The following is a 56,619-nucleotide window of genomic DNA, read 5'->3' as shown; positions in this document are numbered from 1 at the left end:
ACGAGTCTGGGCAATGGCGAGGTCGGCGTGGCGTACAGCCAGACGATCGGCATTGGCGGAGGCACTGCGCCCTATACGTTCAGCGTGTCGTCGGGCAGCCTGCCGGCGGGCCTGAGCCTCTCCAGCGGTGGCGTGCTGTCCGGCACACCGACGGCGGCCGGCAGCTTCAGCGTTACCGTGCAAGTCAAGGACGTGAATAACGCGACGGCTACGCAGAGCTATGTCCTCGCCGTGGCAGCAGGGGTTGGCATCAACACGGCAAGCCTGCCCGCGGGCACCGTCGGATCGTCCTACAGCCAGACGATCAGCGCCAGCGGCGGCACGACACCCTACGCGTTCACGATCAGCGCGGGCAGTCTGCCGGCCGGGCTGACGTTAGCCGGTGGCGGCGCGCTTTCCGGTACGCCAACAGCGAGCGGCAGTTTCACCTTCACCGTGCAGGCCAGGGATGCAAAAAACGCTGCAGCCACGCAGAGCTACACGATGACGGTCAATATGGCGCCTGTGCCGGTTGTCCCGACGCAGCGCCAGATTACCGTCGCGGCGATGAGTACGGCGACGGTCGATATCACCGACGGCGCAACCGGCGCCCCGTATACCGGGGCGGCGATCCTCTCGGTGGCGCCGGCTTCGGCAGGGTCGGCCACGATCCTTGCGTCGTCTGCCCCCGCGTCCGCGCAGGCGCTCAAGACCGCTTCGGCTGGTTCCGGCGCGTACAGCATCCAGTTCGTTCCGGCTGCTGCGTTCGCGGGCACGGCGGTCATCACCTATACCTTGAGCAATGCGTCCGGTGCGTCCAACCCGGCGATCCTCAGCGTGATCGTTGCCGCGCGGCCCGATCCGTCGACCGATCCCGACGTCGTCGGCTTGATCAACGCGCAGATCCAGGCAGCCCGGCGGTTTGCCGAAGCGCAGATGGCCAACTACGGACAGCGTCTTGAAAACCTCCACGGCACGGGGCGAACGCGTTTTTCGAATGGCATTTCCGTTGCCATGCCCAATCGGCCGGCCGACGAAGGCAACCCGCGTTGCCAGGGCGCGTTTGCAAAAACGGAGCCGTGTCTCACGCAGGGCAAGGCGCAAGGCGGACCATTGCTCGCCGGCAACAACCGTGCGGACGGGGCAAAGCCGGATGCGCCAGATCCGTCGGCCGCTGGCGATGCGGATCTGGCGTTCTGGACCGCTGGCCTCATCGATTTCGGTTTCAACCGGGCGGGGACGCAGCGCTCAGGATTCCGCTTCACCACCGGAGGTGTCACGCTCGGAGCGGACTATCGCCTATCGGACCGCGTCACGGTCGGGGCTGGCGTCGGCTATGGCCACGATTCCACCGACATCGGCGCCGACGGCACCAGAAGCACGGGCGACAGCTATAACTTCGCGCTCTACGGAAGTTACCGGCCTCTGCCGACCTTTTTCATCGATGGCGTTGCCGGTTACGGCACGCTCAACTTCGATTCGCGGCGGTGGGTTGGCGCAGCAGGTGATTTTGCACTCGGCAGCCGCAACGGGACGCAGGCGTTTGCATCTGTGACGACCGGGTACGAGCACCGTGACAAGGCATGGCTGGTCTCGCCCTATGGCCGCTTCGCCGTGTCCAGCGCGTCGCTGCGTACCTTCACCGAGAGCGGCGCGGGCAATTATGCGCTGACGTATTTTGGGCAGACCGTCAACACGGTATCCGGCACCTTGGGGTTGCGTACCGAGTACACGCAGCCGACGCGGTGGGGCGTGCTGATGCCGTATGCGCGGATCGAGTATCAGCACGACTTCACGCGGCAAAGCGAGGCTGGCCTGGCGTATGCGGATCTGACTGCGTCCGGCCCGGCTTACTACGTGACCGGAACGCCGTTTGGCAGCAATCGGGGGCAACTCGGCGTCGGGGCGAAACTCAGCACCGGCGCCATGCTCTTCGGGCTGGACTACAGCGTGCTCGTTGGAGTGAACATGTTCCAGCAGGGCGTGCGGTTCTGGTTCTCGACGTCTTTCTGATTCTCAGGGCATCCGACATGCGCTTCCTGACCTTGGACGATTTTGCCCCGCACCTCAATGAAACCTTCCGCGTGGAGGTGGGCGACGGCGGTACGCCCTTCATGCTGGTCGAGGCGCGTCCGCTGCCCGCACCGGCCGTTGCCGGCATGGTGCGCGCGCCGTTCTCGCTGGTCTTTCACAACAGCGCAGCCATTGTGTTTCCTCAGCGCATTTATCCGATGCGGCACGATGGCCTGGGCGAGTTCGGCATCTTTCTGGTGCCGATCGCGCGCAATCAAGAGGGCTTTCTGTATCAGGCCGTGTTCAACTGAACGCGCGCCGGCCAGTGCATCCGGATGTAAGGCACTTCGCGTGCGGTTTCGATAAAACCGAGTCGCGTGTAGAGGCGGTGCGCATCCACGTTGCCCACTTCCACATGCAGATCGATTCCGTGGGCACCGGCTCCGGTGGCCTGCGCCTGAGCCCACGTCAGCAGCGTGCTGCCAATGCCGCGCCCGCGCCAGTGTGGGAGCACCGCGATATCGACGACCAGGAAGTGATCGGGATCGCGCAACAGGTAATAGCGTCCGATTGCTGTTCCGTGGTGTTCCACCATCCAGAAATCGGCTGCGGCGTAATAGCTGATGAAGTGCCGATGCTGCAAGGAGAACTGACTGTCGAGGAACGCCGCTCTGGCCTCGATGGGCCAGCCTGTCTGGTCGAGTTCGGACGCGCGCAGCTCGCCGTACAGCAGGCGCAGGAACGGCAAGTCGGGCTGGGAGCAGGGGCGCAGTTGCAGATCGCGTGTCACCGGCACCGGGTACGCGGCCGCAGCCGTGCACGGCGCCGGGAAACTGGGCAGGACCAGCATCAACTGAACCGAGGGAAATCGCCGTTCAGCGAGATGCAGTAGTTCATGGCCAGCAACGGCTGCTGGTTTTCGTGTGGCAAGCTTTGTCCGGTCACGCCAAGCATGGTGGGCGAGAAGGTCGTGTTAGGTGCGGTGCCGGCGGGCGGAAACGGTTCTGCATGCAACGGTGAAAGCATCGCGTCGTTCGCGGATGGCGTACCGCTGCGCACCGTCTGGGTCGGTTGGCCATACAGCAACATGCTGTGCGTATGCGCTGGCATTTCGCTGCTGAGCAGCGTGATGGCGGCTTCGCCAAAGGACTCGCCGGCCGTGCGCGACGAGAGCCCCAGGCCCTGTCCCTGGCTGCATCCGGCACGCGCGCAGAAATTGGGGAGTTGAAACGTCGTCTGGCCGTTGCCGCCGTACAGCGTGCCAATCAGGCTGAACAGCGCGGTGTTTTGCGAAACGGACATCTGTGTGCCGTTGCACAGCGCCCAGCCGTACGGCGCATAGTTGAAGCCGAACAACTGGATCTCGCCGAGAAATGGCTGAGTCATGGCGCCTCCTCAAGGTTCAGTTTTGCGAAGGGAATATGCCTTCGTAGGCAATGCAATACGAAACCGTGAGCGTCGGCATGGTGTTGTCGTGTGGCAGGTTGCCGCCCGCGCTGGAGACCGCGTTGCTTGCCATCGCAAAGCTGGTGGCCCCGGTGAGGGTCGACGCGTACATCGTATCCGTGCTGCCCAGCGAGCCTGGCACCACGCCGGAGCCCGGTGCGTTGGTGTTTGCAGCATTCGCCGTTGCGTTGACCGTGTGCGTGTGTTGCGGCATTTGTGCGGCGGTAAGCGTGACGGTCTCGGTGCCGCCGAGGGAGCCAAGCGGGCGAGGCGTCAGCCCAATCCCGGTACCTTGATGCAACGGCAACTGGCCACGCAGGTCGGGTACGGCGAAATTGGAGGTGCCGTTGCCGCCGTACGTGGTGCCCAGCAGGGAATACAGCACCTCATAACTGGATATCGGCACGGTGCTGCCGTCACACGGCAGCCAACCGACGGGAATGCGCGGAAAGGCGAACAGGCGGATTTCACCGACGTATGGAGCGCTCATATGTCTTTCTCGCAGAGGTGTGGAATCAGCCGCGGCTCGGATAAACGCCCGTCAGCGCGATGTTGAAATTGATTGTGCGAAACGGCTGCATGTTGCTGTGTGCCTGACTTGCGCCGGCATTCTGCAATTGCGCGGGATTGAGCGGCACCAGAGAGGGGTTGGTGCCTGCATATAACGCTTCGTTTGCGAACGACCCGTAGATCGAGCCGATCGGGGCGCGTCGATTGCCCGCTACTGTCGTGGCGTTCAAGCTATGCAAGTGCGCGGGCAACTGTGCCTGGGTCAAGGTCACGGTCTCCGCGCCAGCCTGCGTGCCCACTTGGTAAGGCGCTGGCTGCCATTGCGGATCGGCAGAGGGGCCCGCACCGATCGGCGTTCGCCCGCGTAAGTCCGGCAATCCAAAGGTGCTTCTTCCGTCTCCTCCGAATTGCGTTCCGAGCAGGGAGAAAAGCGCCGTGTTCTGATTGATCGCCATCAACTGCCCATTGCATAGGGCAAAACCGCGCTGCGCAAAACCGAAACCAGTGAGCATGACTTGCCCGAGAAAGTATTCGGCCACGGCGTCCCCCTCGTTGAGGTTGTTTTAAAAGTTATTGCACCGGGGATGCCCTTTGTAAAGCGCAAAAACGAGGGGGGGAGAGGGGCGCCTTTCAGCCAGCGGCGGCGGAACCACCGCCGTCGCAATACGGCAGGGCGGCATGGCCGCCCGCACTTCCGGTTGGCTGCCGGTCTACTGGCGGGGGGCCGCCTGTGCCACGTAGTCCCGCTGGAACGCGCACATGCGCAGCGCGTTGTGATACGCGCCGTTGCTGAAGAATTCTTCGATCAATTCGCCTTCGCGCTGGAAGCCGCATTTCTCGTAGATGTGGACCGCCTTCTCGTTCTTCACGTCGACCACGAGATACAGCTTGTGCAGGTTCAGCACCATGAAGGCGTAGTCGATCGCCAGGCGCGTAGCCGTGGATGCGTAGCCGCGGCCCTGCCAGCCGGGCGCGATGATGATCTGAAACTCACCACGCCGGTGGATGGTGTTCAACTCCATCAGCTCGACCAGGCCGACGGCCTCTCCGGCGCTGTTCTCGCAGATGAAGCGACGCTCGCGCTGGTCGTGCACGTGGCGGTCATACAGTTGTGACAACTCGGTGAAGGTCTCGTACGGTTCTTCGAACCAGTAGCGCATGATCTTCGCGTCGTTGTTCAACTCGTGCACGAAGCGCAGGTCGTCGCGCTCCAGTGGGCGAAGGGAAAGATCGCGGGATTTTTCAACCACCATGGTGTTCGTCCTTTCAATGTGCAGCGTGGCCGATAACGTACCGCGTCTGCCTTACATCTTGTATCGCACACCGAGCAAGGCCATGCGCGGCGCGCCCGGCATGTTGTAGTTCTCGGCGCCGCCGTGGGCCGAGACGTAATAGGCGCGGTTGAACAGGTTCTGCAGGTTGAGCGTCACGTCGACGTTCTTGCTGCGGTAGCCGGCGCCCAGGTCGACGGTCATGTAGCCCGGCAGCGTCGTCAGGTTGTACTGCGATGCGTAGCGCGAAGCCTCCGCACGCACACCGCCGGCCACGTAGAAGCCGTTGGGCAGATCGTGCTTGAGCCACAGCGAGCCGCTATGCCGCGGCGTGAGCGACGGCTGATTGCCGTTGACGGCCACGCCGCCGCTGCGGTCGTTCGGGTTTTCCAGGCGGCCGTTCAGGTAGGCATAGCTCGCCATCAGCGACCACGTCTTGGCAATCTCGCCCGTGAACGACAGCTCCAGCCCGCGCGTGCGCTGCGTGCCGATGGGCACGCCCAGCAGCGTGACCGGGTCGGCCGCCGTCAGGTTGGTCTGCTTCATGTCGAACAGCGCGGCCGTCACGCTGGCACCGGCCGACAGATCATACTTGGCGCCGATTTCGTAGTTGGTGGTCGATTGCGGTGCCAGCGCGCCGCTGTTGGCAAAGAACGTGAAGCTGTCGGCCAGCGGTTGGAACGAGCGGCTGTACGACGCATACAGCGACAGCGGCTCGATCGGGTGATACACCACACCCAGACGCGGGCTGACCGGCTTGTCGGTGCGTGACAGATCCTGGTTCTTTGACGTGAGGTCGTCGCGGCTCTGCTTGAGGATTTCGTGGCGCAGGCCGGCCAGCACCGTCCATTGCGGCGAGAACTTGATCAGGTCCTGCACGTATGCGGCGTACGTTTCGTTGTGCGAGAGGCCGTAGTTGGTCGGCACTGCGTTGCCGGGTACGGTCGGCAACACCTGCAATGTCGGATTGAACAGGTTGTACGTGCAGGTGGTAGCGGGGCACGAAACTCCAGCCACGCGGTCGCTCTTGTCCTGGTAACCCAGCTCGATGCCGTACAGCAGCGTGTGCTGGATGCCCCAGGTCTCGGCCTTCTGCGTCAGCTCGTTCTGCCACAGCGTGCCGCGGTCGCTGCGGTTGCGCTGGTTGACGGCGAGCGTGACAGTCGGGATCGGGCCGTCGTTGACGCTGCGCACGGTCGTGTAGTTGTTGCGGCCCAGCGAGTACTCGTAGTTGCGCACCACGCTATGGAACGACCACTTGTCGTTGAAACGGTGGTCCAGCGTGCCGGTGACGCTCTTGACGGTGGATTCGACATTGCCCGCGCCGGCATCGGCCGAACCGTAGCGCGTTTCGATCGGCACATTCACTGGGCGGCCGTGGTACGACGGCACGCCCTGGTCGGCAATGCGCTTGTCGTGCAGGTAGTCGAACTGCACCGTCAGCTTGGTGTCGGGCGACAGGTTGAACAGGAACGACGGCGAGATCGCCTGGCGGCGCAGGAAGTAGTCGTTGCGAAAACCGCCGGAGTCTTCCACCGCGCCGGTCAGGCGGGCGCGGACGGCGTCGTCGTTGATGGAGGTGTTCAGGTCGAACTCGGCGCGCTTCTGACGCTCGGTGCCGACCAGCACGCCCACTTCGGCCAGCGGTGTCGCCAGCGGCTTCTTGGTCACGCGGTTGATGATGCCGCCCGACGAGCCGCGCCCGTACAGCACGGCAGCCGGGCCTTTGAGGACTTCGATGCGGTCGATGTTCGACAGGTCACGGAAGTAGAGCGAATCATCGCGCAGGCCGTCGACGTACTGGTCGTTGATCGACGAGAAGCCGCGGATGGTGACCTGGTCGCGCTGTGCGTCGCCCAGCGAAGCTGACACGCCCGGCACGTTGCGCAGCGTGTCGTTGATCGACAGCGCGCCCTGGTCCTGGATCACCGCGTGCGGCACGACGTTGACCGACTGCGGAATCTCGCGCAGCGGCACGGGAATCTTCGTGGCCGTGTTGGCGATGGGCGTGTCGTAGCTGCTGTTGTTGCGCGTACCCTTGACGGTGGATGTCGGCAGCGTGCCGGCATCGGCGGTTGCAACGGTGTTGGTGGTGTCCGCCGCATTCGCGACATGCGCAAACGGCAGGGTTCCAAGGACGGCCAGAGATAGGCACAAGCGTTTCGGCGGCATTGCAGTTCCCGTAAAGTGAAAAGACCCGGTTGATGCGGGGAGGGCGCCGTCGTGTGCGGAGCCTTCAATCTGTGAAGGTGCAAATAATAATGAGAACAATTCCTATTAACAAGAGTGTTAAGTCACGCTTTTGACGGCATGCAACGTTTGCCGATGCGAGAATCGGCAACTTTTCACGGCACGATTGCGGAATTCCGGCACCAAGTTGCGCTTGGTGCGTCTGACCTGACGGCTTCCTGCTTTTTCCGATATGTCGCTTTCATCACATTACCCGCTGCCCCTGCGCGTTGCCCTGGTGGGCTACGGCTATGCCGGCAAGCTGTTTCATGCCACCTTGATCGACGCTACGCCGGGCCTGTGCCTGCACGTGGTTGGCTCCAACCGACCTGACGCCGTGCATGCGGACCGGCCTGACGCCGTGGTCTGTGCGCCTGAGGCGGCGGCCACGCATGCGGATGCGCACCTCGTCGTCATTGCCGCGCCCAATGACCGCCACGCCTCGCTGGCCGAAGCCGCGCTGCGCGCCGGCAAGCACGTCGTCGTGGACAAGCCCTTTACCGTCACCTTGGCCGAGGCGCGGCACCTGGCACACGTGGCGCGCCAGACGGGCCGCTTGCTCTCGGTCTTCCAGAACCGCCGCTGGGACAGCGATTTCCTGGCAGTGCGGGCTGCGCTTGCCAGCGGTGCCATCGGCGAAGCCATGCACGTGGAGGCGCATTTCGACCGCTTCCGCCCGCAGGTGCGCGCGCGTTGGCGCGAGCAAGCAGGGCAAGGCACTGGTATCTGGTTCGATCTCGGCCCGCACCTGATCGATCCGGCGCTGCTGCTGCTCGGCCTGCCCGATGCCGTCAGCGCTTCGTTCGCGCGCCAGCGCGCGGGTGCGCAAGCGCCCGATTGGGCGCATGTCGTCCTGCACTTCGGCGAGCGCCGCGCCATCCTGCACGCGAGCATGCTGGTGGCGGGCGGTACGCCACGCTGGACCGTGCACGGCACGCGCGGTTCTTTCATCAAGCGCCGCATGGATCAGCAAGAGGCGCAACTGCTGGCCGGCATGGCGCCCGGCGCGCCGGGCTGGGGTGCCGATGACGATGCGGGTGTCCTGATCGACGGCGCAACCTCCGCTGCAACTGACATCGCCACCCCCGCAGGCGATCAGCGCGCCTATTACGCCGCCGTGCGCGACGCCATCCACGGGGCGCGCGCCAACCCCGTCCCGCCCGCCCAAGCCGTGGCGGTGATGGCGGTGCTAGAAGCCGCCAGGGCCGCCGCCGAAACCGGCGCAGCCGTTGTGCCGGACCTGACCGACTCCGAGCACGCGCAGTGGCTCGCCACGCGGGAGACCGCCTGATGAATGGTGTGGTGATCCTGTTGCTGGTGGCCGGTGGCCTGCTCGCCGTGGTGGCGCTGGTGCAGATGCTGGCCTCGCGCCTGACGCTGCCGGAATCGACACTGCTGGCATTGGCCGGCATTGGCATTGGCGGTGCGTATGTCGGCTTGCAGAACACGGCGCCGGCGTTTGCGGCCACCTTCTTTGAGCCGCTCATTGACCCGAGCTGGCCGGCCGAGGCGTATCTCTGGTTGTTTCTGCCGCCGCTGTTGTTCCAGGCAGCGCTGTCGGTGGATGTGCGCAGCATGGCGCCAGATGCCGCGCCCATCCTGATGCTGGCCATCGTGGCGGTGTTCGTGGCCACCGGCGTGATTGGCCTGGCCGCGGCGACGGTCGCGCCGTTCGGCATCGTCACATGCCTGCTGCTGGGGGCGATGATCGCCACCACCGACCCGTCTGCCGTAATCGCCGTCTTCCGCGACGTGGGCGCGCCGGCGCGGCTGATCCGGCTGGTGGAAGGCGAGGCGCTGCTCAACGATGCGGCGGCCATTGCCATCATGGGCGTGCTGCTCGCCATGCTGACGGGCCACGGTACCGATGCAACCGTCGGCGGTGGCCTGCGCGAGCTGGCCAAAGCCTTTGGCGGCGGCGTGGTGTTCGGGCTCGTTGCGGGGCGTATCGCAGCATTCCTGCTGCCGGCGCTGCGCGGCATTGCGCAGGCGGAAGCCGCATGGACGCTCGCGCTGCCGTATCCGCTGTACCTCCTGGCGGAAAACATGCTCGGCGTGTCGGGCGTGGTGTCGGTGGTGTGCGCTGGGCTGGTGATCGGCGCGCTGGGCCGCACGCGCCTGGCGCCGCGCAACTGGACCCACCTGCAACTGATCTGGGAACAGATTGCCGCGCTGGCGGGGGCGGTGGTCTTTTTGCTGGCTGCCGTGCGTGTGCCGGAGTTGCTGCACGGCGTGGTGTGGAAAGACGCGCTGTGGCTGGCGGTGATCGTGGTAGCCGCGCTGGCGGCACGCCTGGCCGTGCTGTTCGGCCTGCTGCCGGCGCTGGCGTGGGTCAAGTTTTCCACGCCGGTCAGTCATGCCTACAAGCTGGCGATTGCGTGGGGCGGCCTGCGCGGCGCCGTTACGCTGGTGCTGGCGCTGGGTGTGTCCGAGAACCACGCCGTGCACGCCGCCGACCGCCATTTCGTCACCATCCTCGCCACCGGTTTTGTGCTGGTGAGCGTGCTGTTCAACGGCGCGACGCTGCGCTGGGTGATGCGTCAACTCGGGCTCGATCAGCTCTCTGCGCAAGAGCAGGCGCTGCAGCGGCAGGCGCTGAGCATGTCGACAGAAGAAGTGGAAGCGATCATGCGCCGCATTGGCGGGCACTTTCACTTTGCAGCAGGCGCGGCCGATCAGGCAGTGGCGACGTATCGGCTCGAGGTGGCCGCTGGCGCCGCCGAGTTGAACCTCGAAGATGCCCTGTCCGAGCGCGAGCGCCTGACCATCGGCCTGGTTGCCCTGGCCACGCGCGAGCGTGAGCTGATTCCCGAATACGGCAATGGCCTGATCTCCATCCGCAACCTTGACGCGATGATGCGCAATACCGCCGACATGATCGATGCGGCGCGCACGGAAGGGCGCCTGGGCTACAAGCGCGCCGCACACCGGATTCTTGCCAAGCACGTCGGCTATCGCGCCGCAGTTTGGCTGCACCGCGTTGGGCACATCGACCGGCCGCTGGCCAACGCGGTGGCCGATCGCTTCGAGCTGCTGGTCTGCCGCCAGACCGTGCTGGAACGCCTGCGGGACTACAACCGTGCGTCATTACAGCCGGTGCTGGGCGAGCGCATGGCGGACCTGCTCGATGGTGTGCTGATCGTGCGGATCGAAGCCGCGGAAGAAGGTCTGGCCGAGCTGCGCGAGAAGTTCGGCGATTACAGCGCCGCGCTGGAAAAGCGCCTGCTGCTGCTGTTCGCGCTCTCCATCGGGCAGAGCAAGATCGACACGATGCTGGCCGAGACGGTGATTTCGAAAGAGGTCTACAAGCAGATCAGCGCGGTGATCCGCCGGGCGTGGACGGCCGCACTGCCGAGGCCGTCGCTGGAGGCATCGCTGCGGGTGCCGGCCGCGCAGGCACACCCCCCGCAGTAAAGTAAGTCGGCAAGCGGCTCCGGTCTTAGAGCCGCTTGCCGGGACGCTCACCATGCAGATGGCGGTGGATGTCGTGCGTGACGAAGCCGGATTCGTCAGTCGGCATCGCCAGCCAACCGGGGTGCGAAAGTGATTCGCGGATATCCGCCAGGCCCGAGGCCCAGTGATCTCGCATGGTAGACGGTCCGAACTGGATGTCCTTGCCGGGGCCCTCGTGCTCCTTGGCCGCGTAGATCAGGTGGATGACGTTGTAGCGCTTGGTACAGGCCAGCTCCTGCGCGTGCTTGTACCACTGCGTGCGCTCGAATTCCTTGGGTGGCAGGTGGTCGAGCAACTGGCGGACCAGCCGGCGTGTCGATTGTGCGCGCTCCATCCAGTCGGTGATGAGCCGAGTCCGGCTGGAATATTGCAGGTCCTTCTGCCGGCTGGCCACGCCGATCATGGTGTCGGGCACGGGCCCCACTGCGCTCCACAGATCCACCTGGAACACGAGCGAGTCGCGCCTCGGCGTGCTTTGCAGAACATGCGACAACGGCGTGTTGGAGACCACGCCGCCATCCCAGTAGTAATCATCCGTCGATGAGCACGGGCGGGAAGCCCGGAGGCAGCGCTCCCGACGCCAGGAAGTGTTCCGCGCCCAGCCGGCGCTCGGTGTTGTCGAAGCACTCGAGGTTCCCGGTGCGCAGGTTGACGGCCTCCACTGACACGCGAATATCGCCGTCGTTGATGCGGTCGAAATCGCATAGGCGCTCGAGCGTGGCCTTCAGCGGCGTGGTGTCGTAGTAGCTGGCGTCGAGCGGGTCCATTTCGTTGGCCGGCAGCGGCGCGGGAAAACGCGGTGTGAAGAAGCCGCGCTGGCCTTCGAGGATGGTGTCGGCCGCCTGTATTGCGGTCAGCCATTTGCGCAGGTGCGCGTTGCCGTCAAACCAGGCGTTCTCCAGGATGTCCGGCAGCGGCGGCGAGAAGCTCGGCTGCGTGATGGTCTGCCAGAACTCGCGCAGCTTCGCCTGTCGATGCTCGGGCGCGTTGCCGGCAATGATGGCGGTGTTCAACGCGCCGATGGAGATGCCTGCAATCCAGTTCGGCGTGATGCCGGCCTCGTCCAGCCCCTGGAACACACCGGCCTGGTAGGCGCCGAGTGCGCCGCCGCCTTGCAGCACCAGTGCGATGTTCTCGTACGGCGGCAGGTCGATGCGCTGGGGCAAGGTGCCGGGCGTCTCGGCCGCGTCGTTGGACTGGGCACGGCTGGTTGCCACGCGTAGTTTGGGTGCAGGCATGTCTCCTCCTTTCTTCTTCGCCGTGCTTATTGCATGAACCAGCCGTGGCTCACCACGAGAGACTGGCCGGTCAGCGCCGCGCTCGGGAAGGTGGCCAGGAAGCGTACGGTTTCAGCCACGTCTTCCACGGTGGTGAATACGCCATCGACGGTATCGCCGAGCATCACCTTCTTCACGACCTCTTCTTCGCTGATGCCGAGTTCCTTGGCCTGCTCCGGGATCTGCTTCTCAACCAGCGGCGTGCGCACAAAGCCCGGGCACACCACGTGCGAGCGCACGTTGTGCTTGGCCCCTTCCTTGGCCAGCACTTTGTTCAAACCCAGCAGCGCATGCTTGGCCGCCACATACGCCGACTTGAGCGGCGAGCCCTCGTGCGAGTGCACCGAGCCCATGTAGATCACCACACCGCCGCGATCATCCTTGTACATGTGGCGCACGGCCGCGCGCGTGGTCAGAAAAGCGCCGTCCACATGGATGGCCTGCATCTTTTTCCAGTCGGCAAACGAGTAATTCTCGATCGGGTTGACGATCTGAATGCCGGCGTTGGAGACGAGGATATCGACCGAGCCGAGTTCTTCGGCCACGCGGTCGATGCCGCTGTCCACTGCCTGCTCGTCGGTCACGTCCATGCGCAGGCCGATGGCGTTGCCGCCCGCATCGGTGATTTCCTTGGCGACGGCTTTGGCGCCGTCTTCGTTCAGGTCCACGATGGCGATGGCCGCGCCCGAACTGGCGAGCGTGAGGGCGATCTGCTTGCCGATGCCGCTGGCGGCACCCGTGACGATGGCGACTTTGCCTTTCAGATCAGACATGCTTGTGCTCCATGAAGTTGGGGGGGGGAAGCGTGATTCGGCGGTTTACCTGGCGAGATAGTCGAACACGACCTCGTCCATGCCGAGGGTCAGGTCTGCAATGATGTGCCGAGCTTCGACAATTTCGGCCACCGGCAGTTCGGCCACCGGGGCCAGCGCGTGATGTGCGAGTTCCGAGGCGGGGCCCGATCAGCCGGACGTGGCAGCAGTCCACACGAAACCGTCATGCCTCGGAAACGATAGACAAAGCTGAACGGTAGTGCCTCGGAAAGCACGCGACGCAAGCGCCCATCCTGCCGGGGCTCTGTGACACGCCGGTCAAGCCTCCCATGCATGGACCGAATGCCGGGACACCTGTGCGTGATCTACCATCCGCCGGAAGCCGCGCAGCGAACGGCCCCTCGTAGTGGAGTGCGCTCAGGCGCGTGAGAGGAAATCCCACAGCGCAGGGTCGGCGGAATAGGCGACGTTGAAGCGCAGCCACGGGCTGGCCTCGTCATGCGGCCGGAAGTACTGGCCGGGTGCCAGCCAGATGTTGTGGCCGATCGCCCGATCCGCCAGCGCCGCAGCATCCGCATGGCCCGGCAGCCGCGCCCACAGGAAGAGCCCGCGCCCCGGCGTGTCGAACGGCACGGCGCCGTGCTCGCGCAGGATGGCTTCAACGCCTGCATGCGCTTCGGCCAGCCGCGAAGTCAACCGCGCCACATGCTCCGCATAGACGGGGCGGGTGACGAACGCATGCACGATGCGCTCGGTGATCTCGGAGGAGGTGAGCGCGACGGCCATCTTGGTGCGCGCCAGCTCGCGCGTGATGGCGGCATCGGCCACCACATAGCCCGCGCGCAGTGACGGCGAAATCGTCTTGGAGAAGCCGCTCACGTACAGCGTGCGCCGCAGGCCGTCGAGCGCGGCCAGCATCGGCGCGGCGGGGTCGGCCAGTTCGCGGTGCAGGTCGTCCTCGACGATCCACAGACCGTGCTGCTCGGCCAGTTGCAACACGCGGTAAGCGTTTTGCGCAGTCATCGACGAGCCGGTGGGGTTTTGCAGCACGGAACTGGTGAAGAGGGCGCGAGGGCGCTCTGCATCATCGGCACGCAGGATGGTCTCCAATGCCGCCGTGTCGAGCCCATCCGGCGCGCGCGGCACGGCGACCACGCGCAGACCGGCCAGCTTGAGCACCTGGAGCACATTGCAATAGCCCGGGTCATCCACGGCGACAACATCGCCCGCCTTGAACAGCGTGCGCACGATCAGGTCGAGCGCCTGCGTTGCGCCGCTAGTCAGCAGCACTTGCGAGCGCTCGACCGGCAGCCCGCGCAGCGTGAGCGACTCGGCCACGGTCTCCCCTAGCGGCGCGTAGCCCCACGGGTGCCCATAACCTGCCACGCGCAGCGCCGAGACGCGGCTCACGGTACGCATCGCCTCCTGCACGCCGCGCTCATCCAGCCAGTCGTTGGGCAGCCAGCCGCAGCCCGGCTTGATCGCGATCGAGCGATCGGCAAACACGTCCGACAGCAGCCAGGCGGCGTTGAGCTTGGGCGGCTCCCAGCGCGGGGCGACGGGGGCAGGCTGGGCTGGCGCGCGCGCGGCCACCAGATAGCCGGAACGCGGCCGCGCCACGATGGCGCCGAGCGCGGCCAGCCGCGTGTAGGCCTCGGCCACGGTAAATGTGCTGACATCGTGTGCCTGGGCCAGCTTGCGAACCGAAGGCAGGCGTGTGCCGGGCAGCAGGCTGTGGTTGTCCACCGCTGCACGAATACCTTGGACGATCTGGTCGACCAACGTACGCTGAGGGTGATGGGGATCGAGTTCAAGTTGCATGTTGCGATGCGGCATGGAAACGGTAAACACCTATACAGTTTCTAACAGAATCGCCATCTGTGCATGTCCGCGTGGCATTCGACTCTGTACAGTTTGCTCGAGACGCTTGTCTGTTCTTTCTCGGAGACACCGATGAAACCTGCACCGCACCCGCTGGAAACCACCGATCTGTCCTATTTCTGGATGCCGTTTACGGCCAACCGCCAGTACAAGGCCGCGCCGCGCCTGCTCACGTCCGCCCAGGGCATGTACTACCGTGACGCCGATGGCCGCGAGGTGCTGGACGGCACGGCAGGCCTGTGGTGCGTCAACGCTGGCCACAGCCGCAAGGAGATCGTCGACGCCATCACCACGCAGGCCAGCACGCTGGACTTTGCGCCCACCTTCCAGATGGGGCATCCGATGGCTTTCCGCGCCGCCGAGAAGGTGGCCGAGATCATGCCGCAGGGGTTGAACCGCATCTTCTTCGTCAACTCCGGTTCGGAGGCGGTGGATACGGCACTCAAGATCGCGCTGGCCTATCACCGCGCGCGTGGTGAAGGGCAGCGCACTCGCCTGATCGGCCGCGAGCGTGGCTATCACGGTGTGGGCTTCGGCGGCATTTCGGTGGGCGGCATTTCGCCCAACCGCAAGGCCTATTCGGCCAACCTGATCCCGGGCGTGGATCACCTTCCGCACACGCACGCGCCTGAGCACAACGCGTTCTCCAAGGGCCAACCCGCTTGGGGCGAGCATCTGGCCGACGAGCTGGAGCGCATCGTCACGCTGCACGACGCGTCGACCATCGCCGCCGTCATCGTCGAGCCGCTGGCCGGTTCCACGGGCGTGCTGGTGCCGCCCAAGGGCTATCTGCAGCGCCTGCGCGCGCTGTGCGACAAGTACGGCATCCTGCTGATCTTCGACGAGGTCATCACCGGCTTCGGCCGACTGGGTGCGGCCACGGCATCGGAGTTTTTCGGCGTCACGCCCGATCTGCTGACGATGGCCAAGGGCATCAACAACGCCGCCGTGCCGATGGGTGCCGTGGCCGTGCGCCAGTCGCTGCACGACACCATCATCGATGCCGGTGCGCCGGGCGCGATCGAACTGTTCCACGGTTACACGTATTCCGCACACCCGCTGGCTGCGGCGGCCGCTGTGGCTGCCATCGATCTGTATCGCAGCGAGGGCCTGTTCGAGCGCGCTCGCGCACTGTCGCCGGCGTTCGAGGCGGCGGCGCATTCGGTCAAGGGCGCGCCGCATGTGAAGGACATCCGCAACCTGGGCCTGGTGGCTGGCATCGAGCTGGAATCGCGCCCAGGTGCCGTCGGTGCGCGTGCGTATGAAGTCTTCCTGAAATGCCTGGAGCGCGGCGTGCTGGTGCGCTACACCGGCGACATCCTGGCGTTCTCGCCGCCGCTCATCATCGACGAGGCGCAGATCGCGCGCATCTTCGACACCGTTCGTACCGTTCTGCAAGAGGTAGCTTGAGATGAACCGACCGATCGATCCCGCTGTGACTGAATCTGTGGTCAGCCACTACATCGGCGGACAGCGCCATGCTGGCAGCGCCGCAGGTGATACCCCACGCAGCGCCGATGTGTTCAACCCCGCCACAGGCGCCGTGAGCGCGCAGGTGCTGCTGGGTGGCAAGGCCGAGGTGGATGCCGCTGTGGCTGCTGCGCACGCTGCAGCGCCGGCCTGGGCAGAGACCTCGCCGCTCAAGCGCGCGCGCATCCTGTTCAAGTTCAAGGAACTGCTCGACCAAAACCAGGACGCTCTGGCCGCCGCCATTACGCGCGAGCACGGCAAGGTGTTCTCCGATGCCAAGGGCGAAGTCACGCGCGGCATCGAGGTGGTGGAATTCGCCTGCGGCATCCCGAACCTGCTCAAGACCGAATTCACCGACAACATCGGTGGCGGCATCGACAACTGGAACCTGCGCCAGCCGCTGGGCGTGGTGGCTGGCATCACGCCGTTCAATTTCCCGTTCATGGTGCCGATGTGGATGGCGCCCGTGGCGCTGGCCTGCGGCAACACGTTCATCCTCAAGCCGAGCGAGCGTGACCCGAGCCCGAGCCTGATGATTGCCGATCTGCTCAAGCAGGCCGGCCTGCCCGACGGTGTGTTCAACGTCGTGCAAGGCGGCAAGGATGCCGTCGACGCGCTGCTGGCGCATCCGGATGTGCAGGCGCTGTCCTTCGTCGGCAGCACGCCCATCGCCGAGTACATCTACACGGAAGGCACCAAGCACGGCAAGCGCGTGCAGGCGCTGGGCGGCGCCAAGAACCACCTGGTGGTCATGCCCGATGCCGATCTCGACCAGGCCGTCGATGCGCTCATCGGCGCCGCCTATGGCTCGGCAGGTGAGCGCTGCATGGCGATCTCGGTGGCCGTGGCGGTGGGTGACGTCGCTGACAAGCTCGTCCCGCGTCTGGCCGAGCGTGCCAAGACGCTCAAGATCGGCAACGGCATGGAGCCGCAAAGCGAGATGGGCCCGCTCGTCACCGGCCCGCACAAGGCCAAGGTGGAAGGCTATATCGCCAAGGGTGTGGCAGAGGGGGCCAAGCTGGTCGTGGATGGCCGGGGCCATACGGTGGCAGGTCACGAGCAAGGTTTCTTTACCGGCGGCACGCTGTTCGACCATGTCACGCCCGACATGACGATCTACAAGGAAGAGATTTTTGGCCCGGTGCTGTCAGTGGTGCGCGTGCACGACTTTGCGGAAGCTGTCGACCTGATCAACGCGCACGAATATGGCAACGGCGTGTCGTGCTACACCAGCGATGGCGGCGTGGCCCGCGCGTTTGCACGGCAGATCCAGGTGGGCATGGTCGGCATCAACGTGCCGATTCCGGTGCCGATGGCGTGGCATAGTTTTGGCGGCTGGAAGCGCTCGTTGTTTGGCGACCACCACGCCTATGGCGAAGAAGGTGTGCGCTTCTACACGCGTTACAAGAGCGTGATGCAACGCTGGCCGGATTCGATTGCCAAGGGCGCCGAGTTTGTGATGCCCACGGCGAAATGAGTGGCGCGCGCGTCAATGAGGAAGGGAGGCGATGCCTCCCTTTTTTCTTTGCGCACATGGCACCGAAACCGCGGTGTCATATTGGCTTGATATTCACGGCGATCGGTTCGCCATCGGGGCCGATTTCGATATCGAAACTCACGCGCTGACCTTCATGCAATGCAGGCGCGCTCGCAAGCCGGATTTCCGAATCCCGTATAAAACAAGGGGCAGCATGCATTTCTGCAGCTGCCCCTGCGGGCGGATCATATTGAACGGCGTTCACTTCAATTCGGCTGGCCATTGCATTCTCCCGAGAGGGACTTCGTCAAACCGGGGCGCCGATTTCAACTACGCTCGGCAGCCCTTCGACCGCTTGATGGCAAACACGTACTGAACAACCCTTACAACCTGACTTCCACGGGGCTTTCGACCGGCGCACCTCCTGCCCGAAAGGATGACGCGCCGTCCTGCAATCGCGATGACGATCTTGGCTTTGCCTGTGCCCCGGCCTTCGGATTAAGCCGCCTGGATGTTCGAGGCTTGCTTGCCCTTCGGGCCTTGCGTGACTTCAAACGACACCTTTTGACCTTCCTTCAGGGTCTTGAAACCCTGCATGTTGATCGCGGAGAAATGTGCGAATAGGTCCTCGCCGCCATCGTCCGGGGTAATGAAACCGAAACCCTTTGCGTCGTTGAACCACTTGACGGTACCAGTAGCCATGATCTTGAGTCGAGAAGTTGAGAAATCGATCGGCTGCCGGCCAAAAAAAATGTAGCAGGCAGACCCGGCCAAATCAGCCAAACGATCGTTTGGTGAATATATGCTTGGCGCGTCTCCCCGTCAAAGTCTGTTTTGCGGCTTTCCTCGTCAAGATCAAGCGGGGGCGATGTCAGCGGGGCACATCAGTGCCCGCGCATTCTCGCCATCGGGGCAAACACTCGCACAAACCCGAGCGTTTTCACCTAAGCTTCAGTGGCGTCTGCCGCACCCCACCCTACCGGCGTAGGGATTGGCGTTGCTGCAGACGGCGCACGGAAATTGCGTGTGCCTCAGTCGCCCCAGTCGCAGCCAACTATGACGACAGCCGCAGCAACCAGCACAGTCACAAAAAAACCCGCGTTGATGGCCACGATGGTGGGTGCGATCGGCGTGGTCTTCGGGGACATCGGTACCAGTCCGTTGTATGCATTAAAGGAATGCTTCAACCGCGAACATGGCGTTCCGTTCTCAGACCAGACCGTCTTCGGCATCCTGTCGATGCTGTTCTGGGCGATGACGCTGGTGGTGTCGATCAAGTACGTCGTCTTTGTCATGCGCGCCGACAACAATGGCGAAGGCGGCATCCTCGCGCTGACTGCGCTGGCCATGCGGGCCAGCCACGGCAGCGCATGGTTCACCCGTACGCTGATGCTGCTCGGTCTGCTGGGCGCCGCCATGTTTTATGGCGATGCGGTCATCACGCCCGCCATTTCGGTGCTCTCTGCTATTGAAGGCATGGAGATCATGGCGCCCGCACTGCAGAAGTGGGTGTTGCCGTTGGCGCTGGTTGTGCTGATCGGCCTGTTCCTGCTGCAGAAGCACGGCACGCATGTGGTCGGACGCCTGTTCGGGCCAATCATGCTGATCTGGTTCATGCTGCTGGGGCTGCTTGGGGTGGCTTCGGTGGTCAAGTCTCCGCAGATCCTGGTGGCGCTGAACCCCGTTTACGCCATCGAGTTCGGATTCCGGCATACCGTGCAGGCGTTCATCGTGTTCGGCTCGGTGTTCCTCGCATTGACCGGCGCCGAAGCGCTGTATGCCGACATGGGCCACTTCGGCGCGCGCCCGATCCGGTTTGCATGGTTCTACATTGCCATGCCGTGCCTGCTGCTGAATTACTTCGGACAAGGGGCGATGCTGCTGCGCGAGCCTTCCGCCGTGCAGAACCCGTTCTTCCTGCTGATGCCGGCCTGGGCCGTGGGCCCGATGGTGCTGCTGGCCACGGCCGCCACCGTCATTGCGTCGCAGGCGGTCATTTCGGGCGCGTTCTCGATGACGGCGCAGGCGGTGCATCTGGGCTATGCGCCACGCATGAAGATTCTCTATACGTCAGATGTCGAGATCGGCCAGATCTACGTGCCAGTGGTCAACTACGTGCTGTTGCTGCTGGTGGTGGCCGTGGTGCTGGCGTTTGGCAAGTCCGACAATCTGGCGGCTGCCTACGGCATTGCCGTGACGACCACCATGCTGCTGACAACCGGCTTGGTGACGGTGGTGATGCGCAACGCGTGGAAGTGGAGCCTGCCGGCGGCGGCCTGCCTTGGTGCGGTGTTCCTGGCGGTGGACCTGTCGTTCTTCAGCGCCAACCTGCTGAAGATTGCGGCGGGCGGCTGGTTTCCTCTGCTGCTGGGTGGCCTGATTTTCTTCCTGATGGTGACGTGGCATACCGGCACGCAACTGCTCAAGGCGCGCAACGTGGAGGGCGGGATTCCGCTGGAGCCGTTCATGGAGGGCTTGCTGCGTCATCCGCCCTATCGCGTCGATGGCACGGCCGTGTATCTCACGCCAAGCATGGAGTTCGTGCCGCTGGCGCTGCTGCATAACCTCAAGCACAACCACGTGCTGCACAGGCGCGTGCTGTTCATCCACTTCCGCACGCTGGCCGTGCCTTACGTGGAGCCGGCCAAGCGCCTGGTCATCAAGACGATTGGAGAAGACATCTACACGGCCGTGGTGGATTTCGGCTTCAAGGAAACCCCGGCCGTGGACGAGATCGTGAAGATGGTCGGTGAACGCCTGAACGTCGTTTTCGAAGACATGGAAACGTCGTTCTTCATCACACGTGCGACGGTGGTGCCATCACCACTGCCGGGCATGGCGATGTGGCGTGAGTCGCTGTTTGCCTGGATGCAGCACAACAGCGCGAAACCGTCGGATTTCTTCCGGATTCCAGCTAACCGGCTGGTAGAGCTGGGAAGCAAGGTGGAGATCTAGCAGCGGCGCCAGCCGTTGCGGGGTTCAGGCAAAGCGCGTCACGCTGTCGCCCCGGCAGAATGCCAGTAGCGCGAGGTGCCCGGCTTTGGCGTGACGGATCGCCAAAGACGACGGCGCGGAGATTGTCGCCAGCAGCGGCGCACCCACGTGCACACACTTGCGAGTCAGTTCAAAGCTCGCTCGGCTTGTCATGACGATGAAGCCATCCGCAGGGTGAATGCCCAGTCGGGCCAATCGGCCGATCAGCTTGTCGAGCGCATTGTGGCGGCCGACGTCTTCCAGCACATGCAGCGGAGCGTTTGCGTTTGCAGGCACCCAACCCGCGGCATGCAGGCCACCTGTGAGGGCGTTGGCGGGCTGATGCGCGGTCATGGTGTTCAGCGCGTCCAGCACCTGTGCATCCGGCAGCATGTCGACCCACGCTGGGTGCACAAGCGGTATGGGCGTTTCATCAAAGGTCTGCAGGCTTTCAATGCCGCACAGGCCGCAGCCGGTGGGGCCGGCCAGCGCACGGCGGCGCTCCTTCAAGCGCGCGAAGCAGCGCGAGGCGATTTCAGCGTGGACTTCAATGCCGTGCGGGTGGGTTTCGACATCAGCGCCGCGCCAGTCGACCCGGCCGTCGATGATGCCTTCGGACAGCGCAAAGCCCAGCGCGAACTCTTCCAGGTTGGCGGGTGAGGCCATCATCACGGCGTGCGTGATGCCGTTGAAGACGAGCGCCACCGGCGTTTCATCCGCGACGGCCGTGGAGGCATCTTCGTGCGTGCCGGCCCGTGTGCGCCGTATTGCCGAGGTGGAAACGACGGGCAGGCCAGCGGGGTGGCGGGTGTGTGCGGTCATGCAGCGAGATCTGGCAAAGTGCGGCCGAGGTCAAGCAGGACGACCAGCCAGCGCATGTCGTCCATGGAAACGCGCAGCAGGCCTGCATCGGCCAGCGGATGCAGTGCGCGCAACACGGTGCTGGCACGCTCGCCAACGCGCTTGGTCAGCCAGGGCAGCGATACCGGCTTGCCGCTTTCCGTTTCGCGCAATGCTGCCAGCAGCGCCAGTTGCAGCGCGGACCACGCCGGTTGAGCGGACATCAGGCTTCGGCTGAGGCGGCAGCCGCTGCATCGGCTGAGCGTTCGGCCTGGCTTGGCATGAGCATCACCGGAATCGACTTGGACGTTGGCGTGCGCGCCTGATCGGCCACGGAAGAGAGCGGCACCAGCGGATTCGTCTCTGGGTAATACGCCGCCAGGCAGCCGCGCGGGATGTCGTACGCCACGAGGCGGAAGCCGTCGGCGCGGCGCGTGGTGCCGTCTTCGGACAGCGTGATCATGTCGATCCAGTCGCCGTCTTTCATGCGGATGATGCGCAGGTCTTCAGTGTTGATGAAGACCACGCGGCGCTGGCCGAACACGCCGCGGTAGCGGTCGTCCATGCCATAGATGGTGGTGTTGTACTGATCGTGCGAGCGCACCGTGGCCAGCGTGAAGACGGTGGCATCTGCGTGGCGCTCGCGGGCGCGATGCACGGGCGTGTCGGTCGGGATCGCATGCAGGTGGAATTCCGCCTTGCCCGACGGCGTGTTCCAGACGCGCTCCGATGCCGTGTTGCGCAGACGGAAACCACCCGGCACGCGGATCTTCTCGTTGAAGCCGGCAAAGTCGTCGAACACAGCTTCGATCCGCTCGCGGATGCGGTCGTAGTCTTCCACCAGCCAGCGCCACGGGATGGTGCTTTCGGGCAGCGTGGCTTCGGCCAGGCGCGCCACGATAGCCGGCTCCGACAGCAGGTGCGGCGAGGCCGGTGGATTGATGCCCGCCGACATGTGGACCATGCTCATCGAGTCTTCCACGGTCACGCCTTGCGTGCCGCCGGCCTGCTGGTCGACTTCGGTGCGGCCCAGGCACGGCAGGATCAGCGCAGCCTTGCCGTGCACGATGTGGCTGCGGTTGAGCTTGGTGGTCACGTGTACGGTCAGATCGCACTGGCGCAGGCCGGCCCACGTGGCGGCGGTGTCCGGCGTGGCCGCCGCGAAGTTGCCGCCCATGGCGAAGAACACGCGCGCTGCACCTTGCTGCATCGCCTCAATCGCGCCGACGGTGTCGTAGCCATGTTCGCGCGGCACGGCAAAGCCGAACACCTTTTCCAACCGATCCAAGAAAGCAGGAGCCGGCTTCTCGTAAATGCCCATCGTGCGGTCGCCCTGCACGTTGCTGTGGCCGCGCACCGGGCACGCGCCGGCGCCCGGGCGACCGATATTGCCGCGCAACAGCAACAGGTTGACGATCATCTGGATGGTCGCCACCGAGTGCTTGTGTTGGGTGATGCCCATGCCCCAGCAGGCGATCACGCTGTCGGCCTTGATGTACGTGTCGCCCGCCCGGCGGATCTCGGCTTCCGGCAGGCCGGATTCGGCCTCGATGGTGGCCCACGATTCGGCGCGCACATCGGCGGCAAACGCGTCGAAGCCACCGGTGTGCTGGGCGATGAAGGCGTGGTCGATGATGGCCGGTTCGCCATGGCTGCGCGCCGCGTCGTCGCGCTCGATCACGTGTTTGATCACGCCCTTGACGGTCGCCAGATCGCCGCCGATACGCACCTGGTGATATTCGGTGCTGATGCGCGTGGAACCCAGCGTGAGCATCTCGATCTTGCTTTGCGGATCGGCAAAGCGCTCCAGCCCACGCTCGCGCAGCGGGTTGAACGACACGATGGACGCGCCGCGCTTGGACGCCTCGCGCAACTCGCCGAGCATGCGCGGATGGTTCGTCCCCGGGTTCTGGCCGAAGATGAAGATGGCATCGGCCTTGGTGAAATCGTCCAGCGTGACGGTACCCTTGCCCACGCCGATGCTGCCCCGCATGCCGGTGCCGGAAGGCTCGTGGCACATGTTGGAGCAGTCGGGGAAGTTGTTCGTGCCGTACGCACGCACGAACAACTGGTAGAGGAAGGCCGCTTCGTTGCTGGTGCGGCCGGACGTGTAGAAGATCGCCTGGTTTGGATCGGGCAGCGCACGCAGGTGCTGCGCGACGAGCGCGAAGGCGGCGTCCCATTCGATCGGCACGTACTTGTCGCTGGCCGCGTCATAGACCATCGGGTGCGTCAGGCGCCCTTGATCTTCCAGCGCGTAGTCGGACCACTCGGCCAGTTCGCGCACGGTGTGCTGGGCGAAGAACTCCGGCGTGGTACGGCGGGCGGTGGCCTCAGCGGCCACGGCCTTCACGCCGTTTTCGCAGAATTCGAACGTGGAGGCGTGGTCACGATCGGGCCAGGCGCAGCCGGGGCAATCGAAGCCGTCGGGCTGGTTGGCCGACAGCATCGTCTTGGCGCCCTTGGCCGCGATGCCCTGCGACAGCAATTGATGTGCAACGCTCTTGAGCGCGCCCCAGCCACCGGCCGGATGACGGTAAAACTCGATTTTCTGGTGCTTCATGGTGGCGGGGCGGCTGGATTTTGGGCGTTATGAGAACAGAACGACAGCTTTCTGGAGTGTAATCCAAACCCCCCAGCCCAACGGCAGGCCCACGGCTGCCCAGGCCAGCACGACGGTGATCGCCGAGCCAGGGTGTGCCTTCCATTCCAGCGACGTTTCCGGCGCGGTGACCGACGGCGTCAGGCTCTTGGAGGCAGCAGCGTGGCGCTGCGCGTCGAATTGTTCTTCGGTCATGAAATGCTTCGGGTCAACCGGGCGCACCAGCAGGTTGCAGATGAAGCCCAGCACCAGCAGGCCGGCCAGGATCATCATCGTGATGTCGTACACGGCTGCACGTTCCACGCCGTGCGCGATCTGGTATTCACGCAGATAGTTCACCAGCACCGGCCCCAGGATGCCGGCAGTCGACCATGCAGTCAGCAGGCGGCCGTGGATGGCCCCCACCATTTGCGTGCCGAACATGTCGGCTAGGTAGGCCGGCACGGTGGCAAAGCCTCCGCCGTACATCGACAGGATCACGCAGAAGGCCAGCACGAACAGCGCGATGTTGCCGGTGTGCGAGGTCCACGGAACCGACGCATACAGGACAAAGCCCAGCGCAAAGAAGATTGCGTAGGTTGTCTTGCGGCCCAGTCGATCCGATAGCGATGCCCAGAAGAAACGGCCGCCGATGTTGAACAGGCTCAGCAGGCCCGTGAAGCCTGCCGCGATGGCGGCGATTTGGCCCTTCTGCGCGGCGCTCAGCTCGGTGAACGACGCCGTCACGCCCAGCAGCTTGCCGCCGAACACCTCCTGCAGCAGCGGCGAGGCCATGCCCAGCACGCCGATGCCCGCCGACACATTCAGGCACAGCACGGCCCAGATCAGCCAGAACTGCGGCGTCTTCAGCGCCTGGTTCACGTGCACGTGGCGATGCGTGACCATGGTGTCGAGGGCCTTGGCGGGCGAGGGCATCCAGCCTGACGGTTTCCAGCCGGCAGGTGGCAGGCGGTAGCCCAGGGCGCCCGCCATCATGAACACGAAGTAGATGCCGGCCAGCACGATAAACGTTTGCGACACGCCCACCGATTCTGGCGTGGCAAACCCTTTCATCAGGCGGTCTGCCAGCGGTGCACCGATCATCGCGCCGCCGCCGAAGCCCATGATGGCCATGCCCGTGGCCATGCCGCGCTTGTCCGGAAACCACTTGATCAGCGTCGACACCGGCGAGATGTAGCCCAGCCCCAGGCCGATGCCGCCGATCACGCCCGAGCCGACCCACAGCAGCCACAACTGGTGCATCTGAATGCCCAGCGCCGAGATCAACAGCCCGCCGCTCCAGCACACCGCCGAGACCACGCCGGCCTTGCGCGGGCCGACGCGTTCCAGCCAGCCGCCCCACAAGGCAGCCGAGACACCCAGGAACACGAAGAACAGCGTGAACATCCAGCCCAGGCTGGAGAGGCGCCAGTCGCACGTGGTGGCGAACAGCTCGGCGACGAGCGAGACATCCGCGCCGCAGGTGTGCGCCTGCGACACGCCCAGCACGCGTGAGAGCGGAAGCCAGAACACGGAAAAGCCATAAGCCATGCCGATGCACAGATGGATGGCCAGAGCGGCGGGCGGCACCAGCCAGCGGTTGAACCCCACCGCCGCGACGGCGCGCTCGCGCGAAAAAAATGGATGCAGGACAGCTTCGGACATCGAAATTCCCCCCGGATGCGTTGATGTGCCTGTGTTGTTACGTGGTGAAGCGGTGTGGCCGAGCCGGTCATGGCCGGGACGTGCCTGCCGGCTGCAGAGGGTCTGCGCCGACGTTGCCCGCGAAGATAGAAGCGGGGCATGTTTCACATCAATAGTTGCCAACGTCCGTTGTATTGCGGATTACGCAACATGCAGCCAGATAGGCGTGGATATGTGGCGAAGAACATAAACAACGCGCCCCCTCATTCAGGGTACCAAGTCGCTTGATGTTGTTGCCGGGAGCGCCAATGCCGAACTGAAGACGGAAGATGCACGGCCCGGACAGCGGAGGTGGCGAATAGCGACCAACACGACAAATACGCATCCGTCGCGCTGTTCCTGTGGTGCGTCGCGGCCGACAGCATGCGGACGTTCGATTGGGCGACCAACCTGATCGGCTTGGGCGGCATCGCAGTCGGCATTGTGCCGATGCGGCTCAACCGGCGGCTGGGCCGAGCACAACGGGCGGTTAGCCGGCAACCGCTGAATCCGGCCACGGGCAGCGGCTTGCCTGCCGGCAGAACTCGTCCACTACTGTCCGCAGGTGCACAAAAGCGGATTGCATCTCAGGCAGGCGCTGGTTGTACGGCCCAACGCGTTGCGCGGTGCGCTCGATGGCGCGTGCGGCGTCGCCGATCGATAGGTGCCCCAGCATGTGGGCCGAGCCGGTGATGCGATGGGCGGCCTCGATGATCTGCCCATTCACGCCACCGTGGATGGCCTTCTCCAGATTGGCGAGATCCTGCTCGACCGTTTCGGCAAACAGGTCGACGATAAAGCGCCATTGCTGCAGATCGTCGCCAAACAGCTCAGTCAACATTGTGACGACCTGTGACGGGATCAGGCCGCTGATGGTTGCGCGACAGGCGTCCTGGGAAGCCGGGGCAGCGTGTGTGTCTTGGGAGGGCTGCATGAGCATGGCCGGTGCGTTGGATGTTGACGCACACTGTGCCCGCCGAGCCTGCTTGCCGCCATGAGATTGGTCCGAATTTGCCGCCCGAAGGTCACATCACCTGCGCAGGGCGGCATAAAGACATCGGGCGTATCGCCTGGCAAGCGATACGCCCGAAGAGAGGGTGGGAAAGCGCTCGGCTCAGGGCAGCATGGCTGCCGTTGGCGTGACATCCGGCTCGCGCGGTGGCGTGGCGCGGCGGCGATGGGCCCACGTAAATACCACCGGCAGTACCAGCAGCGTGAGGATCGTCGTCGTCACCATGCCGCCGACGATGACCAGCGCAAGCGGCCGTTGCGCCTCGGACCCGATGCTGTGCGACAGCGCTGCCGGCAGCAGGCCCAGGCCCGCCAGCATGGCCGTCATGATCACCGGCCGCAGGCGCAGCGCCGCACCTTCCACCGTGGCTTCATGCAGGTTCTCGGATTGCGCCAGACGGTTGACGTACGAGATCAGGATCACCCCGTCCTGAATGGCGATACCGAACAGCGACAGGAAGCCGATGCCCGCCGAAATCGATAGCGTTTCATGGGCGATGTGCAGCGCGAGCAGCCCGCCGATGGCGGCAAACGGCACGTTGAGCACCACCATGAGCGCATCCTTGAAGTTGCCGAAGGTGCTGTAGAGCAGCAGGAAGATCACCAGGATGGTTAGCGGTACGATCACCATCAGCTTGCCCTGGGCAACCTTCATCTCGTTGAACTGGCCGTCCCACTTGATGGTGTAGCCCTCGGGCAGCTTCACACTGTCGCCCACCATGCGCTGCGCTTCGTCCACCGCGCCGCCGAGGTCTCGCCCGCGCACGCCGAACTTGATGGCGATGTAACGCTTGCCGAGCTCACGGTAGATGAAGAACGGGCCATCGGTCATTTCCACCTTGGCAATCATCGACAGCGGGATGTGCTGGCCGTCGGGCGTGTCGATCAGCAGCTCGCGGATGGCGTCGTACGACGCGCGCGACTGCTGATTCAGGCGCACGGCCAGCCCGAACGATTTTTCGCCATCCAGGATTTGCGTAACCGGCGCGCCGCCAATGGCGTACTGCACAAGGTTCTGCACGTCGCTCACGTTGATATTGAAGCGCGCGGCGGCCTGGCGGTCGATGGTGACGTTCAGTGTCGGCTGGCCCAACTCTCGGAAGATGCCGACGTCCACCAGCCCCTGCACCTTCTTGAGCTGCGCCTGGATCTCGGTGGCCTTGGCTTCAAGTACGTCGAGGTCGTTGCCGAACAGCTTGACCGAGTTCTCGCCTTTCACGCCCGAGAGCGCCTCGTCCACGTTGTCCTGGATGTATTGTGAAAAGTTGTATTCGATGCCTGGAATCTTCTCCAGATGCTTCGCCAGGCGATCAACCAGTTGCGCCTTGGTCAGGCCCGGGCCCCATTTGTCGGGCGGGGCGAAGTACAGGCCGTACTCCTGGTTGAACACGCCGGTGGAGTCGGTGCCGTCGTCCGGACGGCCGATCTGCACCGAGACCTTCTGGATCTCGGGCTGCTTGGCGAAGTACGTGCGCAGGTCGTTGGCTACCGAGGCGGAGTAGTCCAGATCCACCGTATTGGGCAGCGTGATGCGCAGCCACAGGTTGTTCTCTTCCAAGGTCGGCAGGAACTCCGTGCCCAGGAAGCTGGCGCTGTACAGCGTCAGGCCCAGCGCGGCAATGGAGACGGCAAACACCGTCTTCGGGCGAGCGATCAGGCGGCGCAAGAGCGGCTTGTACCAGCGCAGGATCGCTTGGATAAAGGCCGGCGAATGCGGGTGCAGCGTCTTGCCGAAGACGAACGACGTGGTGGCCGGCACGAACGTCAGGCTCAGCACGATGGAGGCCAGCAGTGCGAAGCCCATCGTAAAGGCCATCGGCTTGAAGATGATGCCTTCCACGCCGCCGATGAAGAACAGCGGTGAGTACGCCACGATGATGATCCCCGTAGAGAAGATCATCGCGCGCTGCACTTCGCTGGTGGCTTTGACGATGGCGTCATCGAGCTTTTCGGCGCCTTCTTCCAGGTGCCGCATGATGTTCTCCATCACGATCACCGCGGCATCGACGATCACGCCAAAGTCGATCGCGCCCAGAGAGATCAGGTTGGCGGGCACATGGAAGTGCTCCATGCTGATGAACGACACGCACAGCGCCAGCGGGATCACCGCCGCCACCACTGCCGCTGCGCGCAGGTTGCCCAGGAACACGAACAACACCGCCAATACCAGCGCAATGCCCACCACCAGCGTGTGTTCCACCGTGCCCATGGTGATGTCGAGCAGCACCTGGCGGTCGTAGAACGGCTTGACCTGGATCGACTTGGGCAGGATGCCGTTGTTCAGCTCGGCAACCTTCTCGCGCACTTTGGCCAGCACCTCGGTGGCGTTGGCATCGCGCTTGAGCAGCACGATGCCTTCCACCACGTCGGGCTGGTCGTTGTACTGCATCATGCCCAGGCGTTGGACGTTGCCCACTTCCACTTCGGCAATGTCGCGCACGCGCACCGGCACGCCATTGTTTGCATTGACCACCACGTTGCGGATGTCGTCCACCGTCTGCAGCAGGCCCACGCCGCGCACCACGAACTGCTGCTCGCCATCGCGCAGCAGATTGCCGCCGGTGTTGTTGTTTGCGTTGCCGATGGCCGTGATGAGCTGCGACAGCGTGATGCCGTACGACTGCAGCTTCGCCGGCGACGGCACGATGTGGTACTCCTTCACTTTGCCGCCGAAGGAGCTCACATCCGCCACGCCCTGGACGTGCTTGAGCTCCTTGGTGATGTCGTAGTCCTGGTAGCTCTTGAGGGTCGTGAGGTCGACGCCATCGCCCACCAGGCGGAAGCGCATGATCTCGCCCGTGGCGTCGGAGTCGGGGCTCAGCGCGGATTGCACGCCGGTCGGCAGATTGGCCGACGCCAGGTACTGCGAGAAGTTCTGCCGCGCCTTGAAGCTGTCGGTGCCTTCCTTGAACTTGAGCGTCACCACCGACAGCCCGAACAGCGAAACCGAACGGAACGACTGCACTTCGGGCACGCCGGCCAGGGCGTTTTCGATGGGGATGGTGATCTGCTGCTCGACTTCGGTCGTGCTGCGGCCGGGCCACTGCGTGATGGCCTGCACCGACAGCGGCGCCACGCCCGGATATGCCTGCAGCGGCAGTTCGCGGAACGACAGCACGCCCGCCACCAGCAGCGCGACGGCCAGGAAGACGATCAGCAGCCGCCGCTTGAGAATGCCCGCGATCGGGTTGAACATCACGCCCCCGCCTTCACGATCATCTCGTTGAGCAGCGCGGCACCGCGCACCACCACCTGAGACGAAGCCTCGAGCCCCGCGGTGACGGCAAAGCTGCCGTCGGTGCCGGTGTCGCGGCCTTGCACCTCCACGCGCTTGAAGTGCTTGGCATCGCTCTGCACGATCACGTAGTAGCGGCCGTGGTCTTTCACCAGGGCGGACTTGGGCACGACCGTGGCCTGGCCGCTGCCGGTCTGGACGCGCGCGGTGGCGTACATCTCGGGGCGCAGCAGGCCATCGGGGTTCGGCACGTCGCTGCGCACAGTGAGGGTGTGCGTGGCCGGGTCGATACTGGGCGCGATAAAGCTCACGCGGCCAACGAATTCACGATCCGGATAGGCCGACGTATGCAGCGAAATCGGCTGGCCGACGCGCACGCTGGCAATGTCGTGCTCATACACATTGCCGGTGAACCACAGCAAGCGCGTATCGACGATGCTCATGAACGAGTCGCCCACGTTCAGGAAGGCGCCCGGGTCCATATTGCGTTTGACGATGGTGCCCGAGATGGGCGCGCGCAGCGTCAGGTGCTCGGCGGGCGTGCCGCGTTTGGCGATCTGGGCGATCTCGTCGTTGCTCAAGCCCAGCACGTGCAGGCGGCCGGCGGCGGATTGCACGGTCGCTTCCGCATCTTCCTGCAGGTCCTTCATGTTGGAGCTCTTGAGCTGCCGTGCGGTGTTCAGCGCCAACAGATATTCCTTCTGGGCCGAGATGAAATCCGGCGCGTACAGCTCTGCCAGCGGCTGGCCCTCGTGCACCAGGGCACCTTCGAAGACGAGGATGCGGTCCAGGCGGCCGGCCACGCGGGCCGAGGCCAGCTTGGTGCGCTCGGCGTTGTAGGCCAGCTTGCCCGGCGTGGACAGTTCGACCGGCACAGAAAGCTGGCCGACCTGGGCGACCTGCACTTGCTGCGGGTCGAAGCCCCCTTGGGGGATTTCCACGGCATCCGGCTTGGGGCGGGCAGCGGCAGCCGGCGCGGACGCGGCATTGGCGGCAGGCTTGGTGGCTTCGGAGGGCGCGACGGCAGCCGGCCAGCGGCGCCCGGCAAACACGCCGACGGCAACGGCCGCCACCAGGGCGATCAGGACAACGGGGGCTGAGAGCTTCTTCATGGTGTTACTGGGCTTGGACGGGCGAGCGGCCGGTGGCCGCGAGCAACGCGTGGTAGGCCTGCAAGGCCGTGGCCTGCGCCTGGGCGACCGCCAGTTCGGCGTTCTTGAGTGCGCCCTGCGCGGTCAGCAGGTCGTTGAAATCGGCGTTGTTGCTGGCGTAGTTGGTCATCGTCACGCGATACGCCGCCAGCGCCTGCGGCAGTTGCCGCTGCTTGTTGAAATCGAGCTGCGCGAGCGTCTGGCGCAGGGTGTTGTAAGCGGTGTCGACCGCCAGCAGCGTTTGCTGCCGCACCGACACGTCGTTGGCCTCGGTGGCGATCTGGTTTTCCACCGCCTGGTTCACGCCGTACTTCTCCTTGGTGAAGAACCAGAACGGGATGATGACGTCCAGCTCGATCTGGTAGCTGTTCGGGCGCACGCCGTAAGGCGGGTTGTCGCTGGTGACGGTGGCAATGACCTGGAAGTCGGGCAGGTAGGCCTTGCGCGCCAGCGTCACGCTCTTGCGCGCGGCGTCCATCAGCTCGGCCGATGCCTTGATCGATGGATGCTCGCGCAGGGCCAGGTTTTCCAGCTCCGGCAGGGGCTCTTCGGGCAGGCGGACGGACTCGTCGTCGGCGCGCAGTTCAAGCGGGAAGCTCGGCTCCTTGCCGATGAGCGTGTTCAGCGTCTGCACGGTGCTGTCGTACTGGCGCTGTGCGGCAAACAGGTCGTTCTGCGCGCTGCTTTGCATGACCTGCGCGTTGAGGAAGTCGGCGTACGCGGCTGCGTTATTGGCGTAGCGCACGCGCGTGATCTGCTTGACCTGTTCCAGCCGCGCGATGGTCAGCTTTTGCACGTCGATCTGCTTTTGCAGGGCGATTGCCTGGTAATACGTGGTGGAAAGCTGTGCGTAGAGCTGCAGGTACAGCGCGTCGGACTGCGCGTTGAGCGACTCGGCCTGGCGGTCGGCAATTTCTGCGGCCAGCGCTTTTTTGCCCGGAAACGGAATCTGCTGCGTGAGGTTGTACTGGCTGCCGCCCGCCCGGTTGACGGCCAGCGGGAACCCCTTGGGGATGCTGTTCCAGATGTAGCCGACCTGCGGGTTGTTGGGCGCAGCCAACTGCGGCGGCACTGACTTGGCCGACAAGTAGGTATGGCGCGCCTGGGTGAGCTGTGGGTTGTTGCCCTTCAGCTCCTGTAGCAATTCGACCAGGTTGAAGCCTGGTCCGGTCACGCCGGCCACCGCGGGTTTGACCGGCGGCATGGTCGCCACGGGCATGCTGGCCGCTGCAGGCACCGGCGCGGCGGCCCAGGCCGCAAGCGGCAGGCTGGCAGCCATGCACAGCACGGCCCAGGCACTTGGATGGAATGCACCCCAATGTTTCACTGCAACGACTCCCCTTGAGACGGGGGCGTTTTTACCGACGCGATCTTTCAAGCGCCTTTCATGGCCCCGCGAGCCCGAAGGGCGTGGGAAAACGCGCCAAGACTGCCCCGAGGCGGCGGTCTGCGGCAGTTACATGACAAGAATGACAAGACGTGGCAGCCGCCTCAGGCCGGCGCCAGCGGGCAGGGCAGGTCCACACGCGCGGCAAGTGCATCGCGCATGGCCTGCAGGCTGGCGATACGGGCGTCAATGGCGGCCAGTTTGTCGCGCAGCAGAGCGGTGACCGCGGCATCGGTGTCCGGCTGTTGCCACACCTGGGCCATGCCTTCGCCGATCTCGGCGAGCGTGAAGCCGAGTTGCTGAGCGGTGCGCACACATAACGCACCAGATCGACGGATTCGGGCGGATAGGCGCGGTAACCATTGCTGCGCCGCCGGGCGCGGATCAGGCCGCGCGCCTCGTAAAAGCGCAGCCCATCGCGCGAGACGCCGGTGGCGGTGGCAAGATCGCCGATGGACAGATCGTCGGTACGGGCAGGCAGGGTGGTGGGCATGGCGGGCAGTGCGGCAGGTCGGGCAACTTGGGTGTTGACCTTGGAGCGTACACCAGGGTTTAGGGTGACGAATTACTCACTTGAGGCGTCTCACCATGGTTTCCGAATCGACTTTTGTGCGCATTGTGCGCGCCAGTGCGTGGTACGACTTGATCGTGACAGCACCCCTTGCTACGCCGTGGACGTTCACCCGGCTGCATCAAGCGCTCAATGCGCTGGCGGGCGGGCTGGGGATCGGCCTGCTGCCTGCGTTCGGGCCGGCACATCTGCTGATGGCCAACCTGATGGGATCGGTGGTGTGCGTGTGGTCAGTGCTGCGCATCCGGCGGGCGAGCGTGGCGTTGGGCCGCTACGACGCGGCGGCGCGCTGGCTGTTTGCGTTGTGGCAGGCGTACGCGCTGATATCGGGCGCCACGCTGCTGGTGGCGCCCTTCCTGCTGGCGGAAATCGGCTTCGGGCTGGCGCAGTCGGTGCCGGTCCGACGTGTGCCGGGTCGGTTGCCGCAACCTGCGGTTTAGCGCGCGGCGGGAGCGCTGGCCGGTGCTGCAGGCGGCAGGCCCGCCGGGATCAGCGGGCCACCGCCCAGCACCTGCATGCGCGATAGCACGCGCAACTGGTTGTCGAGTTTGGCCGGGTCGACGAAGCGCTTGACGTCTTCACCTGCACGGCGGGCCATCTCGGGCGTCTCCACCCAGCCCGTGAGCGTGACTTTGCCCTCCGGCGTTGTGTGGATGCGGATCTGGCGCGGATTCAGCGCCGTGTCCTGATCCAGCGCCGCCTTGACCTGGTACGACAGCAACGAATCGTCGGTCATGCGGGCGCCGGTACTGTTGGGCTGATCGCCCCAGGCACAGGCTGCCAGCAGCGACGCGGCGCCGATTGCGGCCAGTACGCCGACCTGTCGGCGCACGGCACCAGCCCGGACCACCAAGGACAACGAGGGGAAGTGCATCGACGCTCCTGAAGAAATGGCAAGAAGATGACGACAGGCCCACATGATATGCCTGCCGCCCTCTGGGCCATTCGGGAGTCTCATTTCGGGGCGGGGCGGTCAATAGGCATGACCGGGCGCGTCGGCCCGGTGGCGCTGCCACCACGTCTGCAGCGCCAGCCAGCCTGGCCCCACCGTCGTCACGATGGCGATCAGCATGCCCCATACGAAGTGGAACTCGATGGCCGAAGCCGACAGGCTTGCCCAGTAGGACAACGCCGCCACCAGGTTGACAAAGAACAGCCCCGCCGCCGCCAGCCGCGGCACGATGCCGATCAGCATCAGTGACGGGAAGACCAGTTCGCCGAAGGTGCCCAATGCCGCTGCCAGCATGGGCGGCAGCAGCGGCACCTTGTATTCCTCGGCGAAGAGCAGCACGGTGGTATCCCAGTCATGCAGCTTGGTCAGCCCTGAGCGGAAGAACACATAGAAGAGGTAGGCGCGTGCGATCAACAGAATGACCGCGCACAGGCCGCTCTGCGGGCCGGCAAGCCGGTCGAGCACAGTGCGGATGCGCGTGAGCGGAGCAAGGGTGGCGGTGTTCATCGTGTGTCTCCGGTGTGGAGTGCGGGGTGCGCGGACAGTGCAAGCACCCCCGCGCGAAAGAGGCTGGCCAGGCAGGCGGTCAAATCGAAATCCGCGTGCGTGGCCAGCGTTTGTGCAAGGGCATCCTGCAGCGTCGGCGTGGCGTCGCAGGCAGTGAGGAAGGCGGCGGTGGGGACATCCAGATCGAGCACGACGACACGTTGTTCGCGCACGGTGACGACGGCGGCTTCGCTGTTGTTCAGGTCGATGTTGCAGAGTGCGATGGTTGTGTCGGGCTGATGTGCACGCCAGATCGAAACGACCGGCCATGGCGAAGCCATCCACCACGTTCCGGCAACGAGGCCCGCACGGATGGCGTCCGGCGGTTGCGTCAGCATGGCGCTGAGCATCGTGGCGTCGGGCAATGCAGCGTGCGCGTCCGGCGCGTAATGCGCCCAGTGCACGCGCCACTCCAGCCGCGCGACATCGGCCAGGTACGGCACGCTGTCGGCCAGCGGCGATTGCGCAATCACCTCGGGCAACGCATCGCCATACCGATGCAGGTTCGGTGAGGTGGATGCCTGCGCGGCTAGCGTGTCGCGCACGATGGCATCGAAGCAATCTTCACCCACTAGCGCGCGACAGACCGGGTAAGCCCCAGCCAGCGTATTGCGCAGGATGGCCAGGCGCGCGTTGCGGTAGATGGCCACGCCGCGCGATGCCCCGCCCAGGGCGGGTGCGGTGAGCGCGCCGATCAGGTGGGCTTCCCAGTCAGGCAGACGCATGATCGGTTGCCCTGGCGGTGGTGATGGAAGCGGCGTGCCGGTCGAGGATGATCTGGGCGTGCTCCGCTTCCTGCAGCAGCACCTGCACCGGCGGAATATCGGCATCCCATTCGATGAGCGTCGGGCACACGCCGTGCGCGGCGATCCAGCGCTCGTAGAGCGTCCAGACTGGCGCGTGTACTGGAGCGCTGTGCGTGTCGATCAGCATGCCGTCTTCCACGCTGTATCCGGCCAGATGAATCTCGCCCACCAGCGCAGGATCGATGTCGGCCAGGACCGATTCAACGGTCACGCCGTGGTTGACGCTGTTGACGTGCAGGTTGTTCAGGTCCAGGAGGATGCCGCAGCCGGTGCGGCGCGCAAGCGCGGTCAGGAAGGCGCCTTCGGAGATGGCCTCTTCGGCATCGACCAGCATGCGGCAGTCGATGTAGGCGGCAATGTTCTCGATCAGCAGCGGCCGCTTGAGGATGTCCTGCGCGCGCATGACATTGGCGCACACGATGTCGAGCGACTCGCGGGAATAGGGCAGGGGCAGCAGGTCGTTGACGACCTGGGCACCGCTGCGGTTGAAGCAAAGGTGCTCGGAAATGGCGGCGGGCGCCACGGCATCGACTAGCGTGGCAATGGCGCGCACGTGGTCGACGTCGATCCCATCGGCATTGCCGAGCCCCATGCCCACGCCGTGCAGGCTCACGGGCTGGTACGCCCGTGCGGCCAGCAGCGCGGCGCAGGCCGGGGCGCCATACAGGTAGTTCTCGCTGTGCACTTCTACCCACGGGAAGCGGCGCTCCCCGTGCAGCAGGGCGGGAAAGTGCGGGGCGCGCAGGCCTGCACCCGCGCACATCGGCAGAGTTGTCTGCATGGCGGTCACCCGGCGTGGCGTGTTACTTGGACGGCTGTTGCAGCATGCCGCCCATCTGCGCGCAGGTGCCGGCCGGCACGAACTTCCACGACATCGGGTCTTTGTCGATCTTCGATTGGCCGGCGCAGGCGTGCGCGCTGCCGGGGCTGGCGCAATCGTTCTGGCCGGCCTTGGCCACGCCGTAGCATTTCTCTTTGCCGGCAGCATCCGCAGCCTGCACAGGGGTCGACAGTGCGCCCAGCGCGAGCAGGCTACCCAGGGCGGCGGCGATCATGGCTTGTTGTTTCATTTGCGTTCTCCTTGATTGAGCAGGTGTCTTTGAGACGGCGAAGGCCTGATTGCCCTCGCCGCACGGTGCGCTGCGGCAGTGCGCCGAGCGTGTTCCGTGCAACTTGGTCGTCGCACCTGCGCATTCCTGATACGGAGAACGAAAATTTTTTTTGGGGCGATGTCATCGTGTTGCCCCAAAGAAGGCGACCCGGAAAAGGGTCATTCAAAAAGGGGCCGCCAAGATACGGCACCCCCGGGGCGGCTCAACCCACCCGGAAATGCTCGATGCTCTGCCCGGCGTTGACGGCGCGCTGCAGCCAGTCGGGCATGTCGCCCGTGCCGTCCCAGTGCTGGCCGTCGGCGCTCATATAGACGGGGCCGGCGGGTGGGGGCGGTAAATCGAAGCAGCCAAGTGTCTGCAGGTCTTCGACCGACAGATCATAGGTTTGCATTTGCTCCCGGATCCAGGCGATCGCGTTTTCGCGGCCCGGCTGCGGCAGGTGACCTTCCTTCATCTTGTGCGTACGGTTTGGGTTCGGTGTCCGCCAGGCGCCATGGGGAGAGAGAGGCGGGCGCATGGGGCGCCCGGGGCTGGCGGAAAACGCACAAGAATAACAGCAGTTGGGTCGCAGATTCGTGTTGCGGTTGTGTTTGCCTATTGCATTACTTAACAGCGGCTGCATCTGCCGACGGGCGCAGCCAGCGATATGGCGACCAGCCCAGGTTCATGCCCGCCGCCGCCAGCAGGATCGCGCCGGCGCCCAGAAACTGCGCCAACTGCAGCCGATGCCCGAAGGCGATGATGTCGACCGCGATGGCAACGATCGGGTAGATGAACGACAGCGAGCCGGTCAGATGCGTCGGCAGCCGCTGGATGGCGCCGTACAGCAGGATGTACATCAGCCCCGTGTGCACCACGCCCACCGTCACCAGCAGCATCCAGGTATGCGCGTCGGTCGGCGGGTGAGACAGGTTGGCCAGCGGTGTCAGCATCAGCACGCCCACGCACACCTGGATGAGCGCAATCAGGTGCGGCGGCGTGCCGGCCAGCTTCTTGGTAATGATGGCCGCTACCGCATAGGCAAATGCCGCGCCCAGCGCCAGCGCGATCCCCGTCAGATAGTCGGTGCCTGCGCTGGCCGCCGGCCCCACCTGCACGATCAGCACCACGCCGACGAAGGCGACGGCCAGCCACGTGAGCTTGGCCGCCGTCAGCCGCTCCGACAGGAACAGCGCGCCCAGCCCCACCAGCATGAACGGCTGCGTGTTGTAGACCGCCGTGGCAATCGAGATGGACGCGCGTGGATACGCCGCAAACAACAGCAGCCAGTTGATGACGATGGCCACGCCGCCCAGCGCCGCGATGCCCGCACGCTTCCACGTGATGGCGCCGCGCAGCAGCCCCAGCGCGGCGCACACTGCCAGCAACGTCATCGCGCCGAACAGACAGCGCCAGAACACCACGTCCATGACCGGCTGGCCCGAGCGGACCACGAACCAGCCGATCGTTCCGGAGATCGTCATGGCAGCGGTCATCTCGACCGTGCCGCGGGTCTTGTCGTTCATACCTGCAGCCTCGTCTGTTGGGTATGAGAAGGATCGCATGTGATCGGGCGATCTTCCATCGCTTTTCTGAGGCAAACTACGTTCTCTTCTTTGCAAAATTAGGTGAAATGCCAAGTGGAGGCGCGATGAGCACCCTTGATGAACTGGATCAGCGCATCCTGAACGTACTGCTGACCGACTCCCGCATCTCGCTCAAGCAACTGGCCGAGCAGGTTGGGCTGTCCTCGCCGAGCGTGTCGGAGCGGCTGCGCCGGCTGGACGAGCGCGGCGTGATTCGCCAATACACGGTCGACCTCGATCCCAAGGCGCTGGGTTACCCGCTGCAGGCCATCGTGCGGGTGCGCCCCATGCCGGGCAAGCTGCATATCGTGCAAAAACTGATCGAAGAGATTCCGCAGATCAGTGAATGCGACAAGGTCACGGGGGAAGATTGCTTCATCGCCAGGCTGTTCGTGCGCTCGATCGATCAACTCGACCACATCCTCGACCGGGTGGCGGACCATGCGGAAACCAATACCGCCATCGTCAAATCGCAGCCCGTGCGGCGGCGCGCGCCGCCGTTTGTACCGGCCGATTGAGGTGGACGCTGTTCCACCAGCGGCACGATGCGTCAATACGGGGATGAGGCTATAGCGCGCGGGCGCACCGACTGATAACGTTTGGCGCCGATAACACGCGCGCCGGCACAACCGGCGCCTCCAAAGGAGCTCCTATGCAGAATCCAAGAACAGGCATACGGTGGATCGCCGCCGCAATCGCATCGATCAGCATCACGACTGTCGCGCACGCAGCATCCGTGGCGCCGGTGGCCGCAGAAAACGGGATGGTCGTCGCCGCGCAGCATCTGGCCACCAAGGTGGGTGTGGACGTGCTCAAGCATGGCGGCAACGCCGTTGACGCAGCAGTGGCCGTGGGCTACGCGCTGGCCGTGGTCTATCCGGCGGCCGGCAACCTGGGCGGCGGTGGGTTCATGACCATTCAACTGGCCGATGGCCGCAAGACCTTCCTGGACTTCCGTGAGGTTGCTCCGAAGGCTGCCACCGCCAACATGTATCTGGATAAGGACGGCAACGTCATCAAGGGCGCATCCACCAAGGGCCATCTGGCTGTGGGCGTGCCCGGCACCGTGTCCGGCATGGAATACGCCCGTCAGAAGTACGGCACCATGCAACGCGCTGCACTGATCGCCCCTTCCATCGAACTGGCCGACAAGGGCTTCGTGCTCGACCAGGGCGACGTCGACATGCTGCACACCTCCACCAAGGACTTCCAGGAAGACGCCGCTTCGGGTGCGATCTTCCTGAACAAGGGCGAGCCCTTCCAGGTGGGCGAGAAGCTGGTGCAGCACGATCTGGCCAAGACCCTGCGCGAGATCAGCAAGCACGGAACCGACGGCTTTTACAAGGGCTGGGTCGGTGAGGCCATTGCGGCATCGAGCAAGTCCGGCGGCGGCCTGATTACCCAGGCAGACCTGACGAGCTACAAGACGCGCGAGCTGGCGCCGGTCGAGTGCGACTACCGCGGCTACCACGTGGTGTCCGCACCGCCTCCGAGCTCGGGCGGCGTGATCATCTGCGAAATGCTCAACATCCTGGAAGGCTATCCGCTCAAGGATCTGGGCTGGCACTCTGCGCAGGCCACGCACTACCAGATCGAAGCCATGCGCCACGCTTATGTGGACCGCAACAGTTACCTGGGCGATCCGGACTTCGTGAAAAATCCGCTGGACCGTCTGCTGAGCAAGGACTACGCGGCCAAGATTCGCGCGGTGATCGACCCGAAGAAGGCCGGTGTGTCGAAGGACATCAAGCCGGGCGTCGAGCCGCATGAAGGCAGCAACACGACGCACTACTCGATTGCCGACAAGTACGGCAACGCGGTCTCGGTCACGTACACGCTCAACGATTGGTTTGGTGCGAAGGTGACGGCCGCCAAGACGGGCGTGATCCTGAACGACGAGATGGACGACTTCACCGCCAAGGTCGGCGTGCCGAACCTGTACGGCCTGGTGCAGGGTGAGGCCAACTCGATCGCCCCGGGCAAGCGTCCGCTGTCCTCCATGAGCCCGACCATCGTCACCAAGGACGGCAAGCCCGTCATGGTGGTGGGCACGCCGGGCGGCAGCCGCATCATCACGGCCGTCATGCTGACCATGATCAACGCCATCGATTACGGCATGAATGTGCAGGAAGCCGTGGACGCCCCGCGCTTCCACCAGCAATGGTTGCCGGATGTGACCAATGTCGAGCCGTATGCGCTGTCGCCGGATACGCGCAAGATCCTGACCGATATGGGCCACAACCTGGGGGCGCCGCAGCCGGCCAACCACCTGGCGGCCATCATCGTTGGCGCACCGTCGCTGGGCGGCAAGCCGGTCGGCAACAATAAGTTCTATGGTGCGAACGATCCGCGTCGCAATACCGGGTTGGCGGCTGGTTACTGATCAGCGCCGCACCATGGAAAAAGCCCGCCAGAGTTTCGGCGGGCTTTTTTCTTTGTAGCGGAAGCGCCCTTGAGGCGCACCAGACCAACGGTTACGACATAGCCGCATTCACTGCTGTCAGGACCGGCAGATTGCCTTCGCCAAACCCGTGATGACCTCGCCGCTGCACGATCTCTAAGAAGATCTCGCCGGGATGGCGCTTGACGAAGGTTTGCAGGAACAGCTTGGGCACGCCGTTGAGGATCTCCCCGTCGACCAGGATGCCGTACCGGCGCAGCGCGTCGAGGTCCAGCCCGTGGCCGGGCAAGCGCGCGTCGATCGTGTCGTAGTAACGTGGCGGCGGCTCGACAAAAGTGAGGCCGTTGGCGGCCAGCGCGGCGGCTGTGCCGAGAATATCGTCCGTGGCCAGCGCAATGTGCTGCACGCCCTCGCCGGGGTGGTCGGGCAGATAGGCGTGCATCAGGTGGGCGCGGTGCGTGCCCTCTTCATAGAGCGGAATGCGGATCGTGCCGCACGACGACACCATCACGCGGGAATCCGCCGCCACATGCCAGTTGGCGTGCAGCTCGTGGATCTCGCGAAAGCCGAGCTGGTTGCGGTAGAAGTCGATCCAGTCCTGCAGTCGGCCGGCGCCGACCGTCTGCGTCAGGTGGTCGACACGCGCCAGCCCAACGCCGGCATGGTGCCAGTCTTCATGCGCGGTGGCGGGGTCCAGCGGCCGGAAGTCGATATCGTAGATGGAAATGTCGCCCAGCCCGCCCTTTGCACCGTGCTTGCCGCGCCAGCGGTCGACAAAATACAGATGCGTGTCGCCTACGCCCTGGACGGCTGGGATCACCAGTTCAGCCGGGCCGATCGGCTCGCCTTCCGCCGGCCATGCGCCCAGTTCGACGGCGCGGTCGTAGGCGCGTTGCGCATCGTTCACGCGGATGCCGAGCGCGCGCCGGCCGCAGGCGGCGCTTAGGTGCCAACGCGTTCACTGGCCATATCAGCCTGGCCGGTCAGTTTCCGATGTCTTTCGAGATGCAGCCGACCAGCGCTTCACCGACGGTCGTGCCGTCTTGCGAGTTGAGTACGACGAACCAATGCGCGGAAGTCGCGGGCGCGGCCTCCCTTTGCGGGGGTGTGTTCCGGGGCTGCATGCCTTTGTAGCGGATGGCAGAGGCGCTTAGTGCCGTCGCGTGCGATTGAGCGTAAGGCATACTGCGCATTGGCTTTTCGCCGCATATTTTCTCGAAATTCATGGAAACAGGTATGTCCTCTTCGCGCCCTACGCGAGTGGTCGGGGCCATCAAGGTGCTCTCCGTTTTTCTGAAACTCGGGCTGACCTCCTTCGGCGGACCGGTCGCCCATATCGGCTACTTCCGGCGCGAGTTCGTCGAGCGTCGACGGTGGCTCGACGACGCCACCTTCAGCGATCTGGTGGGCCTATGCCAGTTTCTGCCGGGGCCGGCCAGCAGTCAGGTCGGATTTTCGATTGGCCTGCAGCGCGCAGGATGGCTCGGAGGCCTTGCGGCATGGTTGGGGTTCACGCTGCCGTCGGTGTTGCTGCTGATCGCCTTTGCGGTGGCGGCCCCTGCGCTGGGTGGCCCCGTTGGTGGCGGGCTCATCCACGGCCTGAAGCTGGTGGCGGTTGCCGTGGTCGCGCAAGCCGTGTGGGACATGGCGCGCCGGCTGTGTCCAGATCATCGTCGGGCCGGCATTGCGCTGGCCGTCATCGGGCTGCTGAGCGTGATGACCTCCGCCTATGCGCAACTCGTTGCTATCGCACTGGGTGCGGGATTGGGTCTCGTGCTATGTCGCAATCCAGCGCCGCTTGGCGGTGCCGATACGGCCGCGCATAGCAAGGCGTTTCATGTTTCCCGAAGCGCCGGCGCGATTGCGTTGATGCTCTTCTGCATTTTGCTGTTCGGTTTGCCGGCGCTCATACAAGCCGGCACCGGTGACGCTGTGCGCGTGTTCGACGCGTTCTATCGGTCCGGAGCGCTGGTGTTTGGCGGCGGTCACGTTGTGCTTCCGCTGCTGCAAGAGCAGACCGTGGCGACAGGGTGGGTGACATCCGACGCGTTCCTTGCCGGATATGGCGCCGCACAGGCCGTTCCCGGTCCGTTGTTTACGTTCGCCGCGTTTCTAGGCTGGATGAAAGCCGGGGCGCCTAACCACTTGGGTGGTGCGCTGCTGGCCACAGCGGGCATCTTTCTGCCGGGGTTGCTGCTTGTTATTGCCGCGTTGCCTTACTGGCAGGCCTTGCGTGCACGGCAATCGATGGCTGCGCTGCTTGCTGGGGTCAATGCAGCCGTCGTTGGCTTGCTGGCCGCCGCGTTGTACTCGCCGGTGTGGACCACCGCGGTTCGCTCGCCGCTCGATTTTGCGATTGCCGTGACCGGGTTCTTTCTGCTCGTGCGGTGGAAGCTTCCACCGCTTGTGGTGGTTGCGCTCTGTGCCGTGGTGGGGGTTGCCCGCGCGTACCTGTGATACGCGCGGGCGCAGCGATACGCCCCCGCGTTGCTTCAGATCGTCAGGCCGCCGTCCACGACGATGCACTCGCCGTTCGTATAGCTGGCGGCGTCGGACACCAGATACAGCACGGTGCCGGCCATCTCACGGGGCTCCGCGTGGCGGCGCAGCGGAATCTCGTTGATCCAGCGGTCATAGATCGCCTTGTCTTCGAAGAGCGCACCTGCGAACTTGGTCTTCGTGAGGCCCGGAAGCAGGGCGTTGACGCGAATGCCGAGCGGGCCGCATTCCTTCGCAAACGCGCGGGTCATGTTGACCACGGCGGCCTTGGTGATCGAGTAGATGCCCTGCTTGTCGCCAGGCTGCAGCGCGTTCACCGAAGCCGTATTGACGATCGCACCGCCACCTTGCGCCCGCATCATCTTGCCGGCCTCGACCGACATGAAGAAGTAGCCGCGGATGTTCACTTCCACGGTCTTGTCGTAGGCCGCGAGATCGGTGTCGAGGATGTGCCCGAAGTACGGATTGGCGGCCGCATTGTTGACGAGAATGTCGAGCCGGCCGTGCGTGCTCCGGATATGTTCAAACGCGGCGGCGATGTCCTCCATCCGGCCGACGTGGCAGGCGAGGGCCTCGGCCTTGCCGCCCGCCTCGCGGATGCTGTCTGCAACGGCTTGGCAATCCGCCAGCTTGCGGCTGGACACGATTACATGCGCGCCCTGCTCGGCGAGCAGCTTGGCAATCTCCTCGCCGATGCCGCGGCTTGCGCCCGTCACCAAGGCGATCTTTCCGGTCAGGTCGAACAGGTTGGTACTCATGTTTGGCTCCTCCAATGGGTGTGTGTTTCTGGGCAACTCAGTGGCGGGCGTCGATCAGGCGCACAGCCTCTTCCGCCAGCGGACGGGTCATTTCCCCGGCCTTGCCCGCCTCTGTGCTCGATGCGTTGCCGTTGAGGGCGCGTCGCTTGACGCCTTGCGCAATGGCCGCGAGACGGAAGAAGCTGAACGCGAGATAGAAATGCCAGTTCTCGATTGGTGCCAGGCCACGCAATTCGCAATAGCGCGCGACCATCTGCGCTTCCTGCGGAATCCCCAGCGCCTCGCGGTTCTGTCCTGCAAGGCCCGGAATATGCGCGCTCGACGGCAGACGCAGACACATGCAGAAATACGCCAGATCGGCCAGCGGGTTGCCGAGCGTCGACAGCTCCCAGTCAAGCACGGCCTTCACGCGGTGGCCGTGCGGCTCGAACATCATGTTGTCGAGCCGGAAGTCGCCATGCACGAGGGCGGGCGTGCCTGCGTCGGCAGGGCAGGCTGAGGGCAGCCACTCGATGAGCCGCTCCATCGCATCGATCCGCTCCGTCTCGGCCAAGCGGTATTGCTTCGTCCACACGCCGATCTGGCGTTCGAAATAGTTGCCGGGCTTGCCGAAGTCAGCCAAGCCAACCGATTCGACCTCGATGTCGTGCAGTGCCGCCATCGTGCTCAGCATGGCGTCGTAGCAGGCTGCCCGGTCGGTTGCCGGCAGTTCAGGCAGGGCGGGGTTCCAGAAGATCCGACCTTCCTCGAAGCTCATCACGTAGAACAGGCTGCCGATCACGTCGCGGTCTTCGCACAGGTGATACGGATGGGCCACCGGCACCGGCGTGCCAGAGAGCGCAGTCAGGATGCGGAATTCGCGGTCAACGGCGTGGGCAGATTTCAGCAGTTCGCCCGGCGGCTGCCGGCGCAGCACGTAGCGGGCCGTTGGGGTCTGCAGGAGAAACGTCGGGTTCGACTGGCCGCCGGAGAATTTTTCCGCGACGACGGGGCCCCGGAAACCGGGCACATGGTTTTCCAGATACCGCGACAGTTTGGCGATATCGAGTTGCTGCGGGTCATTCGTCATGTCTGTCTTTACCCGTAGGTCTGGAAATCGCGCCGCTGGGGGCTGTCCAGATGCGGGATGCCGTTGAAGGTGGCCAGGTGGAACGATTCGGCGTTGAAGAAGTACTGCGCGATGCTGCAGTTGCGAATCTGCAGGTTCAGCGCGATGGCGCTCGCTGCCGGAGCCGCCAGCACCTGCTGCGCTGTGACCGCGATCGGGCCGCCCGAGCTGACTGCGAGCACGCGTTGCCCGTTGCCACCCTGGATCACGGCACGCGCCTCGGCCACACGCCGCTGGAACTGGGCCCACGTCTCGGGGACGGGCCCGCGGATCTTGTCTTCAGACCAGAGGTGAAGTACTTGCCTGAGCGCGCGGTAGTGGTCGCGCATCGACCCCGTGGCCAGGCGCGTCAACTCGGGATGATCATCTCCAAGCGCGGCGAACAGCCCTTGAAAGTCGTATTCGTTCAGGCCGGCGTGCTGTTCATAGTCGAGTCCCGCACGTCCCATGCCGCGCAGGATGGCGTCGACCGTCTGCTCATGCCGGCGCAATGTGCCGCAGATCACCCGATCGAAAGCGATGTTCTGCTGCGCGAAATATTCGCCGAGCCAGAAGCCCTGTTGCTCGCCGCGTTCGGAGAGTTGGTCGTAGTTCGCCGCGCCGAACGAGGCTTGTCCGTGCCGTACAAGAAAGAGCTCCGCCATCGTCCGCTCGCAAAGTCAGGGGGCTCAGAATAGCGGCCAACCAATCATTTGTGAAATTTATTATATTGATGGCTGGTTATTCGTGTGAAGAATAGTAGGCGACGCGTTTGCGGCCGATAGCACCTGAGATGAGTTGATGGTCGCCGTTTTCGTGCATGCCCGCTTTTCATCGGGGATTGCCTGAGCCTGGCCGCTTCCACACGCCAGCAGCGCCGCCGCGCGGGCGAAATTGCGGCGGATCGATGGTTGAAGCCCGACTCTGTCAGTCATACCAAGTCGCAAGGGAACGACGGCGTCGTATGATCCTTTCCGACCGATTGCCCGATACTTCCGCCAATGAACAGTCAAAAGATCAGATTTCTTCGCTCCAAGATTCCTACGTTCGAGTGCACCCCTGGATGTCATGACTGCTGTGGTCCCGTGACAGCATCAACGGAAGAGATGTCGAGGCTTCCTGTTAAGAGCGATGCCGAGCATGAGGCCGCGCTAGCGAACCTAAGCTGCCCTCATCTTGATGCCAAGGGATGTAGCGTGTATCTGGAGCGCCCGTTGATCTGTCGCTTGTTCGGGACAACCCCGAGGCTTGCCTGCCCGAAGGGAAATCGGCCGGACAAAATGATTGATCCGCGCGTTGAACAGCAGATTCATCTGTTCTTTGCAGAAACACGTCACGTGCTGGTCTGAAGGAAGGTTTCCTGGCAGAAAAAGCCACTCAGTCGGCCTTGCCATGCCGATCGCATGGGGTTAACGGGTAAGGCTAAGGCGCCGGAAGAAAAGGCACCTGTTCGGCGATGACCTCATAGGCTTAGCGCGCTGATGTTTTCCGGGGGAAGCCCAGCGGACGTTGTTGTGCGAGCAGCCGAGCGTCATGTGCATCACAATGTAATTTGATCCTACCCGCTGGCGGAGGGCACTCATGATTGCATTGCGTGAAGCGCACCGTGCCGGACTATTGAGGCGCCAATACTGGCTGCCAAACGTCATCTCCGGTCTTGTCGTTGGGGTCGTAGCGCTGCCGCTAGCAATGGCCTTCGCGATTGCTTCCGGCGCGAAGCCCGAGCAGGGGCTCTACACCGCCATCGTTGCCGGGTTGCTGGTCTCCGCTTTCGGCGGCAGCCGTGTGCAAATCGCGGGACCGACCGGCGCATTCATCGCGATCCTGTCCGGCATTACTGCCAGCCATGGCATCGACGGCCTGCAAATCGCCACGCTGATGGCGGGCATCATTCTCGTGGCATTAGGTGCCGCCAAGCTGGGAGGCGTCATCAAGTTCATCCCGGCGCCTGTCATCGTCGGCTTTACGGCAGGGATCGGCGTCATCATCTGGGTGGGCCAATGGTCCGACTTCTTCGGGCTGCCCAAGCCTGCCGGCAGTCATTTCCATGAAACGCTTTGGCACACGCTACAGGCCGTACCCCATCTGCGTCCGGCGACTACAGCGCTGGGCATCTTGAGCCTGTTGCTGGTCATTCTGACCCCGAGAATCCCTTACCTGAAACGAGTGCCTGGTCCGCTGGTCGCGATGGTATTGGCGACTGCGTTGCAATCTGCGTTTCATTTCGAGGGCGTCGCGACCATCGGTAGCACCTTTGGTGGCATTCCGCAGAGCCTTCCCGGCCTGACATGGCCGATCGTCACGCCAACCCGCATCGTCGAATTGATTGGCCCAGCCTTCACGATCGCCATGCTAGGCGCCATCGAATCACTGCTGTCGGCGGTTGTGGCCGACGGCATGGCCGGCACCCGACACGACGCAAACCAGGAACTGATCGGCCAGGGCCTTGCCAACATCGCCACGCCGCTTTTTGGTGGCTTCGCCGCCACCGGGGCAATCGCTCGCACAGCGACCAATATCCGCAACGGCGGCAACAGCCCGCTGGCTGGCATCGTGCATGCACTGACACTGGTGCTGACCCTCTTGCTTCTTGCGCCGCTGGCATCGAAGGTGCCACTGGCTGCCTTGGCAGCCATTCTGTTTGTGGTGGCGTACAACATGAGCGAGATGCGCCACTTCGCGCGCATGATCCGGCGCGCGCCGAAAGCGGATGTGGCGATTTTGCTCATCACGTTCCTCCTGACGGTGTTCACCGACTTGGTGGTGGCGGTGAACATTGGTGTGATCCTGGCCGTCCTGCAATTCCTGCGACGAATGGCCGCGTCGGTTGAGGTATCCCGGATGTCCGAGCAACAACTCGGTACGGAACTTGGGCAGGTTCGGCTACCGCCAAGCGTGCTGGTGTACGCGATCGACGGCCCGTTTTTCTTTGGCGCGGTTGAAAACTTCGAGCGCGCATTGGCTCAGACGCATTCCGATCCACGAGTGTTGGTGCTTCGATTGCGACGCGTGCCGTTCATCGACATGACGGGTCTGCAGACGCTGGACGAGGTCATCGGCAAGCTTGAAAAGCGTGGTATCGCGGTGCTGATCAGCGAGGCGAACGAGCTGGTCCGGGGCAAGCTGGCGAAGGCCGGCATTCTGGCCGCAGTAGGGGATGGCAACTATCTTGAGAGCTTTGCGGCGGCCGTGGCCCGATGCGATGCGTTGATCGGCTCCAGCGACGAAACCGCTCGCGAACATCAAAGAGCGCTATCCGCCTACGCCGACGCGGTGCTCAAGATCAGCAGCGAAGAATGGCTTAAGCGGCAACCGTGAAGCAGGAAGCGGTTACGGCTTGCCTTTCTTGTTCGGTCCGACTGCCTTGACCCTGGGGCGGGTCGCGTAGTCGACGTCGTACTGTTCCAGGTAATCGCGAATCAACTGTCGGACAACCTGCGACGGCGTTTGATCCAGCGCTGCGCACAGCGTCTCGAAGGCTTGCTTCTTGATCGGATCGATCAACACGGTGAGACGGGCAGTCTTGGATTCCATGTGTTCTCAGAGCGTACTTTATGATAATGAGATTATCATCAATGGTGCTGAACAGCGGGTCCATCTTTCGCTTGCGCAGGCTGCCCCCGTTCTTGGCCCCATGGGCGTGATCAGACAGCATCTGAGGTCTTGTGCCTGACCTAATTGGGTTCGACTGGATGGCCGATGCCGGGTTGGCAGCGCTGGCGCTGTTTGACATCCACACCTTTTTGAGCGTGCTCGCGGCAGAGGCGACGATCGAATTGAAAGGTATCGGCCTGCAGGGCCGCGGCTCCGCCCGACTTGCGTTCGCCGCCAACCTACCTTGTTAACGCCGGCACTACCGTGAAAATCCGGACGGCAGGCACCTTGAAGCCGCAGCCCTAAAGACCCTCGTAGCGTTGTTGATGGTCTGAACCACGTATATGCGGACATTTGATTTGAGAGTGGCAGATGGATCCATCCTGGACTTGTTTTGAAACCCATTTGGAGTTGCTGGCCGAAGTCGCTGATCACAGGGCGCCAGTGGTGCTGGAGACCGAGAACGCGCTTTCGCTCCACTTTGACGAGTACGCGACGCAGAGCTTCATGTCGCTGCGCGATCCCGACAGGCTGGTGCTCGGCTACACGCGGACAATGATGGGCTTTCTGCTACTGCAGCCGGCGCCCGCCCGAATTTCGATGATCGGCCTCGGCGGCGGCTCGCTAGCCAAATACTGCTACCGCCACCTTCCCAATACCAAAGTCGTCGCCATCGAGATCGATCCCGCCGTGATCGCCTTGCGCGATAGGTTCCACATTCCGCCCGATGACGATCGGCTGGAAATCATTTGTGCGGATGGTGCCGAATACGTCAAGGGCCAGGATGCTCGGCCGGATGTCATTCTCGTCGATGGCTTTCTTGCGCACGGTATGCCGGCCCAGTTGGGGACGGCGGCCTTTTATGCCGCTTGTCATAGGCGGCTTGCCGACGACGGCGTACTCGTTGCCAACTTCCTGGAAAGTGACCTGGACATTCCGTTCTATCTAGAGGAGGTTCGCTCAGTGTTTGGTGAGTCGTTTTCCGTGTCGCTGTCTGAGGACGATTGCAACTACACGTTGTTCGCCTGGAAGGGCGCGCGAGCATTGCCGACGCTGGATACGCTGCTTGCGCGGGCAGGCATTCTGGAAACCGGCCATGCATTGGATCTGCGCGCGGCCGCGCGCCGCCTGAAGCAGGGGAAGCGGCTCGCATCGGATCGCCGTTTCTGGCAGGAACTGACGAGTTGACCAAACCGCTGGCGGACAGCGGACATAGACGGCTTGAGCGCACTTCCCACGGAACGGTTGCGTCAACTGATCGGAGGAGGGAGCACAACTCCGGAGGCAATCGGCAATTCGCCTTTACCTGACACCGACGGTCGCCAGGTGAGTGATGCGGGCGGCCTCCTTGCTGTGTGGCAGTGCGCCTCTCCCGTGTCGGGCATCGTGTTCTCCACGGCTCACAAAATCGTGCGCCGCAACTGCTTTGCGCATCGCGAGGCGCCCTGAGCCCCGCTGGCATTCATGCAAGTGGGGCTATGTATGCGGACTGCCGTGTCAAATGGCTTTGAGGACCGTCATTGCCTGGGCAGCCTCCGCTTGCGAGTCGAGCGCCACATAGGCGACGAACTGCGTGCCGATCACCGCTGCGGAGAACCCGCGAAGGTTGATCCCGGCCTGGGCTAGGTCCTCAGCCAATGCGGCGGCAAGGCCCGGTTGATTCCGTCCCATCACGCGAACGCAGTGCTGCTTTTGCGTGATATTGAAGCCCGCCACAGCAGCCGCCACCATTTCCCGGTCACCCTGCAACGGCGCAATGAAGACGACACCTTCGCCGGGCTTGTCCGGACTGCGTCGTGCAATGATCAGTTGCAGATCGGCTCCAACATCGCGCAAATGCACCAAGACTCCGGCCAAACCGCCGGGCTTATCCGGAATACTCGCCGCCCAAACTTCCACGTGTTCTACAAGCAGTTCCATCGGTGGTTCTCCCTGGCCGGTTCGGCTGGTGCTGACGGCTCCGCTTTCCGTCGATTCCTCGTCCTGTGCTGGCGCGTTGCGAGGTGGTGATTTTGGGTGCGCTGCGAGGCCGCTCCCTAACGGTAAGCGCCGAGCACGCATGGATGCCACCTCCTTATTGGTACACCAAGACAGGAATTTTGCTGTGGGGCCTCACGTGTGACTGCGTTCGAACTGTCTGCGCGGACCGGCGCATCACGTTGCATAGGGGCGTGATGGCCGCTGGCTTACGGTAATCATCTGGCCGCGGTCGAGAGCTCGAATGTGCCGGCATTTGGGTCTGGTCGAGAAATGGCCGGTGCCGATTGGAAAGCAGCCTAGCGATCTTTATGCTGGGGCGATTGAGGGGTTGCTCATGCAGGAGCGTGCCTGTCGCCCCCCCCCCGCCGTAACGCTGTTCCTTTTCGCGTGGCAGGCAGGCGATCAATGAGGCTTCCGAGGAATCCTCCGAAAAGGCTTGCCAACCATGCTGCGACGCATTAGTATTCGCTCCCCGCTGCACGAAGCAGTGCTGCAAAGCAACGGTGGCGGGGTGAGAGGGATCGTAGGGGCTGGCTTAGGCGAGCGGTTCCTGCAGGAAAAAAGAGTTCTCGAAAAGCTTGATTAATCGAAAAAAACTCTTTAAGATCTCATTTCTCTGCTGCAGACAACGCAGCGACGTGATGAACAAAGTTGATCGCGAAGTTCTTTAACAAGCAAACAGCCGATAAGTGTGGGCGCTTAATACTGGGTGCGGCGGGTTTCGATCCGCTAGCTAACAAGTAATGAAGTGCTCGCACAGAAGTAAGGTTTGAACGAAAGTTCAAGTCAGATTCTGAGAGTGAGCGACCGCTCGTAAAGAGCGAAAACAGCAGATTGAACTGAAGAGTTTGATCCTGGCTCAGATTGAACGCTGGCGGCATGCCTTACACATGCAAGTCGAACGGCAGCGGGGGAAAGCTTGCTTTCCTGCCGGCGAGTGGCGAACGGGTGAGTAATACATCGGAACGTGCCCTGTAGTGGGGGATAACTAGTCGAAAGATTAGCTAATACCGCATACGACCTGAGGGTGAAAGTGGGGGACCGTAAGGCCTCATGCTATAGGAGCGGCCGATGTCTGATTAGCTAGTTGGTGGGGTAAAGGCCCACCAAGGCGACGATCAGTAGCTGGTCTGAGAGGACGATCAGCCACACTGGGACTGAGACACGGCCCAGACTCCTACGGGAGGCAGCAGTGGGGAATTTTGGACAATGGGGGCAACCCTGATCCAGCAATGCCGCGTGTGTGAAGAAGGCCTTCGGGTTGTAAAGCACTTTTGTCCGGAAAGAAATCGCTCTGGTTAATACCTGGGGTGGATGACGGTACCGGAAGAATAAGGACCGGCTAACTACGTGCCAGCAGCCGCGGTAATACGTAGGGTCCAAGCGTTAATCGGAATTACTGGGCGTAAAGCGTGCGCAGGCGGTTGTGCAAGACCGATGTGAAATCCCCGGGCTTAACCTGGGAATTGCATTGGTGACTGCACGGCTAGAGTGTGTCAGAGGGGGGTAGAATTCCACGTGTAGCAGTGAAATGCGTAGAGATGTGGAGGAATACCGATGGCGAAGGCAGCCCCCTGGGATAACACTGACGCTCATGCACGAAAGCGTGGGGAGCAAACAGGATTAGATACCCTGGTAGTCCACGCCCTAAACGATGTCAACTAGTTGTTGGGGATTCATTTCCTTAGTAACGTAGCTAACGCGTGAAGTTGACCGCCTGGGGAGTACGGTCGCAAGATTAAAACTCAAAGGAATTGACGGGGACCCGCACAAGCGGTGGATGATGTGGATTAATTCGATGCAACGCGAAAAACCTTACCTACCCTTGACATGCCACTAACGAAGCAGAGATGCATTAGGTGCTCGAAAGAGAAAGTGGACACAGGTGCTGCATGGCTGTCGTCAGCTCGTGTCGTGAGATGTTGGGTTAAGTCCCGCAACGAGCGCAACCCTTGTCTCTAGTTGCTACGAAAGGGCACTCTAGAGAGACTGCCGGTGACAAACCGGAGGAAGGTGGGGATGACGTCAAGTCCTCATGGCCCTTATGGGTAGGGCTTCACACGTCATACAATGGTGCATACAGAGGGTTGCCAAGCCGCGAGGTGGAGCTAATCCCAGAAAATGCATCGTAGTCCGGATCGTAGTCTGCAACTCGACTACGTGAAGCTGGAATCGCTAGTAATCGCGGATCAGCATGCCGCGGTGAATACGTTCCCGGGTCTTGTACACACCGCCCGTCACACCATGGGAGTGGGCTTTACCAGAAGTAGTTAGCCTAACCGCAAGGAGGGCGATTACCACGGTAGGGTTCATGACTGGGGTGAAGTCGTAACAAGGTAGCCGTATCGGAAGGTGCGGCTGGATCACCTCCTTTAAGAGCGTGCATCCTAAGTTAGGCGTCCACACTTATCGGTTTGTTTGATGTTACAGCCAAGGGTCTGTAGCTCAGGTGGTTAGAGCACCGTCTTGATAAGGCGGGGGTCGTAGGTTCAAGTCCTACCAGACCCACCAAGTTACGGACGGTGGAAGTCTCTGCCGTGACTGGGGGATTAGCTCAGCTGGGAGAGCACCTGCTTTGCAAGCAGGGGGTCGTCGGTTCGATCCCGTCATCCTCCACCAATACCTTATGGTTGCCAAACGCAAGTATCGACGAAGAGGCGATGGTGCTTCGGTATTTGCGTTTGGCCTAGCCAAGACGAGTAGTAACTCGGCTGTTCTTTAACAATATGGAATGTAGTAAAGGTGTCGCGGCGCGTTGATGAGGCGCGCAAAACAAACGCGACACTGGGTTGTGATTGTATCAACCAGTATTACCAGAGCAATCGAAAGATTGTCTTGGAATACGGCACAACGCGAGAACTCAGCCTATAGCGAGACATACTCGTTATAGGGTCAAGCGAATAAGTGCATGTGGTGGATGCCTTGGCGATCACAGGCGATGAAGGACGTAGTAGCCTGCGAAAAGCTGCGGGGAGCTGGCAAACAAGCTTTGATCCGCAGATATCCGAATGGGGAAACCCGGCCCGAATGGGTCATCCCTGACTGAATACATAGGTCAGGGAAGCGAACGCAGTGAACTGAAACATCTAAGTAGCTGCAGGAACAGAAATCAACCGAGATTCCCAAAGTAGTGGCGAGCGAAATGGGATCAGCCTTGTACTCTTTAGCAGTATTGTTAGCGGAACGGAATGGAAAGTCCGGCCATAGCGGGTGATAGCCCCGTACGCGAAAGCAGTATTGTGGAACTAGGTGTACGACAAGTAGGGCGGGACACGTGAAATCCTGTCTGAAGATGGGGGGACCATCCTCCAAGGCTAAATACTCGTGATCGACCGATAGTGAACCAGTACCGTGAGGGAAAGGCGAAAAGAACCCCGGGAGGGGAGTGAAATAGATCCTGAAACCGCATGCATACAAACAGTCGGAGCCTGGAAACGGGTGACGGCGTACCTTTTGTATAATGGGTCAGCGACTTACATTCAGTGGCAAGCTTAACCGATTAGGGAAGGCGTAGCGAAAGCGAGTCCGAATAGGGCGTTCAGTCGCTGGGTGTAGACCCGAAACCAAGTGATCTATCCATGGCCAGGTTGAAGGTGCGGTAACACGTACTGGAGGACCGAACCCACTAACGTTGAAAAGTTAGGGGATGAGCTGTGGATAGGGGTGAAAGGCTAAACAAACTTGGAAATAGCTGGTTCTCTCCGAAAACTATTTAGGTAGTGCCTCGTGTCTCACCTTCGGGGGTAGAGCACTGTCATGGTTGGGGGGTCTATTGCTGATTACCCCGCCATAGCAAACTCCGAATACCGAAGAGTGCAATCACGGGAGACAGACATCGGGTGCTAACGTCCGGTGTCAAGAGGGAAACAACCCAGACCGCCAGCTAAGGTCCCTAAGATTGGCTAAGTGGGAAACGAAGTGGGAAGGCTAAAACAGTCAGGAGGTTGGCTTAGAAGCAGCCACCCTTTAAAGAAAGCGTAATAGCTCACTGATCGAGTCGTCCTGCGCGGAAGATGTAACGGGGCTAAGCCAGTCACCGAAGCTGCGGATGCACGTAAGTGCATGGTAGGAGAGCGTTCTGTAAGCCTGTGAAGGTGTCTTGTAAAGGATGCTGGAGGTATCAGAAGTGCGAATGCTGACATGAGTAGCGATAAAGGGGGTGAAAGGCCCCCTCGCCGTAAGCCCAAGGTTTCCTACGCAACGTTCATCGGCGTAGGGTGAGTCGGCCCCTAAGGCGAGGCAGAGATGCGTAGCTGATGGGAAGCAGGTTAATATTCCTGCACCGTCGTATGATGCGATGGGGGGACGGATCGCGGAAGGTTGTCCGGGTGTTGGATGTCCCGGTCCCTGCATTGGAGATGGCACTTAGGCAAATCCGGGTGCGTGATTCAAGGGTGTGGGGCGAGCGACTTTAGGTCGCGAAGCAATTGGAAGTGGTTCCAAGAAAAGCCTCTAAGCTTCAGTCATACGAGACCGTACCGCAAACCGACACAGGTGGGCGAGATGAGTATTCTAAGGCGCTTGAGAGAACTCGGGAGAAGGAACTCGGCAAATTGGTACCGTAACTTCGGGATAAGGTACGCCCTTGTAGTTTGACTAGCTCGCGCTAGAAGGATGAAGGGGTTGCAATAAAATGGTGGCTGCGACTGTTTAATAAAAACACAGCACTCTGCAAACACGAAAGTGGACGTATAGGGTGTGACGCCTGCCCGGTGCCGGAAGATTAAATGATGGGGTGCAAGCTCTTGATTGAAGTCCCGGTAAACGGCGGCCGTAACTATAACGGTCCTAAGGTAGCGAAATTCCTTGTCGGGTAAGTTCCGACCTGCACGAATGGCGTAACGATGGCCACACTGTCTCCTCCCGAGACTCAGCGAAGTTGAAGTGTTTGTGATGATGCAATCTCCCCGCGGCTAGACGGAAAGACCCCATGAACCTTTACTGTAGCTTTGCATTGGACTTTGAACCGATCTGTGTAGGATAGGTGGGAGGCTTTGAAACCGGGACGCTAGTTTCGGTGGAGCCGTCCTTGAAATACCACCCTGGTTTGTTTGAGGTTCTAACCTTGGCCCGTGAATCCGGGTCGGGGACAGTGCATGGTAGGCAGTTTGACTGGGGCGGTCTCCTCCCAAAGTGTAACGGAGGAGTTCGAAGGTACGCTTGGTACGGTCGGACATCGTACCTAAAGTGCAATGGCAAAAGCGTGCTTAACTGCGAGACCGACAAGTCGAGCAGGTGCGAAAGCAGGACATAGTGATCCGGTGGTTCTGTATGGAAGGGCCATCGCTCAACGGATAAAAGGTACTCTGGGGATAACAGGCTGATACCGCCCAAGAGTTCATATCGACGGCGGTGTTTGGCACCTCGATGTCGGCTCATCTCATCCTGGGGCTGTAGCCGGTCCCAAGGGTATGGCTGTTCGCCATTTAAAGAGGTACGTGAGCTGGGTTTAAAACGTCGTGAGACAGTTTGGTCCCTATCTGCCGTGGGCGTTGGAATCTTGACGGGGGCTGCTCCTAGTACGAGAGGACCGGAGTGGACGTACCGCTGGTGTACCTGTTGTCTCGCCAGAGGCATCGCAGGGTAGCTATGTACGGAAGAGATAACCGCTGAAAGCATCTAAGCGGGAAACTTGCCTGAAGATGAGGATTCCCTGGAGACTTGATCTCCCTGAAGGGTCGTTCGAGACCAGGACGTTGATAGGCTGGGTGTGGAAGCGCAGTAATGCGTTCAGCTAACCAGTACTAATTGCCCGTGCGGCTTGATCCTATAACCGGTATGTTTCCGGCTGGGTCTGCCTTGTGCCTGATACAAACTAAGCACAACCCCTACACACTACATTCCATATTGGCGGCGTTGACCCTCGGTCAGCGACGCAACAAGTCATAGCCTGGTGACCATAGCGAGTCGGTACCACCCCTTCCCATCCCGAACAGGACCGTGAAACGACTCCGCGCCGATGATAGTGCGGATTCCCGTGTGAAAGTAGGTCATCGCCAGGCTCTCCATCCAAAACGCCCCGCTTCCTCTCGAAGTGGGGCGTTTGTCTTTGCGGCGCCATAAACGCCTCGCCCCCAATACCCCATGAAAAAGCCACCGCGTACGGTG

At 63.0% G+C, this 56,619-nt stretch carries 47 protein-coding genes, 2 tRNA genes, 3 rRNA genes and 4 pseudogenes (1 of these 56 only partly in view); 20 read left to right on the top strand and 36 right to left on the bottom strand.

Annotated elements, in window-relative coordinates; genetic code table 11:
• On the top strand, positions 1-1,992 hold the 3' portion of the coding sequence (locus B4F51_RS05885) for a putative Ig domain-containing protein (protein ID WP_296224153.1). 1,746 nt of this gene lie to the left of the window's left edge; only the last 1,992 of its 3,738 coding nucleotides appear in the window; its start codon lies off the left edge, out of view; it ends in the stop codon at positions 1,990-1,992.
• A gap of 17 nt (positions 1,993-2,009) precedes the next feature.
• Positions 2,010-2,303, top strand: a complete 294-nt coding sequence (locus B4F51_RS05880; protein WP_296224152.1) for a DUF6916 family protein — start codon at positions 2,010-2,012, stop codon at positions 2,301-2,303.
• On the opposite strand, the gene B4F51_RS05875 is transcribed toward B4F51_RS05880, so the two are convergent.
• From B4F51_RS05875 to B4F51_RS05850, 6 genes are all read right to left on the bottom strand, one after another.
• Positions 2,285-2,842 (bottom strand): GNAT family N-acetyltransferase, encoded by a 558-nt coding sequence (locus B4F51_RS05875; protein ID WP_296224151.1) that lies wholly within the window; start codon positions 2,840-2,842, stop codon positions 2,285-2,287. The genes B4F51_RS05880 and B4F51_RS05875 overlap by 19 nt on opposite strands.
• Positions 2,842-3,378: a phage tail protein gene (locus B4F51_RS05870; protein ID WP_296224150.1), complete on the bottom strand. Its 537-nt coding sequence runs from the start codon at positions 3,376-3,378 to the stop codon at positions 2,842-2,844. The genes B4F51_RS05875 and B4F51_RS05870 overlap by 1 nt, the downstream gene beginning before the upstream one ends.
• 16 nt (positions 3,379-3,394) lie before the next feature.
• Positions 3,395-3,928 (bottom strand): phage tail protein, encoded by a 534-nt coding sequence (locus tag B4F51_RS05865; RefSeq protein WP_296224149.1) that lies wholly within the window; start codon positions 3,926-3,928, stop codon positions 3,395-3,397.
• Between the two features lie 25 nt (positions 3,929-3,953).
• Positions 3,954-4,487 (bottom strand): phage tail protein, encoded by a 534-nt coding sequence (locus B4F51_RS05860; RefSeq protein WP_296224148.1) that lies wholly within the window; start codon positions 4,485-4,487, stop codon positions 3,954-3,956.
• Between the two features lie 171 nt (positions 4,488-4,658).
• On the bottom strand, positions 4,659-5,201 hold the full coding sequence (speG, locus tag B4F51_RS05855) for a spermidine N1-acetyltransferase (RefSeq protein WP_296224147.1): 543 nt from the start codon (positions 5,199-5,201) through the stop codon (positions 4,659-4,661).
• Positions 5,202-5,252: 51 nt separating this feature from the next.
• Positions 5,253-7,391 (bottom strand): TonB-dependent receptor, encoded by a 2,139-nt coding sequence (locus tag B4F51_RS05850; RefSeq protein ID WP_296224146.1) that lies wholly within the window; start codon positions 7,389-7,391, stop codon positions 5,253-5,255.
• A gap of 250 nt (positions 7,392-7,641) precedes the next feature.
• On the opposite strand from B4F51_RS05850, the gene B4F51_RS05845 reads away from it, so the two are divergent.
• Both B4F51_RS05845 and B4F51_RS05840 read left to right on the top strand, forming a co-directional pair.
• Positions 7,642-8,739: an oxidoreductase gene (locus B4F51_RS05845; RefSeq protein ID WP_296224145.1), complete on the top strand. Its 1,098-nt coding sequence runs from the start codon at positions 7,642-7,644 to the stop codon at positions 8,737-8,739.
• A complete protein-coding gene (locus B4F51_RS05840) occupies positions 8,739-10,862 on the top strand; it encodes a cation:proton antiporter (protein ID WP_296224352.1) in 2,124 nt (707 codons plus the stop codon). The genes B4F51_RS05845 and B4F51_RS05840 overlap by 1 nt, the downstream gene beginning before the upstream one ends.
• A gap of 25 nt (positions 10,863-10,887) precedes the next feature.
• Here the strand turns inward: B4F51_RS05840 and B4F51_RS05835 are convergent.
• The 4 genes and pseudogenes from B4F51_RS05835 to B4F51_RS05820 form a co-directional block, all read right to left on the bottom strand.
• Positions 10,888-12,139, bottom strand: a pseudogene (locus tag B4F51_RS05835) (DUF3734 domain-containing protein).
• Between the two features lie 26 nt (positions 12,140-12,165).
• Positions 12,166-12,951 carry a 3-hydroxybutyrate dehydrogenase gene (locus B4F51_RS05830; protein WP_296224144.1) on the bottom strand — a complete coding sequence of 262 codons (786 nt, stop codon included), beginning with the start codon at positions 12,949-12,951 and terminating at the stop codon, positions 12,166-12,168.
• Between the two features lie 45 nt (positions 12,952-12,996).
• Positions 12,997-13,140, bottom strand: a pseudogene (locus B4F51_RS05825) (acetoacetate decarboxylase family protein); the annotation flags it as partial.
• A gap of 228 nt (positions 13,141-13,368) precedes the next feature.
• A complete protein-coding gene (locus B4F51_RS05820) occupies positions 13,369-14,772 on the bottom strand; it encodes a PLP-dependent aminotransferase family protein (RefSeq protein WP_296224143.1) in 1,404 nt (467 codons plus the stop codon).
• A gap of 132 nt (positions 14,773-14,904) precedes the next feature.
• Between B4F51_RS05820 and B4F51_RS05815 the strand changes: the two genes are divergently transcribed.
• Both B4F51_RS05815 and B4F51_RS05810 read left to right on the top strand, forming a co-directional pair.
• Positions 14,905-16,242 carry an aspartate aminotransferase family protein gene (locus tag B4F51_RS05815; RefSeq protein WP_296224142.1) on the top strand — a complete coding sequence of 446 codons (1,338 nt, stop codon included), beginning with the start codon at positions 14,905-14,907 and terminating at the stop codon, positions 16,240-16,242.
• A 1-nt stretch (position 16,243) separates the two neighbouring features.
• Positions 16,244-17,779, top strand: coding sequence for a CoA-acylating methylmalonate-semialdehyde dehydrogenase (locus tag B4F51_RS05810; protein ID WP_296224141.1), 1,536 nt, complete (start codon positions 16,244-16,246; stop codon positions 17,777-17,779).
• A gap of 76 nt (positions 17,780-17,855) precedes the next feature.
• Here the strand turns inward: B4F51_RS05810 and B4F51_RS05805 are convergent, their stop codons facing one another.
• Together B4F51_RS05805 and B4F51_RS05800 are read right to left on the bottom strand one after the other, a co-directional pair.
• On the bottom strand, positions 17,856-18,062 hold the full coding sequence (locus B4F51_RS05805; protein ID WP_296224140.1) for a cold-shock protein: 207 nt from the start codon (positions 18,060-18,062) through the stop codon (positions 17,856-17,858).
• Between the two features lie 215 nt (positions 18,063-18,277).
• Positions 18,278-18,481: a cold-shock protein gene (locus B4F51_RS05800; protein ID WP_045220077.1), complete on the bottom strand. Its 204-nt coding sequence runs from the start codon at positions 18,479-18,481 to the stop codon at positions 18,278-18,280.
• A gap of 354 nt (positions 18,482-18,835) precedes the next feature.
• Between B4F51_RS05800 and B4F51_RS05795 the strand changes: the two genes are divergently transcribed.
• Positions 18,836-20,734, top strand: a complete 1,899-nt coding sequence (locus B4F51_RS05795; protein ID WP_296224139.1) for a potassium transporter Kup — start codon at positions 18,836-18,838, stop codon at positions 20,732-20,734.
• 24 nt (positions 20,735-20,758) lie between these two features.
• Here B4F51_RS05795 and fdhD read toward each other — a convergent pair whose 3' ends face one another.
• From fdhD to B4F51_RS24630, 10 genes and pseudogenes are all read right to left on the bottom strand, one after another.
• A complete protein-coding gene (fdhD, locus tag B4F51_RS05790; protein ID WP_296224138.1) occupies positions 20,759-21,574 on the bottom strand; it encodes a formate dehydrogenase accessory sulfurtransferase FdhD in 816 nt (271 codons plus the stop codon).
• Positions 21,571-21,816 (bottom strand): MarR family transcriptional regulator, encoded by a 246-nt coding sequence (locus tag B4F51_RS05785; protein ID WP_296224137.1) that lies wholly within the window; start codon positions 21,814-21,816, stop codon positions 21,571-21,573. The genes fdhD and B4F51_RS05785 overlap by 4 nt, the downstream gene beginning before the upstream one ends.
• The gene (locus tag B4F51_RS05780) at positions 21,816-24,155 is read right to left on the bottom strand and encodes an FdhF/YdeP family oxidoreductase (protein WP_296224136.1); all 2,340 of its coding nucleotides are present in this window, start codon (positions 24,153-24,155) and stop codon (positions 21,816-21,818) included. Before B4F51_RS05780 ends, B4F51_RS05785 begins: the two co-directional genes overlap by 1 nt.
• A gap of 27 nt (positions 24,156-24,182) precedes the next feature.
• Positions 24,183-25,838, bottom strand: coding sequence for an OFA family MFS transporter (locus B4F51_RS05775; protein WP_296224135.1), 1,656 nt, complete (start codon positions 25,836-25,838; stop codon positions 24,183-24,185).
• A 508-nt stretch (positions 25,839-26,346) separates the two neighbouring features.
• Positions 26,347-26,790 carry an Hpt domain-containing protein gene (locus B4F51_RS05770; RefSeq protein ID WP_296224134.1) on the bottom strand — a complete coding sequence of 148 codons (444 nt, stop codon included), beginning with the start codon at positions 26,788-26,790 and terminating at the stop codon, positions 26,347-26,349.
• A 180-nt stretch (positions 26,791-26,970) separates the two neighbouring features.
• Positions 26,971-30,066: an efflux RND transporter permease subunit gene (locus B4F51_RS05765; RefSeq protein WP_296224133.1), complete on the bottom strand. Its 3,096-nt coding sequence runs from the start codon at positions 30,064-30,066 to the stop codon at positions 26,971-26,973.
• The gene (locus B4F51_RS05760; protein WP_296224132.1) at positions 30,063-31,214 is read right to left on the bottom strand and encodes an efflux RND transporter periplasmic adaptor subunit; all 1,152 of its coding nucleotides are present in this window, start codon (positions 31,212-31,214) and stop codon (positions 30,063-30,065) included. The genes B4F51_RS05765 and B4F51_RS05760 overlap by 4 nt, the downstream gene beginning before the upstream one ends.
• 4 nt (positions 31,215-31,218) lie before the next feature.
• Positions 31,219-32,532 carry a TolC family protein gene (locus B4F51_RS05755; RefSeq protein ID WP_296224131.1) on the bottom strand — a complete coding sequence of 438 codons (1,314 nt, stop codon included), beginning with the start codon at positions 32,530-32,532 and terminating at the stop codon, positions 31,219-31,221.
• 212 nt (positions 32,533-32,744) lie between these two features.
• Positions 32,745-32,954, bottom strand: a complete 210-nt coding sequence (locus B4F51_RS24635; RefSeq protein WP_414706685.1) for a MerR family DNA-binding protein — start codon at positions 32,952-32,954, stop codon at positions 32,745-32,747.
• 53 nt (positions 32,955-33,007) lie between these two features.
• Positions 33,008-33,133: pseudogene (locus B4F51_RS24630) on the bottom strand (MerR family DNA-binding transcriptional regulator); the annotation flags it as partial.
• A gap of 95 nt (positions 33,134-33,228) precedes the next feature.
• On the opposite strand from B4F51_RS24630, the gene B4F51_RS05745 reads away from it, so the two are divergent.
• The gene (locus B4F51_RS05745) at positions 33,229-33,651 is read left to right on the top strand and encodes a hypothetical protein (protein WP_296224130.1); all 423 of its coding nucleotides are present in this window, start codon (positions 33,229-33,231) and stop codon (positions 33,649-33,651) included.
• Here the strand turns inward: B4F51_RS05745 and B4F51_RS05740 are convergent.
• From B4F51_RS05740 to B4F51_RS05710, 7 genes are all read right to left on the bottom strand, one after another.
• Complete coding sequence (locus tag B4F51_RS05740) at positions 33,648-34,085, bottom strand: BON domain-containing protein (RefSeq protein ID WP_296224129.1); 438 nt, start codon at positions 34,083-34,085, stop codon at positions 33,648-33,650. The genes B4F51_RS05745 and B4F51_RS05740 overlap by 4 nt on opposite strands.
• A gap of 99 nt (positions 34,086-34,184) precedes the next feature.
• Positions 34,185-34,670 (bottom strand): DoxX family protein, encoded by a 486-nt coding sequence (locus B4F51_RS05735; RefSeq protein ID WP_296224128.1) that lies wholly within the window; start codon positions 34,668-34,670, stop codon positions 34,185-34,187.
• Positions 34,667-35,434, bottom strand: a complete 768-nt coding sequence (locus tag B4F51_RS05730) for a DNA-binding domain-containing protein (RefSeq protein ID WP_296224127.1) — start codon at positions 35,432-35,434, stop codon at positions 34,667-34,669. Before B4F51_RS05730 ends, B4F51_RS05735 begins: the two co-directional genes overlap by 4 nt.
• Entirely contained in the window at positions 35,421-36,296 is an 876-nt protein-coding gene (locus tag B4F51_RS05725; RefSeq protein WP_296224126.1) for a DUF692 domain-containing protein, read from the bottom strand. Before B4F51_RS05725 ends, B4F51_RS05730 begins: the two co-directional genes overlap by 14 nt.
• 22 nt (positions 36,297-36,318) lie before the next feature.
• A complete protein-coding gene (locus B4F51_RS05720; protein ID WP_296224125.1) occupies positions 36,319-36,585 on the bottom strand; it encodes a DUF2282 domain-containing protein in 267 nt (88 codons plus the stop codon).
• A gap of 244 nt (positions 36,586-36,829) precedes the next feature.
• The gene (locus B4F51_RS05715; RefSeq protein ID WP_296224124.1) at positions 36,830-37,081 is read right to left on the bottom strand and encodes an H-NS family nucleoid-associated regulatory protein; all 252 of its coding nucleotides are present in this window, start codon (positions 37,079-37,081) and stop codon (positions 36,830-36,832) included.
• Positions 37,082-37,229: 148 nt separating this feature from the next.
• Positions 37,230-38,132: a DMT family transporter gene (locus tag B4F51_RS05710; protein WP_296224123.1), complete on the bottom strand. Its 903-nt coding sequence runs from the start codon at positions 38,130-38,132 to the stop codon at positions 37,230-37,232.
• A 125-nt stretch (positions 38,133-38,257) separates the two neighbouring features.
• Here B4F51_RS05710 and B4F51_RS05705 point away from each other — a divergent pair, with 125 nt between their 5' ends.
• A complete protein-coding gene (locus B4F51_RS05705) occupies positions 38,258-38,710 on the top strand; it encodes an Lrp/AsnC family transcriptional regulator (RefSeq protein ID WP_296224122.1) in 453 nt (150 codons plus the stop codon).
• A gap of 134 nt (positions 38,711-38,844) precedes the next feature.
• On the top strand, positions 38,845-40,575 hold the full coding sequence (ggt, locus tag B4F51_RS05700; RefSeq protein WP_296224121.1) for a gamma-glutamyltransferase: 1,731 nt from the start codon (positions 38,845-38,847) through the stop codon (positions 40,573-40,575).
• A 91-nt stretch (positions 40,576-40,666) separates the two neighbouring features.
• On the opposite strand, the pseudogene B4F51_RS05695 reads toward ggt, so the two are convergent.
• Together B4F51_RS05695 and B4F51_RS05690 are read right to left on the bottom strand one after the other, a co-directional pair.
• Positions 40,667-41,524 (bottom strand): annotated as a pseudogene (locus tag B4F51_RS05695) (4-hydroxyphenylpyruvate dioxygenase family protein); the annotation flags it as partial.
• A 52-nt stretch (positions 41,525-41,576) separates the two neighbouring features.
• Entirely contained in the window at positions 41,577-41,819 is a 243-nt protein-coding gene (locus B4F51_RS05690; RefSeq protein WP_296224120.1) for a hypothetical protein, read from the bottom strand.
• On the opposite strand from B4F51_RS05690, the gene chrA reads away from it, so the two are divergent.
• Positions 41,818-43,050 carry a chromate efflux transporter gene (gene chrA, locus B4F51_RS05685; protein WP_296224119.1) on the top strand — a complete coding sequence of 411 codons (1,233 nt, stop codon included), beginning with the start codon at positions 41,818-41,820 and terminating at the stop codon, positions 43,048-43,050. The two genes, B4F51_RS05690 and chrA, sit on opposite strands and share 2 nt — an antisense overlap.
• A gap of 35 nt (positions 43,051-43,085) precedes the next feature.
• Here chrA and B4F51_RS05680 read toward each other — a convergent pair whose 3' ends face one another.
• From B4F51_RS05680 to B4F51_RS05670, 3 genes are read right to left on the bottom strand one after another with little or no spacing between them, the layout of a single operon-like run.
• Positions 43,086-43,850, bottom strand: coding sequence for an SDR family oxidoreductase (locus B4F51_RS05680; protein ID WP_296224118.1), 765 nt, complete (start codon positions 43,848-43,850; stop codon positions 43,086-43,088).
• Positions 43,851-43,887: 37 nt separating this feature from the next.
• Positions 43,888-44,919: a phosphotransferase family protein gene (locus tag B4F51_RS05675; RefSeq protein ID WP_296224117.1), complete on the bottom strand. Its 1,032-nt coding sequence runs from the start codon at positions 44,917-44,919 to the stop codon at positions 43,888-43,890.
• A gap of 8 nt (positions 44,920-44,927) precedes the next feature.
• Positions 44,928-45,602 (bottom strand): histidine phosphatase family protein, encoded by a 675-nt coding sequence (locus B4F51_RS05670; protein ID WP_296224116.1) that lies wholly within the window; start codon positions 45,600-45,602, stop codon positions 44,928-44,930.
• A gap of 336 nt (positions 45,603-45,938) precedes the next feature.
• On the opposite strand from B4F51_RS05670, the gene B4F51_RS05665 reads away from it, so the two are divergent.
• Complete coding sequence (locus B4F51_RS05665; RefSeq protein WP_296224115.1) at positions 45,939-46,286, top strand: YkgJ family cysteine cluster protein; 348 nt, start codon at positions 45,939-45,941, stop codon at positions 46,284-46,286.
• 232 nt (positions 46,287-46,518) lie between these two features.
• Complete coding sequence (locus tag B4F51_RS05660) at positions 46,519-48,255, top strand: SulP family inorganic anion transporter (protein ID WP_296224114.1); 1,737 nt, start codon at positions 46,519-46,521, stop codon at positions 48,253-48,255.
• A 12-nt stretch (positions 48,256-48,267) separates the two neighbouring features.
• Here the strand turns inward: B4F51_RS05660 and B4F51_RS05655 are convergent, their stop codons facing one another.
• Complete coding sequence (locus B4F51_RS05655) at positions 48,268-48,471, bottom strand: CopG family transcriptional regulator (RefSeq protein ID WP_296224113.1); 204 nt, start codon at positions 48,469-48,471, stop codon at positions 48,268-48,270.
• Between the two features lie 158 nt (positions 48,472-48,629).
• Here B4F51_RS05655 and B4F51_RS05650 point away from each other — a divergent pair, with 158 nt between their 5' ends.
• Together B4F51_RS05650 and B4F51_RS05645 are read left to right on the top strand one after the other, a co-directional pair.
• Positions 48,630-48,782, top strand: a complete 153-nt coding sequence (locus B4F51_RS05650) for a hypothetical protein (protein ID WP_296224112.1) — start codon at positions 48,630-48,632, stop codon at positions 48,780-48,782.
• Between the two features lie 121 nt (positions 48,783-48,903).
• On the top strand, positions 48,904-49,719 hold the full coding sequence (locus B4F51_RS05645; RefSeq protein WP_296224111.1) for a fused MFS/spermidine synthase: 816 nt from the start codon (positions 48,904-48,906) through the stop codon (positions 49,717-49,719).
• Positions 49,720-50,028: 309 nt separating this feature from the next.
• On the opposite strand, the gene B4F51_RS05640 is transcribed toward B4F51_RS05645, so the two are convergent.
• Positions 50,029-50,451 (bottom strand): ACT domain-containing protein, encoded by a 423-nt coding sequence (locus B4F51_RS05640; protein WP_296224110.1) that lies wholly within the window; start codon positions 50,449-50,451, stop codon positions 50,029-50,031.
• An 896-nt stretch (positions 50,452-51,347) separates the two neighbouring features.
• Here B4F51_RS05640 and B4F51_RS05635 point away from each other — a divergent pair.
• The 5 genes from B4F51_RS05635 to rrf all read left to right on the top strand — a co-directional run bounded on the left by B4F51_RS05635 (position 51,348) and on the right by rrf (position 56,513).
• A 16S ribosomal RNA gene (locus B4F51_RS05635) occupies positions 51,348-52,885 on the top strand.
• A gap of 60 nt (positions 52,886-52,945) precedes the next feature.
• Positions 52,946-53,022: transfer RNA gene (locus B4F51_RS05630), tRNA-Ile, on the top strand.
• A gap of 32 nt (positions 53,023-53,054) precedes the next feature.
• Positions 53,055-53,130, top strand: a tRNA-Ala gene (locus B4F51_RS05625).
• Between the two features lie 271 nt (positions 53,131-53,401).
• A 23S ribosomal RNA gene (locus B4F51_RS05620) occupies positions 53,402-56,280 on the top strand.
• Between the two features lie 120 nt (positions 56,281-56,400).
• Positions 56,401-56,513: ribosomal RNA gene (rrf, locus tag B4F51_RS05615) — 5S ribosomal RNA — on the top strand.
• Together the 16S, 23S and 5S rRNA genes with 2 tRNA genes alongside form the textbook arrangement of a ribosomal RNA operon.
• The last annotated feature ends 106 nt before the right edge of the window (positions 56,514-56,619 follow it).

Source organism: Ralstonia sp. UBA689 (genome assembly GCF_002298975.1).
Taxonomy (GTDB): Bacteria; Pseudomonadota; Gammaproteobacteria; order Burkholderiales; family Burkholderiaceae; genus Ralstonia.
The sequence above is the reverse complement of the archived record's forward strand: the minus strand, read 5'-3'. Positions and strand labels throughout refer to the sequence as shown.

Excerpts from the sequence above, each read along its gene's own strand:
- chrA (WP_296224119.1), top strand. The coding sequence starts at position 41,818 with ATGGAAACAGGTATGTCCTCTTCGCGCCCTACGCGAGTGGTCGGGGCC.
- B4F51_RS05690 (WP_296224120.1), bottom strand. The coding sequence starts at position 41,819 with ATGAATTTCGAGAAAATATGCGGCGAAAAGCCAATGCGCAGTATGCCT.
- B4F51_RS05735 (WP_296224128.1), bottom strand. The coding sequence starts at position 34,670 with ATGAACACCGCCACCCTTGCTCCGCTCACGCGCATCCGCACTGTGCTC.
- B4F51_RS05660 (WP_296224114.1), top strand. The coding sequence starts at position 46,519 with ATGATTGCATTGCGTGAAGCGCACCGTGCCGGACTATTGAGGCGCCAA.
- B4F51_RS05820 (WP_296224143.1), bottom strand. The coding sequence starts at position 14,772 with ATGCAACTTGAACTCGATCCCCATCACCCTCAGCGTACGTTGGTCGAC.
- B4F51_RS05785 (WP_296224137.1), bottom strand. The coding sequence starts at position 21,816 with ATGTCCGCTCAACCGGCGTGGTCCGCGCTGCAACTGGCGCTGCTGGCA.
- ggt (WP_296224121.1), top strand. The coding sequence starts at position 38,845 with ATGCAGAATCCAAGAACAGGCATACGGTGGATCGCCGCCGCAATCGCA.
- B4F51_RS05880 (WP_296224152.1), top strand. The coding sequence starts at position 2,010 with ATGCGCTTCCTGACCTTGGACGATTTTGCCCCGCACCTCAATGAAACC.
- fdhD (WP_296224138.1), bottom strand. The coding sequence starts at position 21,574 with ATGACCGCACACACCCGCCACCCCGCTGGCCTGCCCGTCGTTTCCACC.
- B4F51_RS05705 (WP_296224122.1), top strand. The coding sequence starts at position 38,258 with ATGAGCACCCTTGATGAACTGGATCAGCGCATCCTGAACGTACTGCTG.
- B4F51_RS05655 (WP_296224113.1), bottom strand. The coding sequence starts at position 48,471 with ATGGAATCCAAGACTGCCCGTCTCACCGTGTTGATCGATCCGATCAAG.
- B4F51_RS05710 (WP_296224123.1), bottom strand. The coding sequence starts at position 38,132 with ATGAACGACAAGACCCGCGGCACGGTCGAGATGACCGCTGCCATGACG.
- B4F51_RS05670 (WP_296224116.1), bottom strand. The coding sequence starts at position 45,602 with ATGGCGGAGCTCTTTCTTGTACGGCACGGACAAGCCTCGTTCGGCGCG.
- B4F51_RS05865 (WP_296224149.1), bottom strand. The coding sequence starts at position 3,928 with ATGAGCGCTCCATACGTCGGTGAAATCCGCCTGTTCGCCTTTCCGCGC.
- B4F51_RS05815 (WP_296224142.1), top strand. The coding sequence starts at position 14,905 with ATGAAACCTGCACCGCACCCGCTGGAAACCACCGATCTGTCCTATTTC.
- B4F51_RS05775 (WP_296224135.1), bottom strand. The coding sequence starts at position 25,838 with ATGTCCGAAGCTGTCCTGCATCCATTTTTTTCGCGCGAGCGCGCCGTC.
- B4F51_RS05640 (WP_296224110.1), bottom strand. The coding sequence starts at position 50,451 with ATGGAACTGCTTGTAGAACACGTGGAAGTTTGGGCGGCGAGTATTCCG.
- speG (WP_296224147.1), bottom strand. The coding sequence starts at position 5,201 with ATGGTGGTTGAAAAATCCCGCGATCTTTCCCTTCGCCCACTGGAGCGC.
- B4F51_RS05850 (WP_296224146.1), bottom strand. The coding sequence starts at position 7,391 with ATGCCGCCGAAACGCTTGTGCCTATCTCTGGCCGTCCTTGGAACCCTG.
- B4F51_RS05830 (WP_296224144.1), bottom strand. The coding sequence starts at position 12,951 with ATGTCTGATCTGAAAGGCAAAGTCGCCATCGTCACGGGTGCCGCCAGC.
- B4F51_RS05805 (WP_296224140.1), bottom strand. The coding sequence starts at position 18,062 with ATGGCCAGCCGAATTGAAGTGAACGCCGTTCAATATGATCCGCCCGCA.
- B4F51_RS05665 (WP_296224115.1), top strand. The coding sequence starts at position 45,939 with ATGAACAGTCAAAAGATCAGATTTCTTCGCTCCAAGATTCCTACGTTC.
- B4F51_RS05760 (WP_296224132.1), bottom strand. The coding sequence starts at position 31,214 with ATGAAGAAGCTCTCAGCCCCCGTTGTCCTGATCGCCCTGGTGGCGGCC.
- B4F51_RS05840 (WP_296224352.1), top strand. The coding sequence starts at position 8,739 with ATGAATGGTGTGGTGATCCTGTTGCTGGTGGCCGGTGGCCTGCTCGCC.
- B4F51_RS05725 (WP_296224126.1), bottom strand. The coding sequence starts at position 36,296 with ATGCAGACAACTCTGCCGATGTGCGCGGGTGCAGGCCTGCGCGCCCCG.
- B4F51_RS05780 (WP_296224136.1), bottom strand. The coding sequence starts at position 24,155 with ATGAAGCACCAGAAAATCGAGTTTTACCGTCATCCGGCCGGTGGCTGG.
- B4F51_RS05770 (WP_296224134.1), bottom strand. The coding sequence starts at position 26,790 with ATGCAGCCCTCCCAAGACACACACGCTGCCCCGGCTTCCCAGGACGCC.
- B4F51_RS05730 (WP_296224127.1), bottom strand. The coding sequence starts at position 35,434 with ATGCGTCTGCCTGACTGGGAAGCCCACCTGATCGGCGCGCTCACCGCA.
- B4F51_RS05745 (WP_296224130.1), top strand. The coding sequence starts at position 33,229 with ATGGTTTCCGAATCGACTTTTGTGCGCATTGTGCGCGCCAGTGCGTGG.
- B4F51_RS05680 (WP_296224118.1), bottom strand. The coding sequence starts at position 43,850 with ATGAGTACCAACCTGTTCGACCTGACCGGAAAGATCGCCTTGGTGACG.
- B4F51_RS05755 (WP_296224131.1), bottom strand. The coding sequence starts at position 32,532 with ATGGCTGCCAGCCTGCCGCTTGCGGCCTGGGCCGCCGCGCCGGTGCCT.
- B4F51_RS05740 (WP_296224129.1), bottom strand. The coding sequence starts at position 34,085 with ATGCACTTCCCCTCGTTGTCCTTGGTGGTCCGGGCTGGTGCCGTGCGC.
- B4F51_RS05650 (WP_296224112.1), top strand. The coding sequence starts at position 48,630 with ATGGCCGATGCCGGGTTGGCAGCGCTGGCGCTGTTTGACATCCACACC.
- B4F51_RS05675 (WP_296224117.1), bottom strand. The coding sequence starts at position 44,919 with ATGACGAATGACCCGCAGCAACTCGATATCGCCAAACTGTCGCGGTAT.
- B4F51_RS05720 (WP_296224125.1), bottom strand. The coding sequence starts at position 36,585 with ATGAAACAACAAGCCATGATCGCCGCCGCCCTGGGTAGCCTGCTCGCG.
- B4F51_RS05875 (WP_296224151.1), bottom strand. The coding sequence starts at position 2,842 with ATGCTGGTCCTGCCCAGTTTCCCGGCGCCGTGCACGGCTGCGGCCGCG.
- B4F51_RS05810 (WP_296224141.1), top strand. The coding sequence starts at position 16,244 with ATGAACCGACCGATCGATCCCGCTGTGACTGAATCTGTGGTCAGCCAC.
- B4F51_RS05845 (WP_296224145.1), top strand. The coding sequence starts at position 7,642 with ATGTCGCTTTCATCACATTACCCGCTGCCCCTGCGCGTTGCCCTGGTG.
- B4F51_RS05645 (WP_296224111.1), top strand. The coding sequence starts at position 48,904 with ATGGATCCATCCTGGACTTGTTTTGAAACCCATTTGGAGTTGCTGGCC.
- B4F51_RS05870 (WP_296224150.1), bottom strand. The coding sequence starts at position 3,378 with ATGACTCAGCCATTTCTCGGCGAGATCCAGTTGTTCGGCTTCAACTAT.
- B4F51_RS05795 (WP_296224139.1), top strand. The coding sequence starts at position 18,836 with ATGACGACAGCCGCAGCAACCAGCACAGTCACAAAAAAACCCGCGTTG.
- B4F51_RS05715 (WP_296224124.1), bottom strand. The coding sequence starts at position 37,081 with ATGAAGGAAGGTCACCTGCCGCAGCCGGGCCGCGAAAACGCGATCGCC.
- B4F51_RS05800 (WP_045220077.1), bottom strand. The coding sequence starts at position 18,481 with ATGGCTACTGGTACCGTCAAGTGGTTCAACGACGCAAAGGGTTTCGGT.